Origin of the sequence: Synechococcus sp. O70.1 (genome assembly GCF_047462215.1) — a bacterium.
In the GTDB taxonomy this organism is placed as follows: Bacteria; Cyanobacteriota; Cyanobacteriia; order Thermostichales; family Thermostichaceae; genus Thermostichus.
This window is the reverse complement of the sequence record NZ_JANSIT010000008.1, coordinates 54877-110703: the sequence shown is the minus strand read 5'-3', so window position 1 is coordinate 110703 and position 55827 is coordinate 54877. Positions and strand designations below refer to the sequence as shown.

Genomic DNA, 55827 nt, shown 5'->3' with positions numbered 1-55827 from the left:
CTCGTGGAACCAAGAACGAGAATCCCCGGCCTACGGCCCGCTGTCGCGAATGCCCTTTAGGGCGGGGAGTATGTCAATCCAGGCTAGCCAGCCGTTTGCGCTTGGAGGGTAAGGAACTCAGGCAGTTTGCACCTGGCGCACCAGCCCCGTTGCCGCCAAAGCAGCCAAGGCGCGATCCCGGTAACGACCATAGCGCTCTTGTTTGCTGCGAACCTTTTGCCCCTCCAGCTCCGGCAAGAGGCCAAAATTGGCTGGCATGGGCTGGAAGTACTTGGGATCGGCGCTGCTGATGAACTGAAACAGGGATCCCATCATCGTCTCCGGCGGCAACGTGATCAAAGGCAGCCCCAGAGCCAGGCGGGCGGCGTTCTGTCCGGCCAGCCACCCCCCCGCCACGGCGCAGGCGTAGCCTTCAGTGCCCACCAACTGGCCGGCAGCCAACAGGGTCGGACGGCGGCGAAATTGCAACGTAGGCAGCAAAAGCTGCGGCGAGTTCAAAAAGGTATTGCGGTGCATCACGCCAAAGCGGACAAACTCCGCTGCTTCCAGGCCGGGGATGAGGCGAAAGACCCGCTGCTGTTCTCCCCACTTCAAATTGGTCTGAAAGCCCACCAGGTTCCACAGCTTGCCTGCTCTGTCCTCCTGGCGTAGCTGCACCACCGCATAGGGCCGGGATCCCGTGCGGGGATCCACCAGCCCCACCGGCTTCAAGGGTCCAAAGCGGAGGGTGTCTTTGCCGCGGCGGGCCATTTCTTCAATGGGCAGGCAGCCCTCGAAGAACTTGCGCTCCTCTTTTTCAAAATCCTTAAGGGGCACCTGTTCTGCCTCCACCAGCGCCTGCCAGAAGCGCTCGTACTCCACCTCTGTCATAGGGCAGTTGAGGTAGGCCGCCTCTCCTCTGTCGTAGCGAGAAGCCTGAAACACCACTGTGCGGTTGAGGGAATCCCCGGTAACAATGGGGCTGGAAGCGTCAAAAAAGCTCAGGTACTCCAGGCCGGTGAAGGCTTGCAGCGCCTTGGCTAGGGGCTTGCTGGTCAGGGGGCCGGTGCAGAGGACGGCTATCCCTTCTGGGATCTCGGTCACCTCCTCCCGGCGCAGGGTGATGAGAGGATGGTTGGCAATGGCTTCTGTTAGGGCCTGGCTAAAGCGAGCCCGATCCACAGCTAGGGCCCCCCCTGCCGGCACAGCGTGGCGATCCGCGGTGGCGATCACCAGAGATCCCAGTTGGCGCAGCTCTTCCTTAAGCAGCCCTGCCGCTCGATCGCTGGCTATGGCCCCGAAGGAATTGCTGCACACCAGCTCTCCCAGTAGATCCGTATGGTGGGCCGGGCTTTGCCGCACAGGGCGCATCTCCGAGAGGATAACAGGCACCCCCAGTTGGGCGATTTGCCAGGCGGCTTCTGTCCCTGCCAGCCCCCCGCCCACCACATGGATGGGGGCCACGGTTGGCGATGGATGCGCGGGATGGTGCATCACAGCCTCCAGAGAAAACGCTCAGCCAGTTAGGTACTCCCCGCTAGCAGCTCCCTCAGGCGGCAAAGTGAATGCGCAGGTAGTCCTCTTCCATTTTGGCTCGTGCCGGCTTCATGGCCGCTAGAGCCTGGGGCAACACCAGGTTGCGGCGGTGGTTGCCAATGCGGATGTTGAGCTCGTCGCCAGTTTTGCTCAGCTCCACCTGCTCTTTGGGGATCCCGGGCAAGTAGAGGTCTAGGCGGTACTGGCCGTTGTCGGTAACCACCTGCATTGTCTGCTCAGCGTAGAACACCTCCGCCGGGTTGCGGTCTCCCCAGAGATCCTTTTTCAGGCGGGCCAGGGCGTCCCACCCCACCAGCTCCTCGGGGTAAAGCGGGATCTCCACCACCGGTAGAGGAGCAAAGTCCTCGTGGATCTGCTGGCGATACTTCTGCTGGGCAGCCTTCCAGGCGGCAAAGTAGGGATCCACCACCCCTTCTGGCAAAATGCGGTTGGCGATCACCAAATCGGTGGCGACGCCGTAGAGGCTAAGGTAGGCATGCGCCCGCAGGGACTCCTTGATCACCATTTTTTCGGGGTTGGTTACCAGGCGCACTGAGGTGATGCGGTTGTCGGTAAGGATGCGCTCTAGCCGCTCGATCTTCTGGTAGAACTCGTAGGGGGCATCCAGCACCTGGTCATCTGGCAGGGGGATCCCGGTTAGCCCTTTAACAATCGGCTCGGCAATGGGGCGCAGCACCCGCGCCAGCCCCTGTAAAGGTTTGTAGAACTTGCGCATGTACCAGCCGGAAACATCGGGCAAGCTGAGGAGGCGCAAAGCCGTGCCAGTAGGGGCTGAGTCGATGATGAGCACATCGAACTTGCCTTCGTCGTAGTGGCGGTTGACCCGCACCAGGGCAAAGATCTCGTCCATCCCTGGCAGCACCGCCAGCTCCTGCGCCTGCACGCCGTCCAGCCCGCGGGCCTGCAACACCTGCGTGATGTAGGCCTTGACGGATCCCCAGTTCAGTTCCAGCTCCTGCAGGGCATCCAGCTCCGCTCCCCAGAGGTTGGGTTTGACCTCCACCGGCTCGTGGCCCAAGGGTTGGTCGAAACTGTCGGCCAGGGAGTGGGCCGGATCGGTGCTCAGCACCAGGGTTTTTAGGCCAAGCTCGGCACAACGCCAGCCGGTCGCCGCTGCCATCGAGGTCTTGCCGACCCCTCCCTTGCCAGTCATGAGGATGATGCGTTGCATGGGAGCGCCGTTTACATTCTTTTACAGTTCTAGGCTAACCGATTTGCTCTTTTCTCCTCCGAGCGGCCAAGGGCTGGAGGGCAGTCAACAGGTACACTATATGGTTGCTGAGAAAGTAATGGCCAAGAGTCAAGCCGGTGAAGACAGGTGGGAGGTGGAGGATGATGCGTCGCTGGCGCAGTTTGCTGCTACTTGCCATCCTAACGTTGGGCCTGTGGCTGGGATCCCTTCCTGTCCAGGCGGCTGCCGCCTTGCCCCGAGAGCTACAGCAGCTAGAGCAACACGTAGAGCGGCTGCAGAGCCTGGTGGACGCTGAGGATTGGCTGGAGATCCGCTCCTACATTCACGGGCCGATGGGCCTGACCCGCAAGACCCTAACCAGCCTGGCAAACACCTTGCCCCAGCAGCAAAAGCGGGAGATGCTGCGCTTGGCCAAGGAAATGGGCCGCAGCTTGGAAGAACTGGACTTTGCCGCCAAAGCCTACGACCAACCAGAGGTGGAAGCTGCCCAGGCCAAGGTGAGAAAGACGTTGCAAGAGCTCAAGGCCCTGTTTTCGTAGTTGGGGACAGAGCGGATCAAGTTAAGGGGAAACGCTCCCGCAGATCTTGAGCCACCGGCGGGGGTACCAGGTGGTCAATGGGGCCGCCTAGCTTGGCCACTTCCTTAACTAAGCTGCTACTGACAAAGCTGTGCTCGCTAGCAGTAGCAAGGAAAAGGGTTTCCAACTCAGGAGCCAGGAGCTTGTTGGTGTGGGCCATCTGCAGCTCGACATCAAAGTCAGATAGCACCCGCAAGCCGCGCACAATGACTTTTGCCCCTCGCTGGCGGGCGTAGGCCACCGTCAGGCCGGAAAAGGTGTCGACCTCAACGTTTTTTAGGTGGGCAACAGAGAGGAGGATCTGGGCTTGCCGCTGCTCAGGAGTAAACAGAGGCGTTTTGTTGGGGTTTCTCAGGACTGCAACGATGACTTTGGAAAACAGACGGCTGGCCCGCTCGATGATGTCGAGGTGCCCAAAGGTGATGGGGTCGAAGCTGCCGGGGTAGAGGGCAATCATGCTAGAGAGGGTACCGCTCTTCTTAGCCTACCTGCTCTCGGGCCCACGCCAGATAGGTAGCGCTTACCTGAGCAGCCGGCAGAGCCAGGATCTCCGGCTCCTGGTAGGGGTGGAGCTCCCGCAGCCGCTGTTCCAGGCGGGGATAAGCACTGCTGGGCAACTTAAGCAGCAGCAAGTATTCTTTCTCTGTCTGCAGGGATCCCTGCCAGCGGTAGTAGGAGGTAATCGGGGGCAGCACCTGGGCACAGGCCACGTAGCGCTCGGCCACTAAGGTGTGGGCCAGGCGATGGGCGTCGGCTTCGGAGCCCACGGTGGTCATGACCACGGAGAGGGTTTCTAGGGCGGTCTTGTCGTCCATTAAAGCTGGCTGTAGGCATTCCTCTCCCCCATCCTACCCTTCAGGCTCCGCAAGAAAAAGGGCAGAGCTAGGCCAGCTCCTCAATAGCCCCACCCAGCCGGGAGGGAGCACCGCCTTCTACCTGAGGACGGGTAGTTTACAATAGAACTCTGCCCGGCTCAGGTCGGGCTTGTATCTTGTCGTTATCTAGGGAGAAACAAGCCTTGCCGAAATTTGCCCTAAAAGCTTTGTGGCTGCAAAACGATTTGGCCATTGCAGTGGATCAAGTAGTGGCCAAAAACCGCAGTCCTCTCACCCGCTACTTCTTCTGGCCCCGAGATGATGCTTGGGAACAGCTTAAGGCTGAACTGGAAAGCAAAAGCTGGATTAGTGAAGAAGATCGCATCAACTTGCTCAACCAAGCCACTGAGCTCATCAACTACTGGCAAAATGGTGGGCGCGACCGCCCCATTAGCGAAGCCCAAGCCCAGTTTCCTGACATCCTCATCAGCGACAGTTCGTGAGTGTTCCCTGCTTCCGCCTGCTATCTCTGCATCCAGGCCATCTTGCTGAGGCTGCCGCCTTTGGGCTAGATTAGCACTCGAGGTTCCAGAGTGCTAACTCTTGACCTAGCCAAGGGAAGGGATCGCTGTCGACCTCGCAGGATCCCGCTCTGCCCGGTAGCACTTAGAACAAGTGGCCTAGTTGCTAGTTGAGATAGCGAGGATCAGGGATTCTATGGCAAAGCAGATTTTGTTTAAGGAAGAGGCTCGCAAGGCTCTAGAAGAGGGCATCAATCAAGTAGCAAACGCAGTCAAGGTTACGATTGGCCCTAAGGGGCGCAATGTGGTTCTAGAGAAGAAATTTGGCGCTCCTCAGATTGTTAACGACGGAGTAACAATTGCTAAAGAAATTGAGTTGGCCAATCCCTTGAAAAATGCCGGTGCCCAGTTGATGCGGGAGGTGGCCAGCAAAACCAACGACGCGGCCGGGGATGGCACCAGTACAGCCACCATCCTGGCCCAGAGCATGATCCAGGAGGGGCTAAAGCACGTTGCGGCAGGAGCTAACCCTGTAGCCCTGCGGCGCGGCATTGAAAAGACCACCGCCTACCTGGTGGAGAAGATTGCCGCCCAGGCCAAACGGGTGGAGGATCGCAAGACCATCACCGAGGTGGCCACTATCTCTGCCGGTAACGACAGCGAGGTAGGCGAGATGATCGCCAAGGCCATGGATGCGGTGGGGCGAGAGGGGGTGATCACGGTCGAAGAGTCCAAGTCGATGGAAACCCAGTTGGAAGTAGTGGAGGGAATGCAGTTTGACCGCGGCTACATCTCTCCCTACTTCATCACCGATACCGAGCGGATGGTAGCGGAATACGAAAACGCCTATCTGCTCATCACGAGCAACAAGCTCTCCAACGTGCAGGAGCTGGTGCCTCTGCTGGAGCGGCTGGCCCGGGAGGGGCGGCCCTTACTGGTGATTGCCGAAGATGTGGAGGGAGAAGCCCTGGCTACTCTAGTGGTCAACAAGCTGCGGGGAGTGTTGAATGCGGTGGCGGTGAAGGCTCCCTCCTTTGGGGAGCGGCGCAAGGCCATGCTGGAGGACATTGCCATCCTCACCGGGGGCCGGCTCATCTCGGAGGAAATTGGCGTCAAGATGGAGAATGTCACTCTGGACATGCTGGGGTCGGCCCGCAAGATCACGGTTACCCGCGACAAGACCACCATTGTTACCGATGGCAGTACTAAGGCAGCCGTAGAGAAGCGGGTAGCTCAGCTCCGCAAGCAGCTGGAGACCACCGATTCTGAGTACGACCGCGAGAAGTTGCAGGAGCGAATTGCCAAGCTGGTTGGCGGAGTGGCGGTCATCAAGGTGGGAGCTGCCACCGAGACCGAGCTCAAAGACCGCAAGCTGCGCATTGAAGATGCTCTCAACGCCACGCGAGCAGCCGTGGAGGAAGGGATCGTCCCTGGCGGGGGGGTGACACTGCTCCACCTTTCCAAGGGGATCCCAGACTTTAAGGCCAAGTTGAATGCCGAAGAGCAGGTGGGGGCAGACATCGTCTACCAGGCCGTGCGGGCGCCGCTCTATCAGATTGCCCACAACGCTGGGCTGGAGGGATCAATAGCGGTGGAAAAGGTTCTGGAGCAAGAGATGCCCTACGGCCTCGACGCCCTGACCGCCGAGTATGTGGACATGTTTGCCCGCGGGATTGTAGACCCGGCCAAGGTGGTGCGCTTGGCCCTGCAAAATGCGGCTTCCATTGCCGCCATGTACCTCACCACGGAGGCCGTGGTCGTCGAGAAGCCGGAGCCCAAGCCGGCCAAAGGCCGCCCGAGCAAGCCGGGAATGATGTAATGATGTAAAGCCCTTCTGCAAGCCTAGGCCCCTATTCGGGGGCTTTTTCTTGGGCGGAGCTTTCGGGCCGCAGCAGGGGAAAGGCAATGACATCCCGAATGCTGGGAGCATCGCACAGCAGCATCGCCAGGCGGTCAATGCCTAGGCCAAGACCGCCCGTGGGAGGAAGGCCATATTCCAGAGCCGTGAGGAAGTCTTCGTCAAGAAAGTGGGCTTCTTCCTTGCCAGCTGCCTTTAGGGCTGCCTGGGCCTCCAGCCGCCGCCGCTGATCCACCGGATCGGTGAGCTCCGAGTAGGCGTTGGCGGTCTCCCGCCCAACAATGAACAGCTCAAAGCGCTCGGCCAGCCCTGCCTTGCTGCGGTGAGGCTTGGTGAGCGGACATACCTCCAGGGGATAGTCCAGGACAAAGGTGGGTTGGCGTAGGCGGCTTTCACAGCAGTGCTCAAAGGCCTTGACCAGCAACTGGCCAGGAGAGTCCTGGGGTGAGAGATTGGGGATCCCTTGCGCGGCCAAGGCGGGCAAGAGCTCCTCAGAGCACTCTTTTTCTACATCGATGAAGATGCCAGTGGCCTCTTCCACCAGCTCTTGCATCGTCACCCGTCGCCAGGGGGGGGTGAGGTCGATGGCTTCCCCTTGGTAGGTAAGCTGCAGGGATCCCCGCACAGCCAGGGCGGCGTTGCACACCAAGGTTTCGGTGAGCTCCATCATCGTGTGATAGTCAGCAAAGGCTTGGTAGGCCTCCAGGGAGGTAAATTCCGGGTTGTGGCGGGTGGAGATCCCCTCATTGCGAAAGACCCGCCCAATTTCGTAAACCCGCTCGATCCCGCCCACCACCAGCCGCTTCAGGTGCAGCTCGGTGGCAATACGGAGGTAGAGATCTAGATTCAGGGCGTTGTGGTGGGTTACAAAAGGCCGCGCCTCTGCCCCCCCGGGGATAACCTGCAACACCGGCGTTTCAATTTCCACAAAGCCTCGCTCTTCCAGGGTCTGCCGCAGGGAGCGGATGATCTTGGCGCGGTCGAGCAGGGTCTGTTTGACCTCGGGGTTGACGATGAGATCGACGTAGCGCTGGCGGTAGCGTTTTTCCACATCCCGCAGGCCGTGCCACTTGTCAGGCAGAGGCAGCAGGGCCTTGGTCAGGATCTGGTATTCGTCCACCCACACCGACAGCTCCCCTTTTTCGGTGCGCTTGAGGCAGCCCCTGGCCCCCAGCCAGTCGCCCACGTCGATGAGCTTGTCTAGGTTCTTGAAAGCCACCTCCCCCATGCGCTCTGTTAGCCGCTGCTTCTCCAGGTAAAGCTGGATGGTGCCAGAGCGATCTTGCAGAGTCAAGAAAGCGAGTTTACCCATCACTCGCCGCGCCCGGATTCGCCCAGCCACGGCCACCTGGACATCCTCCCGCTCCCCGCCAGGCTCCAGGTCAGCAAATTGCGCCTGCAACTCGGCAGCTAGGTGGGTAACGGGAAAAGAATAGGCATAGGGCAGGATCCCTTGCTCCTGCAGGTGGCGGACCTTTTCTAGGCGGGCAGCCCGTTGAGCGGCTTCGCTGCTAGTGGAAGGGGTGGACATAAGTAAAAACTGCTGAAACCAACAAGCGAGGAAGAGGATCCCGGCTTTGCCCCCGCGCTCCCTAGAAGGCGCTTAGGCTCTAGGACAGGCTTAAGGCTTATCCCTGGGCAAGGCCAGCCAAGAGGGCCTGCACCTGCTGGAGGTGAGCCCAGGCGCTGGAGCTCCCTTCTTGGTACCGACTCAGCTCCGCCTCCAATTGCCCCAGATACCCTGCCCACTCTGCCCAGCGCTCCTGCTCAGCAGCAAGCGCAGCTTGCAGTTGGTTGAGGCGCCCCCAGGTTTCGGCCATTGCCTGGGCCCGGGCCCGCAGGGCCTCCTCCTCTTGCTCTAGGTGTTGCCACTCCTGCTCCAGGTCCTGCTGTTGGCGGGCCAGTTGCTCCTGTTGAGCTGAGAGAGAAGCTTCCAGTTGGTGGACAAGCGTTTGCAGGCGGTCTTTTTCCTGGAGCAGCTCCTGCTTTTGCTCGGCCATCTGTTCCAGGAGGGGGCCAATATCCACTCGAACCGGAGCGGCAGCCTGATTCTGTAGCTGCTTGAGGCGAGCCTCGTGGCGGGCTAGTTCCTCGTACTCCCGCTGCAGGTTTTTCTCTTGGGGCAGCAGAGCTTCTTCTAGGGCGCTACAGGCAGCCTGGGCGTAGTCGATCTCCATTTCGAGGTCAAACCGTTCCTCGGGAGAGGCGGTGGCCAGCCGCGCTTGTAACCCCTGTAAGGTTTGCCGGTTCTGCTCCAGCTCAGCCCGCTGCTGGCTAACCTGGGCCGCCCGCTGCTCGTAGTCCCGGCGCATTTGGCTAACCAAAGCCGCCAGCTCCTCCACTGAGACCGCCACCTCCTCCCCTCCGTTGCGGCTACCGTCAACGATGAAGTCGTACTCCTGAACCAAACGGTAGGCTTTTTGCTGGAGGCTCTCCTGAGAGTGCAACTGCTGGAGGATCCTCTGCAGTTGCTCTTGGTAAAGCTGCAGGGATCGCTGCTGAACCTGCCAGCTAGCCTGGCTTTGCTCGAGGGCATGGCGGGATCCCCACCAGGCAGCGCGGCGCTCCCGCCAGGCTTGGTAGTCCCGCTCCAGCCCCTCTTGGCCAATTTGGGCTTGCTGTCGCTCCTGCTCCAGTTGGGCCATCTGGTGGTGGAAGTGCTCCTGCTGCTGCTGAACCTGGCTTTTCAAGCTTTGCAGAAGATCCAGGGGCGCCGTAGGGAAACTTAAATGTTCCTGAACTTCTTGCAACAAAGCCCGGAGCTGGGCTGCTTCGGCTTCTCTAAGGCGGCTGGAGCGAGCTTCCAGTTCCTGCCGCTGTCGGTTGAGAGCTTCTCGCTGCTCTCCAATCAGGCGCTGTTGCTCAGCCAGATAGGCTTGCTGGTTGGTCAGCTCCTCTTTGAGACTCTCCAGAAGTTTGCGCTCCTCCTCGACCGCTTTGTATTGCTCGTACAGCCGCTGCACCTCCTCTTCTTGGGCAGCCAGCTCCATCTCGCGGCGGGTGAGCTCTTGGGCCTGAAAGGTGAGGGACTTGCGCCAATTCTCGATCTCTTCCTCTTGGCTGCGGACTTTTTGCTGAAGTTGGCTGAAACTTTGCAGGTAGGTTACCACTTGGCGAGCAGCTTCGCTGATGCGAGTTACCTGGCGGTTGCCAGAGACCTCTGCTAGCACCAGCGCCCCATCCTTGAAGCGCCCGGCTTCTTGAGCAATGCGGCCATCCAGGGTGATGGATTCTTCGTTGACGGCCACCCAGGTGTTGTCCTGCTGTTGCTTAGCTAGTAGTTGCAGAGACGACTTGGCAAATCCAAGTGGCTTGGAGAGCTCTGCTAGGTACAGCACGCCTAACCCCCTCAAACGTGGACCGCAATAACCTCAATCCTGCTTTAGGGCCGCCGCTCGACTTGCAGGTTAACCCGCCATCTCGGTTGCTGATCCCAACCTCAACGATAGGGTAAAAAAAACGCCTTTGCCAGAGGCTGCTTGGGGAAACCTGGAGTAGCTATTCAAACTGGCCGCTTAGCCCTAGAGTGATCTAGGGTGAGGTGAAAGGTTCTGGTCAGGGGCGATATGGAGCTGCAGAGTGAACCGCTTGCTATTCGTCGGCGTTCCCCTGCCCCAGCGGTGGTGGTCGCCTCGCAGGTCTACCAGATAGCAGCGCCCGAGGCTGAGCCGCGCCACATTTTGGAAGCCATTGTCTGGCACAAAGAGCAGGAGGTGGAGCGCCAGCGGGAGCAGCTTCCTCTCAAGGAATTGCAACGGCAACTGGAGCAGGCTCCCCCCGTGCGGGATTTCGTGGCCGCTCTCACCCAATCCCCCCACCCCGTCTCTCTCATTGCTGAGGTGAAAAGGGCCTCTCCTAGCCGCGGCATCCTCCGGGATCCCTTTGACCCAGTGGCCATTGCCCGCAGCTATGAAGCAGGGGGGGCCAGTTGCCTATCGGTGCTTACAGATGAGCGGTTTTTTCAGGGCAGCGGCGAGTACCTGCGCCAGATCCGCCAGGCAGTAGGGATCCCCATCCTCTGCAAGGAGTTCATCCTCTACCCCTACCAAATCCTCTGGGCCCGCAGCCTAGGAGCGGATGCGGTGCTGCTGATTGCCGCCATTCTCTCGGATGCCGACTTGGGCTACTTCCTCAAGCTCGTTCAGCGGTTGGGCATGGCGGCTGTGCTGGAGGTGCATACCGCTCAGGAGCTGGAGCGAGTCTTAGCCTTGCCGCAACTGCAACAGGCCAAGGGGCGGGTGTTGATTGGCATCAACAATCGCGACTTGAGAACCTTTACAGTCGACTTAAGGACGACACGCAACCTCCTGGCCGCCTACCGGGATCGCCTGGGGGATCTGCCGGTGGTCAGCGAGTCTGGCATCCACACCTTCGCCGATCTGCAGCAGTTGCAAGCCTGGGGGGTGCGCGCCGTGCTGGTGGGGGAAGCCCTGGTCACGCAGCTAGATCCTGGCCAAGCGGTGCGCTCCCTGTTGTCCCCGTAAACTTTTCGCCAGCCACCAAGATGGATCCCTTCTAGATCGATGAAACGGATTCCGGTGCCAGCCCACATCCACTATGAGTTTCTGCTGCGGGTTTTGGAGCGGCAGACGTTTCCGGCAGTCGAGGAACAGGATTTTGGCAACCGCGGCCGCACGCAAGAGCTGATCACCTCTTTGCGCAAGGCCCTCACCCAACAGTTGCAACTGGAAGAAGAGTGGCGCCAGCGGGGCTACCAAGTGGACTACCGCTGGAACCTGGACGATCCGCCTCCCTCCCCTTGACCTTCTAGCCCCCTGCAAGGCTTAGCATCGAGCTATGGAGGTGTAGAGGCTTTTCAGGATGCAGGTTGTTTTGACGGTGCCCAAGCTGGCCTGCTCGGCTTGTGTGGAGACCATTGCCCAGGCGGTGCGGCAACGGGATCCCCAGGCCCAAGTGGAAGCGGATCCCAAGACTAAGCAGGTGCGGATTCTCTCCGCGCAGACAGACACGGACTGGCGGCAGGTTCTTGCCCAAGTGGGCTATCCGCCGGCGTAGCGACGTCGGCAGGACAGAGCTCCCGGCTGGGGTTTTCCTCATTGTTGGGAGGAAGGAGGCTTTGGCGTTGCTTTTACTCGGAGGGCAGAGCCATGTCTGATTCTGGTATCCCCAACCCCTCTGCCCCATCTGCTGCCGGCACTTGGCGCTTGGCCATCCAGGGTATGAGCTGTGCCTCCTGCGCTGTCAGCATTGAACGGGCGCTTGGCCAGGTGCCAGGGGTGACGGCGCAAACGGTGAACTTTGCCAGCGAACAGGCGATTGTTCAAGGGGATCCCCGGCTGGTGAGCCCCCAAGCCTTAATCCGGGCAGTGGAGCAGGCGGGGTATCGGGCCCACCTCCTCCAAGACGATTGGCAACTGCTGGAGCCGACGGATCCCGAGCGGATTGCCCAACGGGCGGCAGAACGGGAGTGGAAGCTGAAGGCGGCAATAGGAGCAGGCATCAGCACGGCGCTGCTAGTGGGATCGTTGCCGATGATGCTGGGGAGGGAGATCCCCGGCTTGCCCCTGCAGGATCCGTGGCTGCAGTTGCTGCTGACAATACCGGTGCAGTTTTGGGTGGGCCAGCCGTTTTATCGCGGCGCCTGGGCGGCTTGGCGGCGGCGAACGGCCGATATGAACACCCTGGTGGCCTTGGGAACCAGTGCCGCCTTCTTCCATTCCCTTTTTGCCACCCTCTTTCCCGACTTCTTCCACCGGCAAGGGCTGCACCCCGAGGTGTACTACGAAGTAGCGGCCGTGGTCGTCACGCTGGTGCTGGTGGGCAAGTGGATGGAGCAGCGGGCCAAAGCCCAAACCTCCGAGGCCATCCACAAGCTGATGGGGCTGCAGCCCAAAACCGCAAGGGTAATTCGCCAGGGAGTGGAACAGGAGATCCCAATTGGGGAGGTGCAAGTAGGAGATTGCATCCGCGTGCGCCCCGGCGAGAAGGTGCCGGTGGACGGTGTAATCCTGGAAGGTTCCTCGGCGATAGATGAGTCGATGGCAACCGGGGAAAGCCTGCCTGTCGTCAAATCGGTGGGGGATGAGGTTATCGCGGCCACTCTCAACCAGACAGGCAGCTTTGTCATGAAGGCCCAGCGGGTAGGCAAAGATACGCTTTTGGCCCAGATCGTGCGCCTGGTGCAGGAAGCTCAGGGATCCAAAGCTCCCATTCAGCAGGTGGCAGATCGAGTGACCTCGTGGTTTGTGCCGGCGGTCATTGGAGTGGCGGCGGTAACGTTTGGGCTCTGGTGGGGGCTGGCGGGCAAGCCAACGTTGGCTTTGGTCAATGCCGTTGGGGTGCTGGTCATTGCCTGCCCTTGTGCCTTGGGTTTGGCCACCCCCACCTCGATCCAGGTGGCCATAGGGCGAGGAGCAGAGCTGGGGATCCTGGTGAAGCGGCCTGAGAGCTTGGAGGTTTTGGCCCATCGCCTCGCCACCGTGGTCTTGGACAAAACCGGCACTCTCACCGCTGGCCGTCCCGCTGTTACCGATATCTGGACTCCAGCCTCCTCTCCCCTAGGGCTGTTGCGTCTAGCGGCTGCGGCAGAACAGTACTCAGAACATCCGCTAGCCCGGGCAGTGGTGCAAAAAGCCGAAGCAGAAGGGATCGCGCTCCCGCCAGCCCAGCACTTCCAGGCAAGAGTAGGCGAGGGGATAGAAGCCTGGGTAGAGGGACAGCCGGTGCGTGTTGGTCGGCTGAGCTGGCTGCAGGCGATGGGGATCCCTTGCCATCCCGCCAGCAAGGAGCGGGCTCAAGCTTGGGAGAACGAGGGCAAAACGGTCATTGGCGTGGCTCAAGGGGAGAGTTTTCTGGGACTGCTGGCCATTGCCGATCCGCTAAAGCCCACTTCCGCTGAAGCTGTGCAGCAGCTGCACCAGATGGGGCTGGAGGTGGTTATGCTGACTGGCGACAACCCCACCACTGCCCAAGCCATTGCCCGGCAGGTCGGGATCCGGCGAGTCATTGCCCAAGTCCGTCCTGAGCAGAAGGCAGCCTTGATTCGCCAGCTTAGGCGGCCTCAGGGGCGGGTGGTGATGGTGGGAGACGGCCTTAACGATGCGCCGGCCCTGGCTGAGGCCGATGTGGGGATCGCCATGGGGACGGGCACGGACGTGGCCATGGCCACCGGCGACATTACCCTGGTATCGGGCGATTTGCGGGGTGTGGCTGCCGCCATCCAACTTAGCCGGGCTACCCTTGCCAACATTCGCCAAAACCTCTTCTTTGCCTTTATCTACAACGTCCTGGGGATCCCCATTGCTGCCGGGGCGCTCTATCCCTTCACCGGCTGGCTGCTCAACCCCATGTTGGCGGGGGCAGCCATGGCCTTCAGCTCTGTCTCGGTGGTGGCCAATGCCCTGCGCCTGCGGCACTTTCAGCCCTCACCCCCAGCCCCTCTTGCTCGGAGAGGAGGGAGTTAGGGATCAGGACAAGGGTTTGGAATTATCTCCCCGGAGGCGGCAATCCCCCTGGGGGGCCTTGGTGAACAACTAGCGGCAGGCTAGCCTAAAAGGCCCAGGCAGGCTGGGGAAAGTGGGGCGCCAATCCGCTCCCTCAGCGAAAACACTCACCTGCTTTTTCCTGGACCTTTGCAATTCCCAAGGAACGGAGTTTTCGTGTTGAATACCCTCAGTTTTTCTCCTTCCTCTACCGTTGGGCAGTCCCCTTCTGCGTCCTTGCCCTTGTTGCTCATTGGCCACGGATCCCGTGACCCAGAGGGACAGCAAGCCTTCCTGGAGCTGGCCCAGACCTACCAAGCTCTCACGCCCCATCGGCCGGTGATCCCTTGCTTTCTGGAGCTGGCCCAGCCGACCATTGCCCAAGGGGTGGAACACTGCTTGGCCCAGGGGTGGCAGGAGATCGTGGCTCTGCCGCTATTGCTGTTTGGGGCGCGCCACAACAAGTTCGACGTGACCACAGAGCTGGATCGCCTCCAGGCCCTCCACCCGCAGTTGCGCGTCCACTACGGCGCGCCGCTGGGGATCCGCGTTGAGATCTTGCAAATGCTGCGGGAGCGAATGGCCACTTTGCTGGCCGCCCAGCCGCAGCGGATCCCGGAAGCGGAGACGGTGCTGCTCTTTGTCGGCCGCGGCTCCAGTGATCCCGAAGCCAACGCCGAAGCCTGTAAGCTGGCTCGACTGCTCTGGGAAGGGTCTGGGTTTGCGGCCGTGGAGACTTGCTTTATCGGCATTACCCATCCGCGCCTGCCCGTGGGGTTGCAGCGAGCCCTCTCTTGGCAGCCGCGCCGGGTTCTCGTGTTGCCCTATTTTCTCTTTACAGGGGTACTGGTGAAAAGAATCGAGGCGGCAGTGCAGGAGCAGCGGCGCTGCCACCCCGAGATTGACTGGCTGATGCTGCCAGAATTGGGCATAGTGGATACGGTGCTGCACACCCTGCAGCAACTGGAGCAGGAGGCTCTCCAGGGCCAAACTCCAGTGAACTGCCACCTCTGCAAGTTTCGCCTGGCGGTGAGCGCAGAGCTGGGAGCAGGACATTCCCATCCTCATCCCCACGACCATGACCATCACTCCCATGGGCACGGTCCTCACCACCATCACTCTGAACACCACCATGCCCCCGCAGGGGCAGCGGATCCCTGGGCCTCCTTGGAGAGCTATCACCAACGAGCTTGGCAGGTGCCCTAGCAAGAGCGACGGGATAAACTGGGGGGTGGCAGGCGTTGTGTGGGCCCCTTAGGGCTTTGGTTTCTTGGCCTACCCGATGACGAGGCTTGTCCGCTCCTTTTGGATCTCCGGTGCTGCTGCTGCAGGGAGCGGGCTCCTCGTCTTCGCCGGGGTGGTGGCTCTGCTGGATCAGATCCTGCCGACTCTGCCCAAGATTTCCCTCTCCTTGGCTGGGATCCCTGGCCTAGTGGCTGGGCTGGGGGCTGCCTATGGGGTTTGGTGGCTGGCCCGGCTGGCGTTGCAGTCGACCTCTTGGGGCAGCTTCCGAGAAGCGCTGCTAGAAGCTCTATCTCCGTTTGATCCTGCCGATCACGGCGGCCAGCCGCGACTACGACCCAAGCCTAGCCCAGAGCAAGCGCTGCGCCAGCTGCAATCCCAAGTTGCTGCCCTGGAGGCAGAATTGGAACGCCAAGGGATCCAACTACAGCAGGCAAAAGCAGAGCAAGCCCAGCTCCAGCAGCGGCAGCAGCAACTCGAGCGCCTTCTACAGTGCACAAAATGGGAAAACCAAAAGCTGCACTCTCAACAAGAGGAATGGGCCCGGCAACTGGAACAGTCCCAAGAGAAGTTGCAGGCGTTGCAAGCGTCCTACCGGGCCCTGGAGACCCTCTGGGAGATCAGCTTCGCTCTCATCGAGAAAACGCGAGGTGAAGACCCCCGGCTTTAGCTGTGGGGTAGTGCGTCTCCCGCTAGCTACTTTCGCCCACCCGCCTGAGCACGAAGAGACTCCCTTGGCTGCCACGGCCAATCCTCAGATCCTCGTCCAAATAGGTGATATCCAGCCAGCCCGTTGGCTTGCGACAACCCAGGTCAATCTTGATAGCCGGGAGCCGGTCGGGATCCCGTTCGAGCAGATAGAGAAAACTCTCGATCTCGTAGCTCATCAACGCCTGGAGTCCCACAAGCAGCCGCTCGAACAGCACCTTGACCCGCCGTTCCGATGCCGGATAGAAGCGGGCTGCCACCGCCAAGATCCCCCGCGGCAGCCAGCCGGATCCCTGGATTTCGGCCACGTTAAAGACTTGGCCCTTCTGGGCTCGAATGCACTGATAGATCTCGCCGGTGGTCAAAAGGGGCAAAGGGGCCAGCCGCAACAAAGCGGCGCTAGTGGTGAACAGGTTCAGCCAAGTCCCCTCCAACCGTTCAGGAGCTGCTAGGGGGTTAGGGGTAGGGTTGAGGACTTCTAGGGCGGCAATGTGAGCCAGAATCTGGTTTTTTTGGCTAGGGGAAACCCTGCGGCCCCGGTCGGTCGTCTCCAAAAGCTGCAACAGCGCCGACTTTTTTTCAGCTAAGGTTTCAGGCATGGGACCATACCGGCAGGACGACCCTATTCTAGGAGCAAGCAGCTAGGCGGAAAACCCAGGGCCTGTGCCTCAATTGCCCGGCTCTTTTGCCCACTGCAGATCCGCCACCTGCTTGTAGCCCAGCCCGGCCCGCACCAGCAGCGGCTCCGGCCCTGTGAGATCGATGACGGTCGAGACCTGGGCCCGATAGGGAGCCTCGTCATCCACTATCAGATCCACTTGCTTCTCCAACTGGCGCATTTCCTCGGCGGTAAAGATTCCCCCTTCCTCCCAATCCGCTGCCGGATCAAAGCCCACCTCCAACGAGCCGATGGGATCCCTGCCCAGCTTGGCCGAGGTGGAGACGATGGGGTTACCCAACTCGGCCAACAGCGCCTGACAGATGGCCGAATCGGGCACGCGGATGCCAGTGGTCTTTCGCTTGGGCTCCATCACCAACCGAGGCACCAGCTTGGTGGCTGGCAACAAAAACGTAAACGGGCCAGGGATCAGCCGCCGCATCAGCCGATAGGCGGGATCGCTCACCTGGGCATACTGAGCAATCTGGGAAAGCGAAGGGCACAGAAAGGTAAGAGGCTTGTCGTTAGAAAGCCGCTTGATGTGCCGCACCCGCTCCACTGCCTGCTTGTGAGTGACATCGCAGCCGATGGCATAGACCGTGTCGGTGGGATAAAGCATGACCGCCCCCTCGCGGAGCGCGGCTGCAATGCGCTGGATGGAGCGAGGCTGGGGGTGTTGGGGATGGAGCTTGAAGTATTCGGCCATCAGAAAACGTCAAGACTCAGAACGGCTTTCCGAGACCTCCACCACAGGACGAGGGGTGGGCGGCACCGACAGGGAGCTCTGCGGCCAGTCTTTGAGCTGCTGCATCAGGGCCTGGATGTGCAAACGCGGCAGGTAGGGCCAGTCACCTGCCTCCTCTAGTTCTTGAAGCACTTGATAGAGCTCTTGCCGGGTGTTGGGCAAAGCTTCTTGGAAGGCTCCCTCCAAAATGGTGCGGTGCAGATCCTCCAACAGGCGCAGCAGCATTGCCAGCTCCAGACAGGATCCTGCCCTTGCCTGCGTCGCCTGCTCAACGGCCCGCTTAATCTGGCGCAAGTCGGGTGGCAGATCCTCCTCGGAGACGTACATAGCCACTCATCTCTGGGCTTGGGGGAAGCGGGGGCACTCCTATTCTAGGCTTCTCTTGAGGCGCCGCTAGCTGGATCTTGCCCCCAGGTCGAGGGGGCTCTGGATCCCGGCCCAGACTCTGCCACACTCGCTGCAGGAGAGCATCCAAACCCTGCCTGGCCACTGCCGAGATGGCCAAGACTGGAGCGCCGACGGCGGTTGCAAGCCGCTGGGTGCGCTCGACAACCTCCTGCGGCTCGAGGGCGTCGATTTTGTTTAAAACCACAATCTGCGGCTTGTCGATGAGCCCGTGGCCGTAGGCGCGCAACTCCTGCTGCACAACTTGGTAAGCCCTGACAGGATCGGCCGCCGCGCCGTCCACCAAATGAATCAGCAGCCGCGTGCGCTCCACATGGCGCAAAAAGTCATGCCCCAGTCCCACCCCTCGGTGGGCTCCCTCAATGAGGCCGGGAATATCGGCAAACACCACCCCATCGCCCGAGGGATGGGGCACCACCCCCAAATTGGGCTGTAGCGTGGTGAAGGGGTAATCCGCAATCTTAGGCCGGGCGGAGGAGATCACGGAAATCAAGGTTGACTTGCCGGCGTTGGGCAGGCCGACGATCCCCACTTCAGCAATGAGCTTCAGCTCCAGGCGCAGCCGCACCCGCTCCCCCGGCTGGCCCCTAGTAAAACGGCGGGGGGCGCGATCGTGGTTGCTCAAGAAGTGGGCGTTGCCCAAGCCCCCTTTGCCGCCCCGGGCCACCAGCAGCTGATCCCCTGGCTGCACCAGATCTCCAAGGAGCTCGCCCGTTTCCGCGTTGAACACCATCGTGCCACAGGGCACCCGCACCAGCCGATCCGCCCCGCTGGCCCCCGTGCGCTGGTTGGGTCCTCCTTTTGAGCCGTTTTCGGCTTTGATGACTGGCTGGAAGCGAAAGTCCAGCAAAGTCTGCAGCCCCGGATCTGCCACTAGGATCACCGAGCCGCCCCGCCCCCCATTGCCGCCCGAGGGTCCGCCGGCAGGCACGTACTTCTCGCGGCGGAAGGCCACAATGCCATCCCCCCCATTTCCCCCCTGCACCTCAATCTCCACCTGGTCAATGAAATGCAACTGCCTTTCTCCCAACGCTCCCTGGGCCACTTTCTTACTAGCTTGGCAGGAGGGCGAGGAAATTTGCTACAAAAGCTTCTTCCTTGAGCTAGGATAGTGTTTCCAGGACCTACCCTTTTGGGTGTGAAGGTGGAGGCATGCCCATGCCTTCTCCTAGTCTAGGTCTGGCTGTGGTTTGAACTTGCGCAACTGCTCTGCTAGTAAGCCCCTATGACTCGAGTTACCGCTGCTGCCGACGTGGGTTTTACCACCGAGGACTTTGCCGCTCTCCTGGACAAGTACGACTATCGCTTCAGCCCCGGCGAAATTGTAACCGGCACAGTATTTTCGGTGGAACCGGGTGGCGCGTTAATCGACATTGGGGCCAAAACCGCTGCCTTCTTGCCGCTGCAGGAGATGTCTATCAGCCGGGTGGAAGATCCCCACGAGGTACTCCAGCCCGGAGAGACGCGCGAGTTCTTCATCCTTACTGAAGAGAACGAGGAGGGGCAGCTGACCCTCTCCATCCGCCGCATTGAGTACATGCGGGCGTGGGAACGGGTGCGCCAGCTCCAAAAAGAGGATGCCACGGTGCGGGCCACCATTTTTGCCACCAACCGCGGGGGCGCCCTGGTGCGCATCGAGGGGCTGCGCGGTTTTATCCCCGGCTCCCACATCAGCACCCGCAAGCCCAAGGAAGAGCTAGTGGGCGAGGAGCTGCCCTTGAAGTTTCTCGAGGTGGACGAAGACCGCAACCGCTTGGTGTTGAGCCATCGCCGGGCTTTAGTGGAGCGGAAGATGAACAAGCTAGAGGTGGGCGAGGTGGTGGTTGGCACGGTGCGCGGCATCAAGCCCTACGGTGCTTTCATTGACATTGGCGGCGTTTCCGGCTTGCTGCACATTTCCGAGATCTCCCACGAGCACGTCGACACACCCCACAGCGTCTTTAACGTCAACGACGAAGTGAAGGTGATGATCATCGACCTAGACGCGGAGCGGGGCCGGATCTCGCTATCAACTAAGCAGCTGGAGCCCAATCCCGGCGATATGCTGCGGGATCCCAAGCTGGTTTACGAGAAAGCCGAGGAAATGGCAGCCAAGTACCGCGAGCAACTGCGGGCTGCCAAGCAAGGACAGGCGGAACAGGTCGAGGAGGCACCCTTGAGGGTGGCAGAAGAAGAGCTGGAATATGCGGCAACAGCAGCGGAATAGGGCAGGCGGCCTGAGGCGCGCTGGCCTGGCCGTCGCGGCCTTCACCTGGGATCGCGGGGGGGCAGCCGAGCAGGAGGGCAGCGGCGGTGGCAGGAGATTTGTCCATGGGCGTCTGCGGCTACCTCTACACGCCGGCCTATGCTCCTTGGCCAGAAGAGGAGCTGGCTTGGCTAAAAGCCCACGGGGCTGATCCTCTCTGGCACGACTGGGGATCCCGTACCTACCTGGAGGAGCTGCTGCAGGGCGTGGCCAGTGGCTCGGTGCAGCAGGTGCTGCTGGTGCGCCTGGCGGATTTGGGAGATCAGCTGGATGAGGTGCACGGGCGGCTGCTGCAAATCCAACAGGCTGGGGTCCGCCTTAGCCTGGTCAGGGCAGATGGCCTACAAACCCCTAGCACTGCTGGCGAGTGGATCCCGCTGCTGGCCGAGGTTCCCCATCACCTGCAAAGCCGCCGTCGCCGTCAAAGCCAGGCTCAAAGCCGTCTGGCAGGCAAGCCTCCCCCCGGGCCGCCTCCCTTTGGCTACCGCCGCGAAGGGGGTCGCTATATCCCGGATTGCCGCCAGGCCCCCATTGTTCAGGATTTTTTCCGGCACTTTCTCCTCTACGGATCTCTGCGGCAGGCGGTGCGCTTCATTGCGGAGAAGCACCACAAGCGCATCTCAGTAGCCACCGGGCGCAACTGGCTGCTCAACCCAGTCTACCGGGGGGATCTGGCCTACGCCGACGGTACTGTTCTGCGCGATACTCACCCAGCTCTCCTCAGCCGCACCGAAGCCGCCCAGATCGATCGCTGGCTGAAACGCAACCAAGGGATCCCGCGCCGCAGCGCCAGCGCCTCCCGCGCCTTGGCCGGACTCGTCCACTGCCGGGCCTGTGGCAGCCTGCTACGCATTGTGCAAACAACCCCCAGCAAGGGCAAAAGGAACGGCTCTTCTTACCTCTACCTGCGCTGCCAAACCTGCCGCTATAGCCTCCGCTACGCTGAAGTCCTGCAGGAGGTGATTCGACAGGTCTGTGAGCAGCTGCCCCAACGGCTCCAGACGCTGGATCGGCAGGCTCTAGCCCAAACTCGCCAACAGCTCCAGGCCCAACTCCAGGCCAACGCCGAGCGGCTGCGGCAACTGGAAGAGCTGCGACAAGCCGGCCTGCTGGACGAGCCCTCGCTAGCCCAGCGCTGCTACCAGTTGCGAGCAGAGACAGCCCGCTTGGCCCAAAAGCTAGAGCAGCTCCCCCCTGCCAACCTCACCCAGACCGTCCAAACCCTCTCCATCCTGCCCTTCTGGCAGGATCTCAGCGAAAGCGAGCGCCGCGCCTACCTGCGGGAAGTCCTGCGCAAGGTTGAGGTGGATTCCACGGGGGCTGTGCAGATTACCTTTGCCTTTGATCCGCTCTGAAAGACTTCTACAACCCCGGACAAAAGCGGACTTGTGCTCCAGGTTGAGGCTTTCTTCCTGCTTCCACGACCCATAGCTAGCAGCAGAGTTCACTCCACTACCCCACTAGAGTGATCTCCACAGGCGTCACTTCCCGTCGAGCTGACGGTAGTTGCTCCTTGCTCTTGAGCGAGCACGCAGGCCAAAGGCGGAGCCAACTTTAGCCTAGGTAAAATGCCTACCCGAAGAAACGTACCTGCTCGCCTACGAGCTTAGCTAACCCACGTCAAGGCAGAAGGTGCGTTGGCGAGGTTGCCCATGGTGCTGGGAAGCCCTAGCGACCTTCTTTAGTCCTCGTTCGCAACAGCGGTGCGGCTTTGGCCACCTGGATCTACCTGAGCTGGCAAGGCCAAGCTTGTATCTAAAAATGAAGGAAATGGCCCGGAAAAGCGTCGCAAACCTTATCAATTCCTTGTCTAGACCCCTTTCCACTCCAAGATGGATCCTGCAGGGATCTGAGGGATCCCCCCTCAGGAAACCGTCTAGGAGTTGGATATGGAAGGACAAATGCAACCCACCGTCGTGATTACTGGTGCTTCCTCAGGCGTTGGCCTGTATGCCTCCTTGGCTTTGGCCAAGCGGGGCTGGCACGTGGTCATGGCCTGTCGGGATCTGGACAAGGGCCGGCGGATGGCCCAGCAGGTGGGGATCCCAGAGGGGAGCTACAGCCTGATGCCAATTGATCTGGCCAGCCTGGCCAGTGTTCGGCAGTTTGTCGAGCAGTTCCGTCAGTCGGGCCGTTCTCTGGATGCCCTGGTGTGCAACGCCGCCATCTACATGCCCCTGCTCAAGCAGCCCCTGCGCAGCCCCGAGGGCTATGAGCTAACCATGGCCACCAACCACCTAGGACATTTCCTCCTCTGTCACCTGATGCTGGAGGATCTCAAGCGCTCCCCTTACCCGGATCGGCGGCTGGTAATCTTAGGAACGGTTACCCACAACCCCAAAGAGCTGGGAGGCAAGATCCCACCCCAACCTCACCTGGGGGATCTGCGGGGCTTTGCCCAGGGCTTCAAGGAACCCATCAGCATGGCCGACGGCGGCAAGTTCGATCCCGTCAAGGCCTACAAAGACAGCAAAGTTTGCAACATCATCACCATGCGGGAGCTGCACCGCCGCTTCCACGAGAGCACCGGCATCACCTTTCTCTCCCTTTACCCCGGCTGTGTGGCGGAAAGCGGCCTCTTCCGCCATCACTATCCCTTGTTCCAAAAGCTTTTCCCCTGGTTTCAAAAATACATCACCGGTGGCTATGTCTCCCAGGAGCTGGCCGGCGAGCGGGTGGCGCAGGTGGTGGCCGATCCCGAATTTCGCCAGTCGGGATTCTACTGGAGCTGGGGCAACCGGCAACGGAAGCATGCCAGGCCCTTTAACCAGGAGGTTTCTGACGAAGCAAAGGATGAGGCCAAAGCCAAGTTGCTCTGGGAGCTGAGCGAGAAACTGGTGGGTGTGCCCCAGTTGGCGGCCCTCTAGCTTTGCCAGTTTCTAGGAACCACCGCTGGCCAATTGGTTGCGTAGTCTACACCCCCAACTTTTGGGGATCACAACCCTAGCACCCTTGTCGGGCTTGGCACCTATGCCCTTGGATCCTCAAGGTGGATCTGGAGGACCTCGGGATCCCGCAGGGGCAAGGGACCTTGGCCAAAGCCAGCCCGACGCAAGCCAGGGGATCTTCGCACCCTGTCCAACGGGGTTAACCTTAGCTCCGCTCCGAAATGGGGATGTAGCGCTGCTGGCGCTTGCCGGTGTAGACCTGGGTGGGGCGAAAGAGGCGATTATCCGCCAACTGCTCCCGCCAATGGGCCAGCCAACCGGCTACCCGGGCAATGGCAAACACCGGAGTAAACAAATCCTCTGGGATCCCCAGCTTGGCGTAGACCAAGCCTGAGTAGAAGTCCACGTTGGGGTAGATGCCCTTAGGTCCCAGCAGCTCTGCACACACCCGCTCTACCTCCAGGGCAATGTCGTAGTACTTATCGTGGCCGTGGCGCTCGAACAGCTCCTCGGCAAGCTTTTGCAGGATGATGGCCCGCGGATCCTTCACTTTGTAGACGCGGTGCCCCATGCCCATAATCCGCTCTTTTCTAGCCAGCTTTTCTTCAATAAACGGGCGGACGTTCTCCACTGAGCCAATCTGCCGCAACAGCTTCATTACCTCTTGGTTGGCCCCGCCGTGCAGCAACCCCGAAAGGGTGCCCACCGCTGTGGCCAGGCTGCTGTAGGGGCTAGCCAGGGTCGAGGCGCTCACCAAAAGGGCAAAGGTTGAAGCGTTAACCGTGTGCTCGGCGTGCAGGATGAGACAGGTATCGAAAACGCGAGCTAGCCAGGGATCTGGCTTTTTGCCCGAGATCATGTAGAGGAAATTGGCGGCATGATCCAGGCTGTCGTCAGGGGGAATGGGATCGTTGCCCTGCCGCATCTGGTGAAACATGGCCACCATCGTCGGCAGCTTGGCCAGCAGGCGGGTAACCGTGACAAAAACGTAGTCGGGATCTGCCTCCTGCACCGGGTAGAACATGCCCAGGCTGGCGACACAGGTCTGTAGGGCATCCATCGGGTGGCCCGAGTCGGGAAACGACTTAATCATGTCGCGGATACGGTACTTGACCCGCCGATGGCTGCGGACAGCCTGATCAAAGTTGTCCAGCTCCGACTGGGTGGGCAGCTTGCCAAAAATCAGCAAATAAGCTGTCTCCAGAAAGGTACTGTGGGCCGCTAGCTCCTCAATGGGGATGCCGCGGTATTCCAGGATCCCTGCCTGGCCGTCGACAAAGCTAATGTTGGATCGCGTGGCCGGAACACCCTCTAGCCCAGGCCTGTATTCCGCCATAGCTGGATGCCTATGTGCTCCCCAAAACGAGAGAACAAGGGCGCCACTTTGCTTGCTATCCGCTACATTAAACCACGAGGAGGCCTGGCCCGTAAGCCCCTGGCTGCAGGGGGCCATTGACCCAACTGTAGCTGCCCAGGATAGTGCCAGCAGGGATCTGGGCTTGGGGCCCCAGGCGGGTATAGGCGCCGATGTAGCAAGGGGCGTGCAGTTGGGCGGCGGGGTGGACCTCAGCCGTCTTGTGAACCCAGATCCCGGGCGCCCGTTCTTCCACATCCTCGAGCGGAAAATCCCTCATCCGGCCTAGGAGAATATCCAGTTGACCCTGGTAGTAGCTGGCCGGCGTGCCCAGATCTCGCCAGTAGCCCGTGTGCAGGTAGGCTTGCAGCCGCTGCCCTTGCTGGAGCAGGTCGGGGAAGACGCGCCGCTCAAAGCTGAGGGGATCCCCGCTGGGGTAGTCCTTGAAGATGGCTGGATCGAGGACATAGGTGCCGGCGTTGATGGTGTTGGTGGTCAGGGTGAGGGCTTCGGCAGGGGTGGGCTTTTCCCGAAAGGATTGGATCCGGCCGCCTTCCCCCACTTCCACCAGGCCGTAGGCGGTGATGTCCTCGACGCGGGCAAGGGTAAGGGTGGCAACAGCCCCGCTCTGCAAATGGCAGCGCATCAATGCCGCCAGATCCAAATCGGTGAGGATATCGGCGTTGAAGACCACCAAGGGATCCCCGCTGAAATAGGGCTGGGCCAACACCAAAGATCCCGCCGTATCCAGCGGTGTTTCCTCGACGATGTAGCGAAGCTTTACCCCCCAGGCAGCGCCATCTCCTAGGGCAGCCTCGATTTGCCTGCCCAAGTACCCAACACTCAACAGGATGTCCGTCAAGCCAGCTCGACGGCAGCGGCCAATGAGCCAGTGCAAAAAAGGTACCTCCAACAGGGGCAGCAACGGCTTTGGCTGCCATAGGGTCAAAGGTCGTAAGCGAGTTCCCTGCCCCCCTGCCAGAATTACCGCCTGCATAGCTGTCCCCAACCCATTTTCCCAGCCTAGATGGTAGGGGAAAAGGATCCGGCTTGCCAGAGCCAACTGGCTGAGCCAGAGGCAGGGAGAGCCTCCCTTTGCCGCCGTTCTGCTGGGCAGCGAAGGCCCGCTAGGCTGGCGGCGACGGCTGGGGATCCCGGTAGGCGGCCAGGATGGCCTGGGCAGCCAACTGGCCAGAGAGGGTGGCTCCTTCCATGCTGTCGATGTAGTCTTGGGCGGTGTAGCTGCCGGCAAGGAAGAAGTTGGGCACGGGAGTTTTCTGCTGCGGCCGATAGGGCTCCATGCCCGGCGCCTCGCGGTAGAGAGAGTGGGCCAGCTTGACCACGCTGTACCAGGTCAGGTTCAGTTGCCGCGAGGAGGGAAAGAGCTCATGCACTTGGTGCAACACGTGCTGGGCAATGGCCTCGTTGGACATGGAGATAAAGGGATCCCCGGGCGTAAGCACGCATTGCAGCAGGGATCCCTGGCCGGGTTTGTAGTAGTCAGCAGGGCTGGTGAGGGCGAGATCGGCAAAGCAGGAGAAATCGGCATCGGCAGTGTAGAGGAGGTTGTCAATGCCAAGCGGCTGGGGATAGTCGGCGGCGCGTTTGGCCCGGCCCTGGGGGTTGAGCTCCGTCACCCAGCCGTCGAAGCGCAACTGCACCGTGGCAACTGGCACTGAGTCCAGCTTGTAGAGGTTGTCGAACTGGGGCCACTGCCGCCACACCTGGGGGATCAGGCGTTTTGCCCCTTCTACCGCCGTTGCACACACATACACATCCGCCTCCACGCGCTCGCCGTTGGCCAAAACCAGGCCGGTTACCGCGTAGGGGGGGGAGTCGCTGACTTCAATGCGGCTAACCCCCCGCCGGGTATGAACCTGGCCGCCGCGGGCTTGCAGGTAGCGGACGATGGGTTGGGTAAGGTAATTGTCCGGGGATCCCTTGAGGAAATTGAGCTTAGAGGCGTCTGTTTTGCTGGCAAACATCTGAAAGATGGTCAGCATGCAGCGAGCAGAAATCTGCTCCGTGTCGATGAAGCCCAGGGCATAGGCAATGGGGTTCCACATCCGCTTCAGGCTACCCTCAGACCCGCCGTGCTGGCGGAACCACTCGGCAAAGCTTACCCGATCCAAAGCGCGAATCTGTTGCATTGCCCCTTCGTAGTCCAGCAGGCCGCGAATCAAGGGGCTAGTGCCTAGCGCCAAGGCGTTGCGCAGTTTATCGGCCCAGGAGAGCTGGTTGGTGGTAAAAAAAGCTTTGAGGCCATTGAAGGGCGCTCCTAGGGGAAAGCGAAAATCGAGGCTGGCCACCCGCCCGCCGCGGTTGACAAAAGTGTGGACGTGCTGCTTGGGCAGCAGATTCTCGTAGGCCCCCACCTTTTTCATCAGGGCAAACAGGTTGCTGTAGTTGCAGAAAAAAACGTGCAATCCCATCTCAATGTGGTTGCCCTCGGCATCCTGCCAGGATCCCACCTTGCCGCCGGCAAAGGGCCGCGCCTCGTAGATCTGCACTTCATGGCCCGCCTCAGCCAAGTAAACCCCCGTTGCCAAGCCGGCCAACCCTGCTCCAATAATGGCTACCCGCATCGCGATTTCCTAGGCCCCGCTAGGGGCTGACGCAACTGCAAAGAAAGATGAACTGCTCCCATTCTGGAACAAAATGCCGCCCACTTCCCCCCTTGACAGACAGCGGCAAAGTTTGTCACGATACACTACTAGCTAGTGCGGATGTAGCTCAGTGGTAGAGCTTCTCGTTGCCAACGAGAAGGTCGCGCGTTCGAATCGCGTCATCCGCTTCTTGAACATTCCCCCAGCTCCTCTACTAAACGAAGAAAGGAGTCGCCTAGCGCTTGTAGAAGGTCTCTAGGCTGTGGCGGTCGCCCACAAAGCGCCAGTGCCAGGGCTCGTAGCTTACTCCTTGGGGGTTGCCGCGGGGAAAGGACAGCTCAAAGCCAAAACGAGCAGCGTTCTTCTCCAGCCAGCGGAAGGCAGGAGTCTTTTCAAAAGCCTCCTGGAGATCCCACTGCGGAAACTGGGCATCCCCAATGTCGATAGCGTAGCCGGTGTGATGCTCGCTATATCCCGGGGGAGCGCTGACTGCAGCCCGTTCTCCTGGCCGCAGAGCCCGCGCTTGGGCTACTTGAAAAAACAAAGCCTCCTGCTCTGCTATCGAGCGAAACCCAGAGATGGGGACAAGGCGGATCCCGTCGGCTAGAGCCGCTGCGCTCATTCGCCGGTAGCTCTCGGCAGCGGCGTGGCGCAGGCGCACCTCGCGCCCGTGGTAATAGCCCACTACCTGGAGGGTCTCTGGCGGAGCTTCAGCATAGGCATAGTGGCCCAGCAGAGAGGGCCTGCCCTCTCCTTGCTGAGAAACAGAGAGATTTTGCGCCAGGGGTTCTCTTCTTTCCTTTGATCCTGGCAACCCGCCCACTGCCCACACCGTTGAGAGCAGCAGCGTAAGCAAGGCTAGACCTAGCCTTAAGCCCAGCCTCCAGGGACCTGAGGAGCCTTGCGCTTTTGCTGGAGGGGGAGGGTAGCGACGCGCAACTGGAATGTCGTCGTTCATACCCAAAGGCTGGGAGGCAAGCCCTCAGGTTCAGCCTCCTCACCGGCCCAAGTCCGCCAAGATATCGCGGGCGTGAGTTTCCGTATTAATGTTTTGGTAGACCTTAGCAATTTTGCCCTCGCCATCAATGACGTAGGTTACTCGCTTGGCATAGCCGCCTCCGTCCACATCGTAGGCGCGGGCAATTGCGCCGTCGCTATCCACCAAGAGAGGGAAGGGCAAGTTGTACTTTTCGGCAAACTTCTTGTGGGAAGCTTGGTCGTCCATGCTTACCCCCAGCACCACCAAGTCTTTGCTCTGATAGTCCGCGTAGGCGTCACGGAAGCCGCAGGCCTCTTTGGTGCAGCCAGGGGTGTCATCTTTGGGGTAAAAGTAAAGAATCACCGTTTTCCCAGCAAAATCGGCTAGGGAAACCGGGTTGCCGTGGGCGTCGACGGTGTTAAAGCCAGGAGCAGGGGTACCGACCGCAAGAACCATAGACGGGTGACCTATAGGACTGCCCTCAGCATTTTCTTCAGCCCCCCTCCTCCCTGTCAAGCGCCGGATTCGGCTCGGCTGTCCGTTGCAACTCGGCCACCACTTCCTGGAGCTCCGCAGCTAACCCCGAAGGTAGCCGTCGTCCCAGGATCTCCGCCAGCGAGCGGTAGTACCATAGGGATCCCTCCTTACCGCCGGAGAAGCGCTCCCAAAGCTGATCCCCTAGCTGGCGAAAGTCCCGTAGGAGGCAGCGGGCGTTGTGCAGCTTGTCAGCGGCAGCCACCAGCAGAACCGAAGCGTCTGCGGTTTCCAAATGCTTCAGGTAGGCCGTTTTCCGCTCCTTCCAGTTTTCTTTGGGCTCGCCCCGGGAGCTATCGCTTTCAGTATCCGTACACCCTAAGATGATCTGCAGCACTCGTTCTCCAAAGCGCTCCCGCAGTTGCTGTTCAATCTGGGCCCGTGGCTCGCCGCTGTAGCGGGGGCCATCTTCCAGGCTGTCGTGGAGCAAAGCAGCAATGGCCTCATCCTCATCGGCACCGTACTCTAGGGCAATGGAGGCTACGGCCAACAGGTGGCTGAGGTAAGGGATCCTGGTTCCCTTGCGGGTTTGAGCAGCGTGCCATCGGTAGGCGTAGCGCATGGCCTCGGCAAACCGCGGCGTCAAGTGGGTGGACATCGGTCTCTCTCCAGTCGGGGTTGGTAAGTTGAGGAGATGGGGCGGGGATTCGTTAGCACCTGGTCGGAACCTCAGAGGTTCAGATCCCAGCCCCCTGCCAAGTGTACTGCTAGGCGAAGGAGCTTGGAGTGATTTGGCTGGTAGGCGGCCACCTCTACTTGAGGGCTGGCAGGAAATCCCCATTGCCGCTCAGCAGCAGCTCTGTTTTGGAGGCAAAATAGCCTCCCCTCCCAATTGGCCTTGCAGCTGCAAACGGCGCTGGCTGAGGTTGTGTCGGGTAGAGCCTGAAAATGGGACAGCATGCTACCGTCAGAAGGCCATGACGGCTTAGAGACAAGCTCGGGACTCATTGGCAGCTCCAAGGCTCTGCTAGCTGCTGCTAGAAGCCAGCTGCAGCTGCAGGGAGTATGTCAACCTGGAAAAACCCTTTCTAGTTAGAGGTCACCATGCGGATCCCGACTTGCACCTATCGCATCCAGTTTCACGCCGGTTTTGACTTCGAGGCAGCACGGCAAATCGTCCCCTACCTAAAGTTGCTGGGTGTTAGCGATCTGTACGCCTCTCCCATCTTTCAGGCTCGCAAAGGCAGTACCCACGGCTACGACGTGGTGGATCCCACCCAGATCAACTGCGAACTGGGAGGAATCGAAAAATTTGAAGTTCTATGGGAAACTCTCCACCAGCAGGGAATTGGCTGGATCCAAGACATTGTTCCCAATCACATGGCCTATGACGGCCAAAATCGAATGCTAATGGATGTTCTGGAAAGCGGCCCCAACTCAGACTTTATCGATTACTTCGATGTTGACTGGGATCACTCCTACCTTGGCATCAAGGGCAGAATTTTGGCACCCTTTCTGGGAGATTTCTACAACAAATGCTTAGAGTCCGGACAAATCCAGCTTCGTTACGATGCCGATGGCCTTAGCATTAACTACTTCAACTTAAGGTTTCCTCTCAATATCGACACCTACGCCGATGTTTTTACTTACAACTTAGGCAAGCTGAGGCGAAAACTAGGACGCAGCCATCCTGACTACGTCAAGCTACTGGGAATTCTCTTCAGCCTCAAGTTCATTCCTAGCAAAGAAGACCTCCTAGAGCGTACTGACCAAATCAATTTTGCTAAGCACTCTCTGTGGGAGCTTTATACCTCCAGCCCGCATATTCAAAGCTTTTTTGATGAGAACATTGCCATCTTTAATGGCAAGCCAGGAGATCCCTCAAGCTTTGACTTGCTGGACAGTCTCTTGGCCCGGCAAAACTTCCGCCTTTCCTTCTGGAAGGTAGGTGCTGAAGAGATCAACTACCGTCGCTTCTTTACCATCAATGACTTGATCTCGCTGCGGGTAGAAGACCGGGAGGTCTTTCGCAAAACGCACCAGCTCATCTTTAAGCTTGCAGAGCAAGGGCGCTTTACGGGCTTGCGCATTGACCATATTGATGGCCTATTTAACCCGGAGGAATATCTCCATCGCCTCCGTGAGCGCTGTCCAGATCTCTACATCGTTGTAGAAAAAATACTGGGGCCTGACGAGAAGCTGCCTCCTCAGTGGCCGGTACAGGGCACAACAGGTTATGACTTCCTGGCTAAGCTGAACGGCCTCTTTTGCTGCTCTGAGAACGAGGAGGCGTTTGAAAGGCTATATCAGAACTTTACCGATCTAAGGCAGTCTCCCGAACAGGTAATCGAAGACAAAAAACGCCTAATCATTGAGCGCAACCTAGCGGGGGACATGGACAACCTTGCCTTTTTGCTTAAGCGAATTACCAGCCATCACCGCTATGCCAACGACTTTACTCTCTACAGCTTGCGCCGAGCTCTGGCAGAGGTTTTGGTGTGTTTCCCAGTTTACCGAGTCTACATCCATGAAGGGGTTCTCAGCCCAGAAGGTCAGCAGGCTATCCGCCAAGCTGTAGAGAAAGCTAAGGAGAACCTGCCCATCTTAGTCAACGAGCTGAATTTCCTACAGCGCTTTCTCTGTCTTGAGTTCCCCGAAAACATCTCGGAGGAGGAGAAGAACGAGCAAATCTACTTTGCCATGCGGCTGCAACAGTTGGCCGGCCCTCTCATGGCCAAAGGGGTAGAGGACACGGCCTTCTACGTTTACAATAGGCTGCTATCCCTAAACGAGGTAGGCAGCGATCTGTGTCGTTTTGGCATTTCTATCCAGGAGTTCCATCGCTTTAACCAAGAACGAGCAGCCCAGTGGCCTTTGACCCTAAATGCCTCTTCCACCCACGACACCAAGCGCGGCGAGGATGTGCGGGCCCGCCTGAACGTACTCTCCGAAATACCCGCCGAGTGGGAGAGACATATTAACCTTTGGCACGAGCTCAATGTTGGCTATAAAGTTTACCGCAAGCAAGCCAAGCGTTCGGAGCTGCCAGATCGCAACGACGAGTATTTTCTCTATCAGACTTTGATCGGCTCCTATCCTTTTCAACCAGAGGAAGTTCCGACCTTTGTCCAGCGAGTTAAAGACTACGCCATCAAAGCAGTTCGGGAAGCTAAAGTCCATACTGCCTGGCTTCGCCCCGACACCGAATACGAAGAAGCTACCCTTGCTTTCATCGATCAAATCCTGCAGCCCTCAAGCCCCTTCTTGGAGTCTTTCCTGCCCTTTCAGCGCAAAATTGCCCACTTTGGCATCTTTAACTCTCTCTCTCAAACTCTGCTGAAGCTCACCAGCCCTGGGATCCCGGATATCTATCAGGGCACGGAGCTGTGGGATCTCAGCATGGTGGATCCCGACAATCGTCGACCTGTGGACTTTTCCCGTCGCCTAGCTTACCTCGAAGAAATCCAGCGGCGGATCAAGCAGGATCCCCTGCAACTTATCCAAGATCTTCTGCTCCACCGCCACGATGGCCGCATTAAGCTGTTTCTTATCCACCTGGTGCTCAGGGCCCGTCAGAAACAGCCGCAGCTGTTTCTGGAAGGCAGTTATATTCCTCTACAGGTGAGCGGCTCCTATGCCAACCACGTTATAGCCTTTGCCCGTCAGCACGATAAACAAGTCATACTGGTGGTGGCACCCCGCTTTTTAACTTCCTTAATTGACGAAACTCAAGATCCCCTGGGGGAATCGGCTTGGAAAGATACGGAAATTCAACTGCCGCGCTGGAAGCGGCTGGACTGGGTGAATGGCTTAACCCAGGAAGAGATCCCTGGTGGCGACAGCTTGCCCGTGGGGGCCGTCCTCAAGTCTTTCCCCGTGGCTCTGCTATGGGGGCAATCTCGCTGAGGAGCCTAGGGAGCCGCTGCCGCAGGAGTCAGGGCCTGGAAGTTGACAATGCGGGCAAACTCTTGGGGATCGAGGCTAGCACCCCCCACCAGTACGCCATCAATCTGCGGCTGGGCCATCAGCTCGTCGATATTGCTGGCTTTGACCGAGCCACCGTAGAGGATGGGTAGATGGTCAGCGCCCAGATGCTGGCGAATAAGGCCAATGACGCGGTTGGCCTCAGCGGCTGCACAGGTTTTTCCCGTGCCAATGGCCCAGATGGGCTCGTAGGCAATCACGAGGTTTTGCAGATTGATCCCTGTCAAGGCGCGATCCAACTGTCCCACAATCCAAGACTCGGTTAGCCCCTGTTCCCGCTGCTGCAAGCTTTCCCCCACACAGAGGATAGGGGTGAGCCCATGCCGCTGGGCCGCCGCCAAGCGCCGGTTGACGGTTTCATCCGTTTCGCCAAAGTACTGCCGTCGCTCGCTGTGGCCAACGATAACGTAGCGCACCCCCAGCTCTACCAGCATGGGGCCGGAGATCTCTCCCGTAAACGCCCCTTGATCCTCCCAATGCAGGTTTTGCGATCCCACAGCTATGCCGGATCCCCGCGTTTCTTCTGCCACCACGGCCAGGTCTGTAAAGGGCACGCACAGGATGATCTGCCGCTGCGGCATCACCCCTGAAGACGACGCTTGCAGGGCTGGGCCAAACTCGCGGAGAAACTGGCGGGCCTCCACTTGGGTTTTGTGCATTTTCCAGTTGCCCGCAATGAGGATGGGACGCAAGCTAGATCCTCCCTAAGCGACACAACGATCCCAACGGGGAATCCCGATTTCGAGTGTATCAGCAAGCGGTTCCAAAAGAGGGCGGAGGAGCTTGCTGGCGGCGCTCTTCCAAGCTGGCTGCTATAGCAGCTAGGCAGTCTTGCAGGGGGGAGCCCCGCTCCAGGTGCTGGACGGCAACGGCATAGGCTTCAGGGTGGGCTTGCAACAACGCTCGGCTCTGGCGCAAGAAGCGGTTCATTTGAACCCTCACTTGAGCAGCAGAGGCCAAAGGCGGGGCAGCCCGGATCCCTGACAGGAGCTTAGCCAACTGTTGCCTATCCTCCTCATCTCCCACCACTTGGCCATAGTGCAGAGACTCTGCGGCAGCCCCTGCCATCCAAAACAGGCCGTAGCGCTCCAGATCTGCCCAGGAGAGGCCCCCCTGGGCTTCCCAGGTGTGCATGGGGGCCGGATCCAGCTCCACTCCGCCGTAGCCCGGGATCCCCCGTCGGAAGGCTTGCCAAGGGCTGAGCACGTAGCCGCGCAAGGGGATCCCCAGCAGGTGAGCCACCAAAATGTGTCCCGCCTCGTGGCGGATGACCCGCTGCCGATAGGCTGGAGAAGCCCAATCCAGGAGCGCGCCCAGCAACCCCGACAGCCGCCCCCCAAAGGCCACCTGTTCGACAATCCCCAAGGCCACCATCCCAGCCAAAGGCAGAGCTAGCCACGGCCCCAGAGCCGCCGAAGCCACCAAGGCCGCCACGATCCAAGCCGCGCGGGTGATTCCAGCTTCCGACATCGCTTAGGCTTTTGCCTCCGGGCCTAGCTCGAGCGCCAGCAGCTCATCGGCCAACTGCAGAAACGCCTCCCGATCCAAATAGGAAACATCCCCTACCCATTCCCCTAGCTTGACCACGTAGACTTCGCTCAAAGTCGGCCGGCGCCGCAGATCGCGCGAATAGGCTTTCACCAACGCCAACACCGATTGTTTCTTAACAATTCGCCGGTAGCGGGGATCATCCCTAGCCCGCACGCGGTAAGTAACCCCCGTTTCATCGCCAATTTCCATCTCAAACTGGCGCTCTCGCACCTCCTCGATGTAGAGCTCCCCGTCCTCATCCAGCTTTTTCCGCTCTTCCACCACCACCTCGTAGCGGCGGGTACTCAAGACCTGGCCAAAGAAGAGCCCTCCGTAAGGGATCTCGCGAAAAGCCATCTGCCGGCGGGAGATGGTGTAGAGGGGCCCCCACAGGAAGGGGTAGAGCAACGAGAGAAACCCTGCCAGAAAGGAGACTGCCCCCAGGAAGGATCCCTCGCCAAAAGCGCGAGACAGCACCAGCAGCGCTACGCCCACCAAAATCGCCGTAATGATCCGGCCTACGCTGTTGAGGGCATCGCTCCAGTAAGCGGCGTACTGGAGCCGCGTAGGCACTAGCGGGATCACCGACTCGCACTCTTCTGGGGTAAGCTCCAACAACATGCACCGGGATCCTCGAAAGAACCAGACCCCATCTTAGAATGAGGCAGAGAGGCTCTGGGGCAAGTTTCCGGGGTCAGACAGCAGGTGGCCCATTTTCTTCACTCCCACAGCCGCCGAATGGGAGAGCGGTGCAAAAGGCGGTGGGTTTCAGCCAACAAGTCCGGGATCGGCAGGTGCTCGGGACAGCGAGGCAGACAGTCGCCGCACTCGGTGCAGCGGTCAGCAGGTACTCCCGGGAACCAGTGCCCCGCCTGGCCAAACATGTTGTAGCGATACTGGGCAAACTCCGTCATCTCGTGGGCAATGGCCAAGTTGCGCAGCCGCAGCACCTCTGGGATGTGGATCCCTTCTGGACAGGGTAGGCAGGCATAGCACTGGGCACAGCGGCTGGACCCCAGGCGTTCTTGCTCTACCTGCCGCAGCCGCTCCTGCACCGCTAGGCCCTCCGTCCACCAGCGCTCCGGATCCTGCAGGGCCACCAGGGCTGTTTGTAACTCGTCAGGATGGGTGATGCCTAGGCTGAGGGTGTGGATGCGGGGATCCGCCAGCAAAAAGCGGTAGGCAAACTCCAAGGGGCTAAAGGGCGCACAGCTCTCCTGCAGGCGCTGGGGTGGGCGGTAGAGCATTCCCCCCTTGTCGGCGGGGGAGATGATGAACACCCCCATATCCTGCTGGGCCGCCGCCTCTAGGGCCGGTGCATTGCGCTGCTGGAAAAAGTGGTAGTGCAAATTAACAAAGTCAAACTGGCCGGTCTGGATGGCCTCTAGGATTAGCTTCAGGGATCCATGGGTGGAAAAGCCGATGTAGCGCACCAGCCCCTCCTGCTGCGCCTGCCTGAGCAGCGGCAACCCTTCCCGCAGTACCCACTCCAGGTGTTCGGGCAGGTTGATGCCATGGAAGGCAAACTGATCCAGATACTCCACCTGCAGCCGCCGCAGGGATCCCTCTAGTCGTTCCCGCAGCCTCTCGCCGGGCGTAAGCTTGGTGGTCAGGATCAGGCGCTGCCGCGGCACTGCCAGCTTCTGCAGGATCTCCCCCAAGAGCACCTCTGCATGGCCGTAGGCCTGCGCCGTTTCCAGGTGGTTGATCCCTGCCTCCAGCGCCGCTGCCACCGTGGCCTGCGCCTGCTCCGGCGGCACGTTGACCAGCCGCATGCTGCCCAGGGAAAAAGCCGACATAAGCTGCTGGGTGCGTCCAAAGCGGCGGTAGAGCATCTAGCCCAAGGCCTCCCTGAAAAACGCCACTGCCTCTGCCAGCACCTCGAGGAAGCGATCCACCTCGGCCAGGGTGTTGTAGAGGTAAACGCTGGCCCGCGCTGTTGACTGCACCTGCAAGTGGCGGTGCAGCGGCTGGGTGCAGTGGTGGCCAGCTCGGATGGCGATCCCCTGCTCATCCAGCAGCGTAGACAGGTCGTGGGGGTGGATGCCCTCCGCTGAAAAGCTGACCAGTCCTGCCCGGCGCGCCGGATCCTTGGGGCCATAGATCTTCAGGCCTGGAATGCGCTGGAGCCCCTCCAGGAGGCGAGCGGTTAACTTTTGCTCATGGGCATGCACGCGCTCTAGCCCAATCTGGCTCAAGTAGTCTACGGCTGCCCCCAAACCCACCGCTTGGGCAATGGCCGGCGTGCCCGCCTCAAACTTGTGGGGGATATCGGCGTAGGTGGCGTGATCCCAGTACACCTCAGCAATCATCTCGCCCCCACCCAAAAAGGGCGGCATGGCCCGCAGCAGCTCCCGCTTGCCGTAGAGCACCCCAATCCCAGTGGGGCCGCACATCTTGTGCCCAGAAAAGGCCAGCCAATCGCAATCTAGGGCCTGCACGTCCACGGGCATGTGGGGCACACTCTGACAGGCATCCAGCAACACCCTAGCCCCGTAGCGATGGGCTAACTCAATCACCTCCCGAACCGGGTTGATGGATCCCAGCATGTTGGAGACGTGAGCTACCGCCACTAGGCGGGTGCGATTGCCCAGCAGAGAGCGGTAGTGCTCCAGATCCAGCTCGCCTTCGGGCGTGATCTGGATAAACCTAAGGCAGGCCCCCGTCTTCTGAGCCACGAATTGCCACGGGATCAAATTGCTGTGGTGCTCCATCACCGACAGGATGATCTCGTCTCCCCGCTCTAGGGTGCTCATGCCCCAACTGTAGGCCACTAGGTTAATGGCCTCGCTGGCGTTGCGGGTGTAGATGATCTCCTGCGGGGAGGGCGCATTGACCAAGCGGGCAATCTTCTCCCGCGCCCCCTCATAGGCCTCAGTGGCTTCGTTGCCCAGGGTATGCACCCCCCGGTGCACGTTGGCGTTGCTGTGCCGATAGTAGAGATCCATGGCCTGCAAAACCGCCAGCGGCTTCTGGGAAGTGGCCGCATTGTCGAAGTAGATGAGCGGCTGGCCGTTGATTTGGCGCTGCAGGATTGGAAAATCCGGCCGCACCTGGGCAGCTAGGTCGGCAGCGGCATCAAAAGCCTGGCCCAGCTTGGGGGAAGAAAGAGGGGATACCGCCATAGTCTGCGCAGAAGCCTACCTCCCTCAGTATGGCATCGCTCTAGGATCCACCCCGAAAACTCTCCCTTGCCGGCAGAAGAGAGTTGTCACAAACTGTAATTTGGTGTTAATTTTCTTTGAGAAAGGTTATGAGGTATTAACCATGCAACCCTCTCCCCGGATCCCTTCTCGCCTGGATTCTGCTTCCGTAGCTAAGTACTACGACACCACCAACGACTGGATCCCAGGCTGGACGGAGCAGGCGGAGCGCTGGAATGGCCGCCTGGCTATGGTGGGTTTTGTCATCAGCATCGTCACAGAGGCGCTAGTGGGCCACAGTGTTTTCGCCAGCACCCTCGCCCAGTGGCTGGGACTGCGGTAGCTCTGGCAAGGCAAGCTAGAGAAAGCGGCGGCGGGCCGCTAGGATCCCAGTTCTTCTCCCGCCAGCTTGTTGGCTTAGCACTTCGACACTAGACAGCAATGCTTGACAACCCCTTCCTCCCCTACATTGCTGTGATGGTAACAGGCCTAGTGGCTGCCGTTGCCCTGGGTTCGATAGCGTTCTTTAACTCCAAGCGCCCTGCAGGCTGGGAGGGTGCTGTTCGTCCACCCTACGTGCCGCAGTATGGGCAAGAGGGCGAAGCTCCACCGGCATGGGAAATTGGCTGGACGGAGCAAGCTGAGCGCTGGAACGGGCGGCTGGCCATGCTGGGGTTTGCCATTAGCATCGCAGTGGAAGCACTAGTAGGCCACAGTGTGCTGGCCTTTGTCCTAGGCCTGCGCTAACAGCCGGCCCGGATTTCTTGAGCAGGTCTCTTGGGACGTCCTGAGCAGCCAAGGCTTTCGTTGGCCAAGCGGTGGGTTGGGTAGAGCTTGAACATAAAACGGGATCCGTCTCCCCAAGACCGATTTTCTTCAAGCAGGCTCAAGACTCTACCCCGTTGCTGCGCTTTTGCTCAACTTGAGGATCTGGGCCGCCACGCCTAGGGTTTCTTCGTAAAGATAGTCAGGGCCAGGCCGCTGCAACTCGGCAGCCAGCAGCGTTTCCAAGGAATCCTGCTCCAGGGGTGCCACCTGGCGAACCACGCATCTCTGGGCACCTCCCCTGGCTTCCATGCGCATGCAGCCGGTGGTTTCCGAACAAAGCACGGTGCAGGCGTTGGCTTCCTGGTTGCTCGAGGTGAGGCGCAGCCCAATGAGGTCCCCCGGCTGGCTAGTCTCCGAGACCAGGGGTACGGCGGCCAACTCTGCCTTCACCTCACCTCCAGCTTGAGTTTGGAAGCGGATGAGGTCAATCTCATAGTCCTGTTCCCGGCTCTGCGCTCGCTCGGTGGGCGTCCACCCCAGACGGCTGGCCAGCCAGCTCAGGAAAAGGAGGGCCTGGCAGGGGTTGCCGGCTTTGTAGTCAATGGTTACCTGATCTATCCAGTACAAAGACTCCCGCCGCTCTGGCGGGTCGAAGGCTTGGGCAGTGAGTTCCTGCCAGGGCAGCAGCCGGCGCCAGTTGAGATCCCCGCAGTGGTGTCCCTCGCTGACGAGAAGATTCATCTCCTGCAAGTCTTCCTCGGGATTGACAAAGCCCCGCGAGTCAACGATGACGCGGCTGCTTAGAGCCACCAACTTCTGAAACAGCAAGCTGTTCAAGTCCAGGTTGCCTTGCCACCACAGGAAGGTGGGCAAGTTGGGGATCAACAGCGAGGCGACGGTGCTGCAAGCCCGCACAAGAGCCGATTCCGGTGCCTTCAGGGTGATGTATTCGCAACACACTAGCGAGCTGCGCTGTTCGCGCGTCACCGGACAGTAGGCAGCTACCTGGGCCTCGAGGGTGTCGTCTGTGGCTCCCTCCCGTTTGGCCCGCAGGTCAATGACGCGGCAGGGGTTTTGGCTAGCAATGGCCTCGACGGTGGGGGAAGGCAGCAGCAGGGCATCGTCTAGCGACTCATACACCACCAGGGTAAAGGTGGCGGCCCGGGCGGCAACGCTCTCTTCCTTGGAGGACCAGATTTTGTTGAGCTCCTGCTCGATTTCCTCCAGGGAGACGTCTTTTGGGGCTTGCAAAGGCAGGACGGCAGCAGGTTGATCCATCGTCTCCTCCTGCAGTGGGCTTTTGCTTGATTCTAGGCAGACAGACCGGCTGCCCAGGAGGGGTTTAAGGTGAGATACAGATCTTTCTTCAGGCTGCCTCTTCTAAACCCTCAGGCCAGACGCGGCTGGATGCTCAGCTCCAAGGGTCGGCCAGGATCCCCCACAAGCACTAAACCGCGGCCATTGGCATGTAGATGTCGCACAATCCAGTACAGCGTTTCGATGCGCTCCGGGCAGCCCAGTTTTTCTGCCAACTGAGTTAGGGTCAGGGATCCTTTTTGCTCTTGCATCACCTCCAGCACCTGACGCTGGAGCTGCAGGACGGCGCTAGCCGCTTTCTTGCCGGCTTCCACCCCCGGCTGGTGATAGGCGTTGACCTGGATCAAGGAGGCGTAGAGGCCCACTGCCCGTTCGTAGAGGGCAATCAGGGCCCCCACGGAGCGGGCATCCACCCGCGGCAGCGTCACCGTGATGGAGTCGCGCCCGTTTTCGTAGAGGGCCTGGCGGGTGCCCTGCAGTAGGCCATCCAGGTAGTCGCCGCTGGTTACCAGTGGCTCTACGAAGGGGGAAGGGATCCCGGGCTCGCGATCCTGGAGCACCTCGATGAAGGTGACGAAGAAGTTGTTCAAGCCCTCCCGCAACTGCTGCACGTAGGCGTGCTGATCGGTGGTGCCCTTGTGGCCGTAGACGGTGAGGCCCTGCTCCACCAAGTTGCCCTGCAGGTCGTGGGACTTGCCTAGGGACTCCATCACCAACTGCTGCAGGTAGCGGCTAAACAGGGCCAGGCGGTCTTTGTAGGGTAAAACCACCATATCCTTGCGCCCCCGCCCCTCGCCGACGATGTACCAAGCCATGGCCAAGAGGGCAGCGGGGTTGCGCTCCAGCTGGGGTACGCGGGTGGCCTCGTCCATGGTGGCGGCCCCGGCCAGCAAAGCCCGGATGTCGATCCCCTGCAACGCTGCCGGCAACAGGCCTACTGCCGAAGTTTCTGACGTGCGCCCCCCCACCCAGTCGAAGATGGGGAAGACCGCCAGCCACCCTTCCCGCTGCGCCTGCTGCTCCAATTGGCTGCCGGGACCAGTAACGGCTACTGCCTGGCTGGCAAAGGGGATCCCGGCCTTTTGGTAAGCCAGCGCCACCTCCACCAAGCCGTTGCGCGACTCGGGCGTGCTACCGGATTTGGAGGCAACAATCACCAGGGTCTGTCCCAGTTTGCCCGCTAGCTGTCCCAGCACCCGATCAAACCCGTCGGGATCCGTATTGTCGATGAAGTGGATGTTCAAGGGCGGCTGCAGGGGAGCCAAGGCCTCCGCCACAAATTGCGGCCCCAGGGCCGAGCCGCCAATGCCAATCCAGAGCAGCTCGGTGAAACGCCCTCCTCCACTTGCCGGGATCACGCCGCCGTGGATCTTTTTGGCAAAGCTCTCCACCTGTTCAACGCAGTCTTGAATTGCCTGCCGGATTTCGGCAGTGGGAGCCAGCTCCGGCGCCCGCAGCCAATAGTGGCCCACCTGGCGACCTTCGTCCGGGTTGGCAATGGCCCCGGCTTCTAAGGCCTGCATTTCAGCAAAAGCCCGGGCAAAGAGAGGCCGCAGGGCCTCCACTTGGGCAGGGGTAAAACGGATGCGGCTGATATCCACAAAAATTTCCAGCTCGGGATGGTAGTAGAGCCAATCGCAGTAGCGCTGCCAAAGTTGAAGGCTGTCCATGGGATCCCTTCTGCCAAGGCCGTAACCAGCTTACCAAAAACGCCCTCCAGCTCCTGGACGGGCCAGCGGGTGAAGTCGCCAACAGCGCCCAGATCCGTCGCGCACTTGAAGGGAACGGGTCGGCTTTTGTTCCCCAGATGGCAAGGCTAGAATCCAGAGCAACTGTAGCTTGATCCCGGCCCCTTATGAACTCGGATCGGCAATGGATGGAACGCTGCCTCTCCTTGGCCCGCTCGACACCACAGCGCCCCTCCCCTAACCCGCGGGTAGCCTGCGTTATTGTCCGGGGGGATCAGGTGGTGGGGGAAGGTGTTCATCTGGGAGCCGGCCAGCCCCATGCCGAGGTGTTGGCTTTGCAACAGGCGGGATCCCTGGCCAAGGGCGCTACCCTCTACGTCAACCTCGAGCCCTGCAACCACTACGGGCGCACCCCTCCCTGTACCGAGGCCATCCTGGCTGCCGGGATCCGGCGGGTGGTGGTGGGAATGCAGGATCCCAATCCCCTGGTGGCCGGCAAAGGGATCCGCCGCCTGCAGGAGGCAGGGGTTGAGGTGACGGTGGGGGTGCTGGAGCAGGAATGTCAGGAGCTCAACGAAGGCTTTGCCTTCGCCATTGTGCGAAAGCAGTGTTTTGGCCTGCTCAAATACGCCATGACCCTAGACGGCAAGAGCGCGGCCACCACTGGCCACAGCCAGTGGATTAGCAACCCCTTGGCACGAGAGTGGGTTTACCGCCAGCGGACCTGGCACGACGCCGTGATCGTTGGCTCCCAAACCGTTTGGCACGACAACCCCCGCCTCACCTGCCGCCTGCCGGATTTTCAGGGATCCCAGCCTCTGCGGGTGGTTCTCAGCCGCTCCCTTAACCTCCCCCCAGTGGCCCACCTGTGGCAAGTGGAGGAGGCGCCAACTTTGGTGATTACCGAAGCCACTGAGGCCCATCCCCTCTGGGGAGCCCTGGCCAAGCAAGGGGTGGAGCTGCTGCACCTGGATCGAGTAACCCCGGCTCGAGCAGCGCAGGTTCTCTTTGAGCGAGGCTGTCTAAGCGCCCTCTGGGAATGCGGCGGCACCCTGGCCTGGGCAGCCCTCAAGGATGGGGCCATTCAGAAGGTGGCCGCCTTCATCGCTCCCAAGATCCTGGGAGGGGCCAACGCACCAACTCCCGTAGAAGGGGAAGGGATCCCTGAGGTCAACCAGAGCTGGCAACTGCTGAAGCCGCAACTGCAGACCTTGGGAGACAACTGGCTAATTAGCGGGAAGCTGGCTCCCTTCCCTCTGGCCGCTGAGGCAGGGTTAGCTTCTTCCTGAGGCTTTGGACCCCTTGGCCTCCTGCCCATGGCAGGTAAGCAGCAGCGATGTTACACTAAGTTACAGCATAGATTACGATATGTTGATCATCCTTGCTATTGTTGTCTTGCTGGGATTTTGGGCGCTGCGCCTGATGGAGCAGGCTTTCCAGCGGCAGGAGTTCTCGCGCATGCTAGCGGGAACCTTAGTGGCTACGGCTGCTGGTGGCCTCTTGACCTGTTACTTCCTGATGAGCGACATCCTACGCCTGTTGTTTTACCTGCAAGCCCACTCTTCTTCCTCCTATGCCCAAGATCTCCTCTCGGATCTCAGCTGGCTCGACTAGGCCAGTTGGGCTGACAACCAGGCTTTGATGCGCTGGATCAGGAGGTAGTTGGGGGCAAGCAAGTTTTGGTAGAGAAGCTGTGCAAGAGCGTCGACAGGGCTAAACTCTTGCCCAACCAGGAAAGGATAGCTAAAGCCCAGAGGAGTTAGGTGATCCCCCTCTAGACGCTGCCATTCGGTGTGCTCCCCGTACTTGCGAGAAAGTTGCTGATAGAGCAGTGGAATATCGTCAATATCATCCTGCTGAAACTCTACAAGCAGGTTGTTTCTCACCGGATACCGCTCCTCAATGAGGCGATTGGTCTCTGCCGGAGAGGGCTCAAACTCCAACCACAGGTTTACCGGCGGTGACGAGGATCCCATCCACATCCGCCACAGATCGCTGAGTTGCTGTTGAGGCCACGCTTGCACCAACACCTGCAACAGCGGCAGCGCCCGCTCCAACCCGGCATTGCTGTAGGCCAAAAAAATATTGCCGCGCCGCTGGGATCCCAAAGAAGGGAGGGCTAGGCAGGAGAGGATCTGCAGCTTACCGCCAAGGCTGTGGCCCAAGCCAAAGAGGGGTAAGTCCATCAAGCCTTTGCTCTGCAGGCTTCTATGGAGAGATCGTGCTGCCTTGAAAGCTATTTGGGCGTGATCGAGGTCGGTGGCGTAGGCAGTGGCTACAACGGCCATGCCCATGCGGGCCAATTCTTCCAACAGACGGCTGTAGAAAAACTGCGGCGCAGATCCCACAAACGCTCCGCCTAGAAAGTGGATTACGGCGCGGGGTTGGGGAGGCAGAAGCAACCAAGTCTCTCCATCCGTTTGCCAAGTCGGTTTCATGGCGCAGCAACCTCACCTGCCATTTGACTGAGATTCCTCCCAACGGGATCCCCCTTCATCCTAATTGCCCCCTCTTTGCAAGGGGAAGGGCAAACTGGACAAGCCTTCCTAGGAAAGCCTTGGCGAGGCCTTGTGAAAGTACCACTAGTAGTTTCCCGGGGCAAAGTTAGCGCGAACGGCCCTGGACTTTGGCCAAAATACGTGTGGTTATGCCAAGCATTTGTTGTATTCTGGGCTTGTGAGCTAATCGATGATGAAGCGCTATGCCCACGGGACGTAGCTAGAACAGCAGCGTGCAGAAGCTGGTCAACAGCAGTGTCAATGCCGTCAGAAGCAGGCTAAAGCTCCACAGCCACACCGCAGCAAGCAGTAGGATCCCGATGACCCAGATGAGCAGGGCATTCCAGTAGGGTCGGTTAGGGGCTTTGGAGACGTTAATTCTTTGAAAGAAAGGCAGCAGGACAAATGCCACATCCAGCAATAGACGCGGCAGCCGCAGATCCTGGGGTAGCGGCCGATCCCGCACTGCCAGGTAGAGCAGCCCCCAGCTCAATAGAAGCGGGATCAGCAGCAGATAGTTGGACTCGGCCAGCAGCGGCCGATCCACCACCAGGGGAAACAGAGGGCTGATCCCCCAGCCCAGATAGAGGTAAAAGTTGAAGTTCAGCAGTGGCCGCAGCAGGGGGGGTAGGTTGAGGCTCTGAATACTCCCCCGGGCTCCAACTCTCTTGCCCCCAGATCCGCCTTCTCGAGGGATCGGCTTTGCCCCAGCTCGCCAACCGCAGTAGTCACAGTAGGGAGACTTGTACCGGTAGGCTGGGATGGGCTTACCACAGGCCGGGCAGCGTTGGAGGGGACGAGGTTGGGAATTGGAGGCCATGGTTATCCCTGATGCGGCTGCTCCAGGATGCCTCAAGCTTTAGCTAATGCCCAAAGCAAACGAGAGGGTAATACAGGCCGCCCCTAGGGCTGCCCCGGCGAGCACCTGGATGGGCGTATGGCCCAGCAGCTCTCGCAGGTAGGGCTCCTGGAAGCGATCGGCGCCTTTCTCTTCCAACCATTCTTCTAGGAGGCGGTTCAACACCTGCGCCTGCTTGCCAGCAGCCTGGCGGATCCCGGCAGCATCATACATCACCACCAGGGCAAAGACCACCGTTGCTGCAAACAGGAGGCTATCCCAACCTTCCTCTAACCCCACGCCCACGGCCAAAGCAGTCACCAGGGCCGCATGGGAGCTGGGCATCCCCCCCATCTCCAGCAAGACCCGCAGGTTGAGCTTGCCCGAGCGCACATAGGCCAGGATGAGCTTGATGGCCTGGGCTAACCCACTGGCCAGCAGGGCAACCCAGAGAACATGGTTAGCCATCAACTGTTGCAGCATAGGGCTCTCCGGCAGAGGAAGGGGGGAGCAAGGCCTCCAAGGGGGGCAGGTTAATGCTGGCGGCGGGCGATGAAATCTGCCAGGGCCAACAGGGGCTCAGCCTGGGATCCATAGGGGCGCAGCGCCTGCTTAGCCGATTGGATCAGCTCTTCGGCCTTCTGCCGAGAGGCCTCTAGACCCAGCAGGCTGGGGTAAGTGGCTTTGGCAACCACTTGATCTTTGCCTGCTGTTTTGCCCAACTGTTCGCTAGTGGCAGTGACATCCAAAATATCGTCGACAATCTGGAAGGCTAGGCCAATATCCTGGGCATAGTGGCTCAACCGCCCCAGCAGCTCCTCATCGGCCCCGGCCAGGATCGCTCCTGAGACCACTGAGGCCTCTAGCAGGGCGCCGGTTTTGTGGCGGTGGATGTACTCCAGGGTTTCCAGGGAAATGGCCTTGCCCTCCGACTCCAGATCCACCACCTGGCCTCCCACCAAGCCAGTTGCCGCAGCCGCATGGCCAATGCGGGCAATCACCTCTAGGATCCGCTGCGGCGGCACCCCCCGCGTTTGGCTGGCGATATGCTCAAAAGCGTAGGCCAGCAGGGCATCGCCTGCCAAAATGGCGATATCCTCACCAAACACCTTATGATTGGTGGGCTTGCCGCGGCGAAAATCATCGTTGTCCATGGCCGGCAGATCGTCGTGGATCAACGACATGGTGTGGATCATCTCCAGCGCACAGGCCGTAGGCATGGCCTGCTCCACCGAGCCGCCGGCCAACTCACAGGCTGCTAGACAGAGGATGGGCCTGAGGCGCTTCCCCCCTGCCAGGAGGCTATAGCGCATTGCCTCATAGAGGCGTTCTGGATAAGCAGGCCTAACCGCGGCAGAGAGGGCTTCCTCCACCTGTTGCTGCCGCTGGCTTAGGTAGGTTTCTAGGTCGAAAGTTTGGGCAACCAAGCTGGTTTTCCTCTCAACTCAGCCCCAGAGGATCCCTGGCGGGCAGCTCTACAACAAGGCCCACAGGCTGACATTATCGCATGTTCGCCCGAGCTCCGGATCCCTCCTGCCAAGGCTTGCTTTGGCTTATGGCAAGAATTGAAGTACTGGGATCTTTGGAGTGCAAGCTTGCGCCGTTTGTCATCTCGGTGTCAGGATGCACTAAGGGTCTTCACTGGCTGAGTTTTTCATGTCCCACTCACCTGCCTACCTCAGCGCTTCTCCTCCTCCCGATGGCGATGGCAACCGCCTGCTACGGGCAGCCCGCGGGGAAGTGGTGGATCGCCCCCCAGTTTGGATGATGCGCCAGGCGGGCCGCTACATGGCGGCCTACCGCGAGTTGCAGAGCAAGTACACCTTCAAGCAGCGCTGCGAGATCCCGGAGCTAGCCATCGAGATCTCCTTGCAACCCTTTCGCGCCTTTGCCCCCGACGCCGTGATCCTGTTCAGCGACATCCTCACTCCTCTCGAGGGCATGGGCATTACCTTTGAGCTGGTGGAGAACCAGGGGCCGATTATCGACCCGCCAATTCGCTCCCAAGCCCAGATTGAGCAAATCCGACTGTTGGAGCCAGAAGAAAGCTTGCCCTTCATCAAAACCATTCTCACGACCTTGCGCCGTGAGGTGGAAGGGAAGGCGACCCTGCTGGGCTTTGTTGGCTCACCTTGGACCTTGGCCTGTTACGCTGTCGAGGGGCGCAGCTCCAAAGACTATGCCTACATCAAGAGTTTGGCTTTCACCCAGCCGCAGCTCTTGCACCAGCTGCTGGGCAAGCTGGCCGATAGCATTGCCCGCTACGTGATCTACCAAATTGAGAGCGGTGCCCAAGCGGTGCAGTTGTTTGATACGTGGGCTGGCCAGCTCAGCCCCAGCGATTACGAGACCTGGGCTTTGCCCTACCAAAAGCAGATTGTGGATCAGGTCAAGGCTCGGTATCCCCAAGTGCCGCTGATCCTCTACATCAACGGCAGCGCCGGCTTGCTAGAGCGGGTGGGTAAAGCTGGTATCGACGTGTTCAGCCTTGACTGGATGAGTGACATGGCAGAAGCTAGGGCCCGTCTGGGATCCCTGGCTGTCCAGGGCAACCTCGATCCAATGGTCTTGCTGGGATCGCGGGAGTTGATCCGCCAGCGCACCCTGGAGGTGATTCGGAAGGCGGGCTCGCGGGGGCACATCATGAACCTGGGCCATGGGGTTCACCCTGCCACCCCTGAGGCCAATGTCCACTACTTCTTCGAGACGGTGCGCCAATCGCCAGAGCTCCTGAGGGCCGCTTCCCCAGCTTCCTGACTGAAGCCCAGCAGGCTCCGGTGCCCTTTTCTCTCCAGCCTGCCGAAACGCTGCGCGAGGATCCCCCCCTTCAATCGGGCTCGAAAGATCCGTCCTCCTCTTCTAGGCTCCAGCTTGCTGCCAAGGCGTCCGCCATTGCCGCCCGCAGCGCGCGAGTATCTGCCCACAGTTGCGCGGGATCCGACAGCGGATCCGACAGGGGAACCAAGCGCAAGATGCGGTGCTCCTGCACCAGATCGATCACCACGCTAGGCCGTTCCGTGCCCACCTCTGCCACCTCAGCGGGGGAGGGATCCCGCAAGCAGGCGTAGTCGAAGCTGTTTAGGTTTAGGTAGAGGCTGCGATTGGCCACCAAGGTGGCCGCCGTTGCATCCTGAAATACCTCCATCACATAGCCCTCCCCCTGCCTTTGCACCTGACCTTCGACGATATCGAAGTAGCGAACCCGCCCCAAATCCGCCAAAAGACGGTAAATATCCCGCTTGTTAACCAAAATTCCGCTGTCGACAATGCAGGGGGCACAAGGACGACTCTCGGTCATAGGGCAGCTAGTCTTGAGGCACAAATAGGTGGGTCGGGAAGTTGTGTTGAATCCTCAATTAGGGCAAAGAAAATCCAAAGACTTTGCGAAACTCAAGCTACCACAGGATGACCTCTCCCTTTCTTTGCCAAGGGCTGCAGGCTCCTTAAAGATCCCGCTCTGGCCTCCCTTGAATGTATCACAGCTTTTCCAAAAGGGACATGGGTCTTCGCTTTCAAGATGTCTCCACGATATAAGGTCAAGCAAACTGGTTGAGCATCTGCCGTCTTTGATCTACATATTGTGGAAAAATAAGCGGCCAAGGAGTTTGAGACACTAGATGTTGTAGGCAACAGCAAGAACAGCCCATCTCTGCCCCAGTCTCTGTCGTCGATGAGGAAGATAGACCGCGCAACCTTTTGCCTGCCCAAGCCAGAGGCGCAAGGGAGAGTGGCGGCTAGAAGAGTTCGGCTTAAAACCTCCGAAAAGCTTTATCCGGTTTAAAGTGAGGATTGACCTGACAAGAGTGAGGCTTGGCCGATGACAACTGCCCCAATTCCCGCCTTCTGCCAAGGGATCCGCTACTTTGGCGATCCCTGGCCGGAATTCGACCGCCTGGGCCAGGAACCTGCAGTGGATGCTGCCACAGGCAAGCTGCGGGATCCCGGCAGCCGTATGGCCGCCTACCAGACCTTGCTCTATGCCGATGCGCTGCGCTACCTCACCCTGCAGATGACCGCCAGCAAAGCCTCGGGCCACCCGGGCGGATTTGCCAGCCAAGCGGAAGCCTATGCCGCTTTGGTGTACCTGGGCCAAAAGAACATCCCTACCGAGGTGGGCCACCACGCGCCCGGCTTCTATGCCGCCATGTTCTTGGATGGATCGCTGGCGGAGATGGGCATCCACACTGTCTCCGACTTGCAGGCTCGCTTCCGGGAACGGGAAGGGCTGCTGGGTCACCTCTCTGGCTACGTCCCTGGCCTGCTAGCGCCAGCAGGGCCCCTCGGGCAGGGGCAGCATTTTGCCATGGCCGCCGCCTTGCTCTATCCGGATCGGCTCTTCCCCGTCACCATCGGCGATGGGGGCTTGGGGGAGCCCTACGTGATGAGCTCTATGCTTCACTTTCACACCGCCTTCCCGCAGCGCACCAACTTCCTGCCGGTGCTGGTCTGGAACGGCTATAGCCAAGAGCACCACAGCATGATCTCGACCTTCACCAACGCTCAGATGGTCGAGTACTGGCGGGGCAATGGCTTTGAGGAAGTGGTGCTAGTCGACGCCAAAGACTTCGACGATGCCCAGCAGCCCGGTCCCTATGTGGATAGCACCCAATTTTCTCTGGAAGCCCGTCTGGCCTTTGCCCAGAGGGTACTGACCGAGATGGAGCGGGCTATCCAGTCAGCTCTGAGCGGACATCTGACGGTTTTCATCCTCAAACAACTCAAAGGAGCAGGCGTGCACGCCAAGGGATCCAAATCCCACAACCTCTATGCCCACCACACCTTGGATCACCCCGACATCGTGGCCGCTCTGCAGGCACGGGCCCTCCACCCAGCCGCTTGGGCTTTGGTGCGCCAAAACTGCGAGCGGGCAGCCGGTGGACCAGCCGCCAAGGTAGTTGTCACGGAGTCCGTCCGGCCCTTGCCGCCGCTGGGATCCCTGAACTTAACCGAGTTCCCCCTCGGCGATAAGCAAGTCTCCACCACTGCCATCGGCGCCTTGGTGGTGCAGGTGGGGCAGAAAGACCCTGACTTTCTGGTAGCCAATGCCGATGGCAACGAGGCCTCTGGTCTTGCCAATGTCAACCAGGGCCTGAAAGTCATCCACCCCACAGTGGATCCTCTCTACAACCAACAGCCCCAAGGGCGGGTCTACGAACCCCTGAGCGAAGATGCCTGCGCTGGCTTGACAGGGGGCCTGGCACTCTTTGGCGGGCGCTCCCTCTGGTGCTCCTACGAAGCCTTTGCCGTCAACGGCTTGCCCATCTGGCAGACGGTAACCCAGGCGATGGCGGAGCTGCGCCGCCCCACTCCTTCCGCTATTGCTCTCTTCACGGCTGGAGCGTTGGAGCAGGGACGCAACGGCTGGACTCACCAGCGGCCGGAAATTGAGGCCTACCTAGCGGCCATGATGCGCAACGGCAACATCTTCCCCCTCTTTCCCCCCGACGCCAACTGCGCCCAAGCTGCCTACGAGTGGGCCTTATCGACCTTCAACAAAGGGATCCCGATCTTTGCCAGCAAAACCCCCCTGCCCATCCGCACCACCCTAGAACAAGCCCGCCAAGCAGTGGAGCAGGGTTGCACTGTGCTGCAGGAACTACCTGGCTCCCGCACCGTGGTCTTTGCCGTGGTGGGAGATATGATCCTCCTGCCCGTCTTTGCCGCCGCTGAACAGCTCAAGGCCCAGGGGATCGGCAGCAAAATTGTCTCTGTGGTCAACCCCCGCCGCCTCTATCGCCCCGTCGACGTGGCCTGGTCCACCTGTGCCCAAGCTGATGGGGAGTTCATGTCTGACCAGGAGTTTGCTGCCTGGTTTGCTGGCGAGGCCCTTATTGGCGTAACCGGCGGATCCAGCCTGATGTTGGAGCCCCTGTTGCTGCGCTACACTGGCCCGCGCGACATCTTTGCCTGGAAACGTGGCGAAACCACCGCCACCCCTACGGAACTCATGGACTACAACGGCCTGACAGCCCAGGCGCTGGCAGAGAGGGCAAAGCAATTGCTAGGCTAAGGGCAAGCTTTTAGCTTGGTCAGCATTGTCCACCTTATTTTTTCCTATGACTGAGGCTAGCTATCTCCGAGAGAAGCTTGAGAGTATATCTCCCACCGAGAGGGTAGAGCGAATTGTTGTCCAACGCTTTGCTGTTCCTCTCCTGCAGGCGCTTGGCTTTGACGAGTCGGAAATTAGAGAAGAATTCGAGACAGGTTGCGGCCAAGTCGATCTCGCAGCAAGAAAGAACGGAGATCCTGAAGATATTTTCTTGAGATCCCCGAAGAATCCCTACTTGCTTTTGGAGGCAAAATCTAGAGTGGTTAACCTCAGAGAAGGATCTTACTATAGAGATGCAGTTTGTCAGATAGAAAGTTACTTGCTTGCCAAGAACTGCAAATCTGCAAAATGGGGAATTATCACCAATGCAAATAACATCCAGCTTTGGAGGAAGCACGGAAAAGTCGTTCACCCCGCTACAGCAAACCTTGATATTAGCCCAGATAACATTGAGAGCATAGTGCGTAACTTGCGAGACAAGATAGAAAACTATGAGCGCGCTCTGACTGTATGCGTGTATAACAATAAAGGGGGCGTAGGCAAAACAACGACGGTCATTAACCTTGCGGCAGCACTAGCCACCAAGGGAAAAAAGGTCTTAGTTGTTGACTTTGATTCTCAGGGTGATCTGACAGGAAGTTTGGGAGTCACTCCTGGAAAAATTACACTGACGCAATGTTTAAGGGATCCCAAAATAGACGTCCATGCCATTGTCCAAACATATAGACTCGAGGGTAAACGGATTATATTTTCCATCTTCGAAATCTTTGACAGACTCAAAGGCAAGCAGAGTACCCTTCCCATCTTCGACATTATCCCAAGAGACCCTGAACTAGAGACGTTGACTGATAGCCGGGCAGTAGCATATATCCCAAAGGGAACTCGGCGCCTTCGCGATCTCATTGCCCCTCTTCGCAATGAGTATGATTACATCCTAATCGACTGCCCAACTCAATGGCTTTACTTTAGCCAGAGTGGTGTTTTTGCTGCCGATGTTATTTTGATACCTACCCGCCCCGACGATCTGTCTTCCCTGAATAATGCTGCTAGAGTAATCACCCAGTTTATTCCAGAAACTGCTAGGTCACGACAGGATGGTGGTCCCAGGACTTTGCCTATCTTTTTCAATGGCGTCCCCTCCTCAGGAAGCGAAAACACTATTAAACGAGCACATGATGAGATAGACGAAATTGTTAGCCAAGAGAGAAGCATGAACCTACTTCCATATTTCCGGCCAAAACCTAAGAAAGGTAATGAGGACAAATACATTTTCAGAATACCTGAATATGCAGTGATAAAAACTGCAGCCTTTGAAGGAGTCCCTGCCGTCTTTAAGCGCAGGAGAGTTTTAGAATGCTACCAGAGTCTTGCCCGTGAGTACTTTATCGATGAGTGAGTTTTCAGATCTAGGTAGGTTGGTTAACTTACCCCTTGAGAGCATTACGCCCGCCGACGGGTTTTCTGCTCCCTCCTTCCTTGTTACAGCAGCCGCAGATCAGCTAAGGGCGACAGGAGGACACAACTGGGTTCCTCTGCTGGTGGCCGAGGCTGGCAACTATCAGTACAAGGCCATTGGTAACCATTTTGTCTATGCAGTTGCTCGAGAGGCAGGGCTGGAGAGGCTCTGGTGCATTGTTGTCGATCCTGATCCAGAGCAGGTTAAGCAGGCCCAAATCCTCACCAGAGAAATTGTCCCAAAGGTGAATCTGACAGAGGCCCCGAGAGAAACTATCTTGGCCGCGTTGAGATACCTGGCCGAGCAACCTGGCACTCCGCTCAAGGGAGTTGATGTAACCATTGCAGCCGCGCGAATTGCGGAGGCAGATAGGAGCTGGTGGCAGGACTTAACCCCCATAACCAAGCTGGGGTGCAAAATTACACGAGGCAAAAAGTTGGAGGCCCTGAAAGAAGTATTTTTTCTAGCTCCTACAGCGCCACCTCCTAGCCAGAAGAAGTCGTCTAAAAAATCCACGGCATCTACCAGGGCCAAGAAAACAAGCGCAACTCGCTCGCGGAAAAAGAAAGAGGGCTAGAAGGGCGGCAGAGCAAGACCAGCTTTACTCTTCTCTTAGTACCGCTGTTCTCCTACCCAAAGGCCCACCAGCGCTGCTTGGCCCCAGGGATCCACCTTCACCTCTGCTCGCAGTGTTTCTGGGTTGCGGCGGATCTCTAGTTCCAGAACATCTCCCAGCGCCTCTGGAATGAAAAACTCTTCGATCCCAAACCTGAGCTGCCACCCATCGAACCAACCTTTCAGGGCGACCTCCGCAGGCTGCAGATCCTTGGGTCGGTCGCGGCTGATGCCGATGGCCTGCCAGGGTTGAGCGGGATCCCCATTGGGAGGGGCCAAGCGCAGGTAGAGGAGCCCTGGCTTACTGAGCTCAGGTGACCAGCCTGGCAACTTTTCCAGCTCAGGAGACTGGGCAAGCGTGTAGCTCAAAGCTATGTACCGACCTCGCAGAAGGTCGTAGGGATCCACAGGAGCTACTTGTAGATAGATTGTGGTGCCGGTGGCGAGGGTCAGGGCTTTGCGGGCGGGTATCGCCGCAACTAGGCCCACCTGTAGCAAGAGGGCCAGCCAAAACCGCCATCTGGGCAGGGATCCCGACATGGGTGGCGAGCAGTTCAAGCACAAAAATGCTATCCTAGGTAAGCATCTTCCTGGCTCAGTAGCTCAGCGGTAGAGCAGGGGACTCATAAGCCCTGGGTCGCGTGTTCGAATCACGCCTGAGCCATCCCAAGAAGAGGTTGGCGTAGTGCTGGTGAATCCCAGATACACTAGTCAAGCCTGCTCCAAGGATCTGCCTATCCAGCAGCGCAGGAAGAGGTTAGGGTGCGGGCATTGTGGCTGGAAGAAATGAGACTGCGCTTTTGGGGGCTTCTGTAAACCAGCCCGCTAGAGGCTCGTGAGTGGCTTGCCAACTGTAGGGCTACGTTCGCGCTAGCGGGACGGAGTCCTTACAGCCCCCAGCTTTCCCCCTGCTCTAAAGAAAAAGCACAATGCCTTAGCTAGAAAAACTTTCTCAAACGATCGATAATAGGCCAACGCACTGCTTATTTCTCTTCTCAAAACTGTGGCCTTGACTTGCTCACCGCCATCGCGCTTTGCTCAAGCCATTCAGCGGGGAGAGTTTCTGCTCACCGCCGAGATCACCCCACCCAAGGGATCCGACACCACTGCTATGCTGGCTTTGGCCCAGCAGCTCAAACAGCGGGTGCACGCCATCAACATAACTGACTCCAACCGGGCTGTTGCCCGCATGAGCCCCTTGGCCGCCTCGCTGCTGCTGCATCAAGCGGGCATTGAGCCCATCCTGCAACTGGCCTGCCGGGATCGCAACCGCGTGGCTCTCCAGGGGGATCTGCTAGGAGCTTCGGCTCTTGGCCTGCGCAATGTTTTAGCCCTGACGGGGGATCCCATCCACGTCGGGGATTGCCCCGATGCTCGAGCCGTCTTTGACCTGGAGTCGGTGCGCTTGCTGCAGCTTATCCAGCGCCTCAACAGCGGCCTTGACTGCAACGGCAAACCCCTTCCTGACGGCGGCACCTGCCTGTTTCCGGGGGCAGCGGTAGAGCCACAATCCCCTAGCTTTTCGGGCCTGGAGCGGCGCTTCTACCGCAAGCTGGAGCACGGGGCCCAGTTTTTCCAGAGCCAGATGGTGACCGACTTCGACCAACTGGAGCGCTTCATGGACAAGCTGGGGCGCCCTGCCGGCAAGCCCATCCTGGCCGGTATCTTTCTGCTCAAGTCTGCCAAAAACGCCCTGTTCATCAACCGCAACTTGCCGGGGGTGCAGATTCCGGAGGCCATCATCCAGCGGCTGGCCAAGGCTCCCGACCCCCTGGAAGAAGGGATTCGCATTGCCGCCGAACAAGTGCGCCAGGCCCGCCAGATCTGCAACGGCGTGCACCTGATGGCCGTCAAGACCGAACATCTCATCCCTCGCATCCTTGACGAGGCCGGGATCCCACCTCTTAGCAACTAGCTCAACACCTGCTCCAGCCCGTAGACCAATCCCTTGAGCTGCAACACCTTGCGGATGCCCAGGATCACCCCCGGCATAAAGGCCACGCGGTCGGTGATGTCGTGTCTTAGGGTGAGCGTCTGCCCCATGCCGCCGAAGATTACTTCCTGGTGGGCGACCAACCCCGGCAGGCGAACGCTGTGGATGGGGATGTTGGGGCCAGGGATCCCACCCCGCGAGCCGGGGATCAGCTCCCTTTCTTCCACCTCGGGGGGGTTGAACGCCTTGCCCAGTTGTCCCAGCCGCTGGGCCGTCTGCAGAGCCGTGCCACTGGGGGCATCGGCCTTGCGGTTGTGGTGCAGCTCGACGATCTCCACGTGATCGAAATACTGGGCCGCCTGCAGCGCCAGCTGCTGCAGCAGGATCATGCCGATGGCAAAGTTAGGCGCAATGAGGCACCCTACGCCAGCCTTGTCCGCCAGATCCCGCAGCCGCTCCAGTTGCTCCGGCGTTAGGCCGGTTGTCCCCACCACTGGCCGCACCCCAAAAGCAATTGCCGAGCGGACGTTTTCGTACACAGAGCTAGGATGGGTGAAGTCCACCATGACGCCTCGGGTACTCTGCTGCGACAGCCGCAGCAGCTGCCCTGCCAGGTCGTCGCTAATGGCCACTCCCAACGCTCCTAGCCCTAACACCTCGCCAATATCTGCGCCTAGGTGCGAACGAGCCACTGCTCCCACCAACCTCATGTCGGGGGTTTGGGCCACTGCTCGCACCACCTCCCTCCCCATCCTGCCCAGGGCTCCTACCACTAAGACGGGGATGGGCTCAGAATTTTGTCCTTCTTGCTCGACTGCCGTCGCCACCGCCTGCCCCCTTACCTTGGAGCGCTAGAGATCCCCGCCCAGGCCATCACAACTTCACCTCAATGTCTACCCCTGCCGGCAGATCTAGCTTCATCAAAGCATCGATAGTCTTGGAGGAGGGGGAATAGATATCGATAATGCGCCGGTGGGTGCGGATTTCAAAATGTTCCCGGGAGTCCTTGTCTATGTGAGGAGAACGCAGCACACAGTAGAGGCGCCGCCGCGTCGGCAGCGGAATTGGCCCCACTGGCACTGCCTCTGTTCGGCGGGCTGTATCCACAATTTTGGCGCAGGAAGTATCCAGCAGCCGATGGTCGTAGGCCTGCAAGCGGATGCGAATTTTTTGTTGGGTTAAAGTAGCCATACTTGAAGAGAGAGTAGGGTGTACTTAAAAGGCAACAGGGATCAAGCCCTCTGGAGTAACCAGCGCCCAATCCCTGCTGCGAGCCAGTAGCTTACTTCAGGATCTTGGAGACTACCCCAGCTCCAACCGTCCGACCGCCTTCGCGGATGGCAAAGCGCATCCCCTGCTCAATGGCAATGGGTCGGATGAGCTCCACCGTCATCCTAACGCGGTCGCCCGGCATCACCATCTCCGGCTTCGAGCCATCGTCAGCCGTAAAGGAGGAAATGGTGCCCGTGACGTCGGTGGTACGCACGTAGAACTGGGGACGATAGCCCGCAAAGAAGGGTGTGTGGCGGCCCCCCTCTTCTTTGGTGAGGACATAAACCTCCGACTCGAACTGGGTGTGGGGGGTGATGGTTTTGGGCTGGGCTAGGACCATGCCCCGCTCCACTTCGTTTTTCTGAATACCCCGCAGCAAAACGCCGACGTTGTCGCCTGCAATCCCCTCGTCCAGCGTCTTCTGGAACATCTCCAGACCCGTCACCGTGGTGGAGCGGGTCTCGCGCAGCCCCACGATCTCTACCGTATC

54 protein-coding genes and 2 tRNA genes (1 of these 56 only partly in view) are annotated in these 55827 nt (G+C 59.6%); 24 read left to right on the top strand and 32 right to left on the bottom strand.

Features of this window, described 5'->3' with window-relative positions; genetic code table 11:
* Positions 1–117: 117 nt before the first annotated feature.
* Positions 118–1473 (bottom strand): FADH(2)-oxidizing methylenetetrahydrofolate--tRNA-(uracil(54)-C(5))-methyltransferase TrmFO, encoded by a 1356-nt coding sequence (gene trmFO / locus NW833_RS06750; RefSeq protein WP_414411953.1) that lies wholly within the window; start codon positions 1471–1473, stop codon positions 118–120.
* A 55-nt stretch (positions 1474–1528) separates the two neighbouring features.
* Entirely contained in the window at positions 1529–2707 is a 1179-nt protein-coding gene (locus NW833_RS06745; protein ID WP_414396102.1) for a TRC40/GET3/ArsA family transport-energizing ATPase, read from the bottom strand.
* Positions 2708–2868: 161 nt separating this feature from the next.
* On the opposite strand from NW833_RS06745, the gene psbQ reads away from it, so the two are divergent.
* On the top strand, positions 2869–3267 hold the full coding sequence (gene psbQ, locus NW833_RS06740; protein ID WP_414396100.1) for a photosystem II protein PsbQ: 399 nt from the start codon (positions 2869–2871) through the stop codon (positions 3265–3267).
* 16 nt (positions 3268–3283) lie between these two features.
* On the opposite strand, the gene coaD is transcribed toward psbQ, so the two are convergent.
* On the bottom strand, positions 3284–3763 hold the full coding sequence (gene coaD / locus NW833_RS06735; protein WP_414411952.1) for a pantetheine-phosphate adenylyltransferase: 480 nt from the start codon (positions 3761–3763) through the stop codon (positions 3284–3286).
* 22 nt (positions 3764–3785) lie between these two features.
* A complete protein-coding gene (cutA, locus tag NW833_RS06730; RefSeq protein ID WP_414396099.1) occupies positions 3786–4121 on the bottom strand; it encodes a divalent-cation tolerance protein CutA in 336 nt (111 codons plus the stop codon).
* 173 nt (positions 4122–4294) lie between these two features.
* Here cutA and NW833_RS06725 point away from each other — a divergent pair, with 173 nt between their 5' ends.
* Both NW833_RS06725 and groL read left to right on the top strand, forming a co-directional pair.
* The gene (locus tag NW833_RS06725) at positions 4295–4624 is read left to right on the top strand and encodes a 30S ribosomal protein PSRP-3 (RefSeq protein WP_414396119.1); all 330 of its coding nucleotides are present in this window, start codon (positions 4295–4297) and stop codon (positions 4622–4624) included.
* Between the two features lie 214 nt (positions 4625–4838).
* A complete protein-coding gene (groL, locus tag NW833_RS06720) occupies positions 4839–6461 on the top strand; it encodes a chaperonin GroEL (RefSeq protein WP_414411951.1) in 1623 nt (540 codons plus the stop codon).
* A gap of 31 nt (positions 6462–6492) precedes the next feature.
* Here the strand turns inward: groL and lysS are convergent, their stop codons facing one another.
* Positions 6493–8031 carry a lysine--tRNA ligase gene (lysS, locus tag NW833_RS06715; protein ID WP_414396097.1) on the bottom strand — a complete coding sequence of 513 codons (1539 nt, stop codon included), beginning with the start codon at positions 8029–8031 and terminating at the stop codon, positions 6493–6495.
* Positions 8032–8128: 97 nt separating this feature from the next.
* A complete protein-coding gene (gene hmpF / locus NW833_RS06710; protein WP_414411950.1) occupies positions 8129–9838 on the bottom strand; it encodes a pilus motility taxis protein HmpF in 1710 nt (569 codons plus the stop codon).
* A 228-nt stretch (positions 9839–10066) separates the two neighbouring features.
* On the opposite strand from hmpF, the gene trpC reads away from it, so the two are divergent.
* From trpC to NW833_RS06680, 6 genes are all read left to right on the top strand, one after another.
* Entirely contained in the window at positions 10067–10984 is a 918-nt protein-coding gene (gene trpC, locus NW833_RS06705; protein ID WP_414411949.1) for an indole-3-glycerol phosphate synthase TrpC, read from the top strand.
* Positions 10985–11023: 39 nt separating this feature from the next.
* Positions 11024–11263, top strand: a complete 240-nt coding sequence (locus NW833_RS06700) for a DUF5340 domain-containing protein (protein ID WP_414396092.1) — start codon at positions 11024–11026, stop codon at positions 11261–11263.
* Between the two features lie 58 nt (positions 11264–11321).
* Positions 11322–11516: a copper chaperone gene (locus NW833_RS06695; RefSeq protein WP_414396091.1), complete on the top strand. Its 195-nt coding sequence runs from the start codon at positions 11322–11324 to the stop codon at positions 11514–11516.
* Positions 11517–11608: 92 nt separating this feature from the next.
* On the top strand, positions 11609–13924 hold the full coding sequence (locus NW833_RS06690; RefSeq protein WP_414411948.1) for a heavy metal translocating P-type ATPase: 2316 nt from the start codon (positions 11609–11611) through the stop codon (positions 13922–13924).
* A 195-nt stretch (positions 13925–14119) separates the two neighbouring features.
* Positions 14120–15148, top strand: a complete 1029-nt coding sequence (locus NW833_RS06685; RefSeq protein WP_414411947.1) for a sirohydrochlorin chelatase — start codon at positions 14120–14122, stop codon at positions 15146–15148.
* A 76-nt stretch (positions 15149–15224) separates the two neighbouring features.
* Complete coding sequence (locus NW833_RS06680) at positions 15225–15854, top strand: hypothetical protein (protein ID WP_414411946.1); 630 nt, start codon at positions 15225–15227, stop codon at positions 15852–15854.
* A 22-nt stretch (positions 15855–15876) separates the two neighbouring features.
* On the opposite strand, the gene NW833_RS06675 is transcribed toward NW833_RS06680, so the two are convergent.
* From NW833_RS06675 to obgE, 4 genes are all read right to left on the bottom strand, one after another.
* The gene (locus tag NW833_RS06675) at positions 15877–16491 is read right to left on the bottom strand and encodes a PAP/fibrillin family protein (protein ID WP_414411945.1); all 615 of its coding nucleotides are present in this window, start codon (positions 16489–16491) and stop codon (positions 15877–15879) included.
* 69 nt (positions 16492–16560) lie between these two features.
* Entirely contained in the window at positions 16561–17256 is a 696-nt protein-coding gene (locus tag NW833_RS06670; protein WP_414411944.1) for an L-threonylcarbamoyladenylate synthase, read from the bottom strand.
* Between the two features lie 9 nt (positions 17257–17265).
* On the bottom strand, positions 17266–17622 hold the full coding sequence (locus NW833_RS06665; protein ID WP_414396082.1) for a hypothetical protein: 357 nt from the start codon (positions 17620–17622) through the stop codon (positions 17266–17268).
* Complete coding sequence (gene obgE / locus NW833_RS06660; protein WP_414405207.1) at positions 17576–18715, bottom strand: GTPase ObgE; 1140 nt, start codon at positions 18713–18715, stop codon at positions 17576–17578. Before obgE ends, NW833_RS06665 begins: the two co-directional genes overlap by 47 nt.
* 210 nt (positions 18716–18925) lie before the next feature.
* Between obgE and NW833_RS06655 the strand changes: the two genes are divergently transcribed.
* From NW833_RS06655 to NW833_RS06645, 3 genes are all read left to right on the top strand, one after another.
* The gene (locus NW833_RS06655) at positions 18926–19906 is read left to right on the top strand and encodes a 30S ribosomal protein S1 (protein WP_414396080.1); all 981 of its coding nucleotides are present in this window, start codon (positions 18926–18928) and stop codon (positions 19904–19906) included.
* Between the two features lie 86 nt (positions 19907–19992).
* Entirely contained in the window at positions 19993–21300 is a 1308-nt protein-coding gene (locus NW833_RS06650) for a recombinase family protein (protein WP_414411943.1), read from the top strand.
* Positions 21301–21834: 534 nt separating this feature from the next.
* Positions 21835–22812: a protochlorophyllide reductase gene (locus NW833_RS06645; protein WP_414396077.1), complete on the top strand. Its 978-nt coding sequence runs from the start codon at positions 21835–21837 to the stop codon at positions 22810–22812.
* A gap of 226 nt (positions 22813–23038) precedes the next feature.
* On the opposite strand, the gene NW833_RS06640 is transcribed toward NW833_RS06645, so the two are convergent.
* The 3 genes from NW833_RS06640 to zds form a co-directional block, all read right to left on the bottom strand.
* Positions 23039–24169 carry a citrate synthase gene (locus tag NW833_RS06640; protein WP_414411942.1) on the bottom strand — a complete coding sequence of 377 codons (1131 nt, stop codon included), beginning with the start codon at positions 24167–24169 and terminating at the stop codon, positions 23039–23041.
* Between the two features lie 67 nt (positions 24170–24236).
* The gene (locus NW833_RS06635; protein WP_414411941.1) at positions 24237–25184 is read right to left on the bottom strand and encodes a sugar phosphate nucleotidyltransferase; all 948 of its coding nucleotides are present in this window, start codon (positions 25182–25184) and stop codon (positions 24237–24239) included.
* 130 nt (positions 25185–25314) lie between these two features.
* Positions 25315–26772, bottom strand: coding sequence for a 9,9'-di-cis-zeta-carotene desaturase (gene zds, locus NW833_RS06630; protein ID WP_414411940.1), 1458 nt, complete (start codon positions 26770–26772; stop codon positions 25315–25317).
* 137 nt (positions 26773–26909) lie between these two features.
* Here zds and NW833_RS06625 point away from each other — a divergent pair.
* Positions 26910–26981 (top strand) — tRNA-Gly (locus tag NW833_RS06625).
* Between the two features lie 47 nt (positions 26982–27028).
* On the opposite strand, the gene NW833_RS06620 is transcribed toward NW833_RS06625, so the two are convergent.
* The 3 genes from NW833_RS06620 to NW833_RS06610 all read right to left on the bottom strand — a co-directional run bounded on the left by NW833_RS06620 (position 27029) and on the right by NW833_RS06610 (position 28904).
* On the bottom strand, positions 27029–27616 hold the full coding sequence (locus tag NW833_RS06620) for a D-alanyl-D-alanine carboxypeptidase family protein (protein WP_414411958.1): 588 nt from the start codon (positions 27614–27616) through the stop codon (positions 27029–27031).
* Positions 27617–27790: 174 nt separating this feature from the next.
* Entirely contained in the window at positions 27791–28228 is a 438-nt protein-coding gene (locus NW833_RS06615; protein WP_414405202.1) for a peroxiredoxin, read from the bottom strand.
* Between the two features lie 37 nt (positions 28229–28265).
* Positions 28266–28904, bottom strand: a complete 639-nt coding sequence (locus tag NW833_RS06610; protein ID WP_414396067.1) for an HD domain-containing protein — start codon at positions 28902–28904, stop codon at positions 28266–28268.
* Between the two features lie 446 nt (positions 28905–29350).
* On the opposite strand from NW833_RS06610, the gene treY reads away from it, so the two are divergent.
* Positions 29351–32152 (top strand): malto-oligosyltrehalose synthase, encoded by a 2802-nt coding sequence (gene treY, locus NW833_RS06605; RefSeq protein ID WP_414411939.1) that lies wholly within the window; start codon positions 29351–29353, stop codon positions 32150–32152.
* A 5-nt stretch (positions 32153–32157) separates the two neighbouring features.
* On the opposite strand, the gene tpiA is transcribed toward treY, so the two are convergent.
* The 5 genes from tpiA to NW833_RS06580 all read right to left on the bottom strand — a co-directional run bounded on the left by tpiA (position 32158) and on the right by NW833_RS06580 (position 36885).
* Positions 32158–32922, bottom strand: coding sequence for a triose-phosphate isomerase (tpiA, locus tag NW833_RS06600; protein ID WP_414411938.1), 765 nt, complete (start codon positions 32920–32922; stop codon positions 32158–32160).
* Positions 32923–32980: 58 nt separating this feature from the next.
* Positions 32981–33700, bottom strand: a complete 720-nt coding sequence (locus NW833_RS06595; RefSeq protein ID WP_414396062.1) for a hypothetical protein — start codon at positions 33698–33700, stop codon at positions 32981–32983.
* A 3-nt stretch (positions 33701–33703) separates the two neighbouring features.
* A complete protein-coding gene (locus NW833_RS06590) occupies positions 33704–34381 on the bottom strand; it encodes a hypothetical protein (RefSeq protein ID WP_414396060.1) in 678 nt (225 codons plus the stop codon).
* Positions 34382–34479: 98 nt separating this feature from the next.
* Positions 34480–35595, bottom strand: a complete 1116-nt coding sequence (locus NW833_RS06585; protein WP_414411937.1) for an aldo/keto reductase — start codon at positions 35593–35595, stop codon at positions 34480–34482.
* A complete protein-coding gene (locus NW833_RS06580; RefSeq protein WP_414405196.1) occupies positions 35596–36885 on the bottom strand; it encodes a cysteine desulfurase in 1290 nt (429 codons plus the stop codon). It lies immediately after the preceding gene.
* A 142-nt stretch (positions 36886–37027) separates the two neighbouring features.
* Here NW833_RS06580 and NW833_RS06575 point away from each other — a divergent pair, with 142 nt between their 5' ends.
* Both NW833_RS06575 and psb35 read left to right on the top strand, forming a co-directional pair.
* Positions 37028–37246: a chlorophyll a/b-binding protein gene (locus NW833_RS06575; RefSeq protein WP_414411936.1), complete on the top strand. Its 219-nt coding sequence runs from the start codon at positions 37028–37030 to the stop codon at positions 37244–37246.
* 98 nt (positions 37247–37344) lie between these two features.
* Complete coding sequence (psb35, locus tag NW833_RS06570; RefSeq protein WP_414396052.1) at positions 37345–37650, top strand: photosystem II assembly protein Psb35; 306 nt, start codon at positions 37345–37347, stop codon at positions 37648–37650.
* 147 nt (positions 37651–37797) lie between these two features.
* Here the strand turns inward: psb35 and NW833_RS06565 are convergent, their stop codons facing one another.
* Together NW833_RS06565 and NW833_RS06560 are read right to left on the bottom strand one after the other, a co-directional pair.
* Positions 37798–38949 carry a glucose-6-phosphate dehydrogenase assembly protein OpcA gene (locus tag NW833_RS06565; protein WP_414396050.1) on the bottom strand — a complete coding sequence of 384 codons (1152 nt, stop codon included), beginning with the start codon at positions 38947–38949 and terminating at the stop codon, positions 37798–37800.
* 110 nt (positions 38950–39059) lie between these two features.
* Positions 39060–40658 (bottom strand): glucose-6-phosphate isomerase, encoded by a 1599-nt coding sequence (locus tag NW833_RS06560; protein WP_414411935.1) that lies wholly within the window; start codon positions 40656–40658, stop codon positions 39060–39062.
* Between the two features lie 185 nt (positions 40659–40843).
* On the opposite strand from NW833_RS06560, the gene ribD reads away from it, so the two are divergent.
* The gene (ribD, locus tag NW833_RS06555; protein ID WP_414411934.1) at positions 40844–41965 is read left to right on the top strand and encodes a bifunctional diaminohydroxyphosphoribosylaminopyrimidine deaminase/5-amino-6-(5-phosphoribosylamino)uracil reductase RibD; all 1122 of its coding nucleotides are present in this window, start codon (positions 40844–40846) and stop codon (positions 41963–41965) included.
* A gap of 79 nt (positions 41966–42044) precedes the next feature.
* Positions 42045–42290 (top strand): hypothetical protein, encoded by a 246-nt coding sequence (locus NW833_RS06550; protein WP_414411933.1) that lies wholly within the window; start codon positions 42045–42047, stop codon positions 42288–42290.
* Here the strand turns inward: NW833_RS06550 and NW833_RS06545 are convergent.
* From NW833_RS06545 to crtE, 4 genes are all read right to left on the bottom strand, one after another.
* A complete protein-coding gene (locus tag NW833_RS06545) occupies positions 42287–43114 on the bottom strand; it encodes a DUF1350 family protein (protein WP_414411932.1) in 828 nt (275 codons plus the stop codon). The two genes, NW833_RS06550 and NW833_RS06545, sit on opposite strands and share 4 nt — an antisense overlap.
* A gap of 280 nt (positions 43115–43394) precedes the next feature.
* A complete protein-coding gene (locus NW833_RS06540; protein ID WP_414411931.1) occupies positions 43395–43994 on the bottom strand; it encodes a hypothetical protein in 600 nt (199 codons plus the stop codon).
* 39 nt (positions 43995–44033) lie between these two features.
* A complete protein-coding gene (locus NW833_RS06535; protein WP_414396042.1) occupies positions 44034–44495 on the bottom strand; it encodes a divergent PAP2 family protein in 462 nt (153 codons plus the stop codon).
* Between the two features lie 50 nt (positions 44496–44545).
* The gene (gene crtE, locus NW833_RS06530; RefSeq protein WP_414405190.1) at positions 44546–45439 is read right to left on the bottom strand and encodes a geranylgeranyl diphosphate synthase CrtE; all 894 of its coding nucleotides are present in this window, start codon (positions 45437–45439) and stop codon (positions 44546–44548) included.
* Between the two features lie 229 nt (positions 45440–45668).
* Between crtE and hemE the strand changes: the two genes are divergently transcribed.
* A complete protein-coding gene (hemE, locus tag NW833_RS06525; RefSeq protein WP_414405189.1) occupies positions 45669–46769 on the top strand; it encodes a uroporphyrinogen decarboxylase in 1101 nt (366 codons plus the stop codon).
* A gap of 70 nt (positions 46770–46839) precedes the next feature.
* Here the strand turns inward: hemE and NW833_RS06520 are convergent, their stop codons facing one another.
* A complete protein-coding gene (locus NW833_RS06520; RefSeq protein ID WP_414396037.1) occupies positions 46840–47310 on the bottom strand; it encodes a hypothetical protein in 471 nt (156 codons plus the stop codon).
* A 519-nt stretch (positions 47311–47829) separates the two neighbouring features.
* Here NW833_RS06520 and NW833_RS06515 point away from each other — a divergent pair.
* Genes NW833_RS06515 through NW833_RS06505 form a run of 3 tightly spaced genes read left to right on the top strand, consistent with a single transcriptional unit; the run spans position 47830 to position 52094 of the window.
* Positions 47830–50022 (top strand): phosphoketolase, encoded by a 2193-nt coding sequence (locus NW833_RS06515; protein ID WP_414411930.1) that lies wholly within the window; start codon positions 47830–47832, stop codon positions 50020–50022.
* A gap of 46 nt (positions 50023–50068) precedes the next feature.
* Positions 50069–51457, top strand: coding sequence for an AAA family ATPase (locus tag NW833_RS06510; protein ID WP_414411929.1), 1389 nt, complete (start codon positions 50069–50071; stop codon positions 51455–51457).
* Complete coding sequence (locus NW833_RS06505) at positions 51450–52094, top strand: Rho termination factor (protein WP_414411928.1); 645 nt, start codon at positions 51450–51452, stop codon at positions 52092–52094. The genes NW833_RS06510 and NW833_RS06505 overlap by 8 nt, the downstream gene beginning before the upstream one ends.
* 35 nt (positions 52095–52129) lie before the next feature.
* On the opposite strand, the gene NW833_RS06500 is transcribed toward NW833_RS06505, so the two are convergent.
* On the bottom strand, positions 52130–52690 hold the full coding sequence (locus NW833_RS06500; RefSeq protein ID WP_414411927.1) for a GDYXXLXY domain-containing protein: 561 nt from the start codon (positions 52688–52690) through the stop codon (positions 52130–52132).
* Positions 52691–52724: 34 nt separating this feature from the next.
* Between NW833_RS06500 and NW833_RS06495 the strand changes: the two genes are divergently transcribed.
* Positions 52725–52796, top strand: a tRNA-Met gene (locus NW833_RS06495).
* 339 nt (positions 52797–53135) lie between these two features.
* On the top strand, positions 53136–54047 hold the full coding sequence (locus NW833_RS06490; RefSeq protein ID WP_414405183.1) for a methylenetetrahydrofolate reductase: 912 nt from the start codon (positions 53136–53138) through the stop codon (positions 54045–54047).
* On the opposite strand, the gene dapB is transcribed toward NW833_RS06490, so the two are convergent.
* The 3 genes from dapB to tuf all read right to left on the bottom strand — a co-directional run.
* Positions 54044–54817 (bottom strand): 4-hydroxy-tetrahydrodipicolinate reductase, encoded by a 774-nt coding sequence (gene dapB, locus NW833_RS06485; protein WP_414411957.1) that lies wholly within the window; start codon positions 54815–54817, stop codon positions 54044–54046. The genes NW833_RS06490 and dapB overlap by 4 nt on opposite strands.
* 121 nt (positions 54818–54938) lie before the next feature.
* Entirely contained in the window at positions 54939–55256 is a 318-nt protein-coding gene (gene rpsJ, locus NW833_RS06480; protein ID WP_414396025.1) for a 30S ribosomal protein S10, read from the bottom strand.
* Positions 55257–55347: 91 nt separating this feature from the next.
* Positions 55348–55827, bottom strand: partial view of an elongation factor Tu gene (gene tuf, locus NW833_RS06475; RefSeq protein WP_414411926.1) — the 3' portion only. 750 nt of this gene lie beyond the right edge of the window; only the last 480 of its 1230 coding nucleotides appear in the window; its start codon lies beyond the right edge, outside the window; the stop codon is at positions 55348–55350.

What these genes read in the sequence shown, in the direction of transcription:
- NW833_RS06550 (WP_414411933.1), top strand. Translation starts at nt 42,045, where the DNA reads ATGTTGATCATCCTTGCTATTGTTGTCTTGCTGGGATTTTGGGCGCTG.
- NW833_RS06690 (WP_414411948.1), top strand. Translation starts at nt 11,609, where the DNA reads ATGTCTGATTCTGGTATCCCCAACCCCTCTGCCCCATCTGCTGCCGGC.
- NW833_RS06695 (WP_414396091.1), top strand. Translation starts at nt 11,322, where the DNA reads ATGCAGGTTGTTTTGACGGTGCCCAAGCTGGCCTGCTCGGCTTGTGTG.
- NW833_RS06565 (WP_414396050.1), bottom strand. Translation starts at nt 38,949, where the DNA reads ATGGATCAACCTGCTGCCGTCCTGCCTTTGCAAGCCCCAAAAGACGTC.
- NW833_RS06640 (WP_414411942.1), bottom strand. Translation starts at nt 24,169, where the DNA reads ATGGCGGAATACAGGCCTGGGCTAGAGGGTGTTCCGGCCACGCGATCC.
- psb35 (WP_414396052.1), top strand. Translation starts at nt 37,345, where the DNA reads ATGCTTGACAACCCCTTCCTCCCCTACATTGCTGTGATGGTAACAGGC.
- NW833_RS06585 (WP_414411937.1), bottom strand. Translation starts at nt 35,595, where the DNA reads ATGCTCTACCGCCGCTTTGGACGCACCCAGCAGCTTATGTCGGCTTTT.
- NW833_RS06665 (WP_414396082.1), bottom strand. Translation starts at nt 17,622, where the DNA reads ATGTACGTCTCCGAGGAGGATCTGCCACCCGACTTGCGCCAGATTAAG.
- NW833_RS06745 (WP_414396102.1), bottom strand. Translation starts at nt 2,707, where the DNA reads ATGCAACGCATCATCCTCATGACTGGCAAGGGAGGGGTCGGCAAGACC.
- NW833_RS06675 (WP_414411945.1), bottom strand. Translation starts at nt 16,491, where the DNA reads ATGCCTGAAACCTTAGCTGAAAAAAAGTCGGCGCTGTTGCAGCTTTTG.
- NW833_RS06680 (WP_414411946.1), top strand. Translation starts at nt 15,225, where the DNA reads ATGACGAGGCTTGTCCGCTCCTTTTGGATCTCCGGTGCTGCTGCTGCA.
- NW833_RS06615 (WP_414405202.1), bottom strand. Translation starts at nt 28,228, where the DNA reads ATGGTTCTTGCGGTCGGTACCCCTGCTCCTGGCTTTAACACCGTCGAC.
- NW833_RS06655 (WP_414396080.1), top strand. Translation starts at nt 18,926, where the DNA reads ATGACTCGAGTTACCGCTGCTGCCGACGTGGGTTTTACCACCGAGGAC.
- NW833_RS06515 (WP_414411930.1), top strand. Translation starts at nt 47,830, where the DNA reads ATGACAACTGCCCCAATTCCCGCCTTCTGCCAAGGGATCCGCTACTTT.
- NW833_RS06575 (WP_414411936.1), top strand. Translation starts at nt 37,028, where the DNA reads ATGCAACCCTCTCCCCGGATCCCTTCTCGCCTGGATTCTGCTTCCGTA.
- NW833_RS06580 (WP_414405196.1), bottom strand. Translation starts at nt 36,885, where the DNA reads ATGGCGGTATCCCCTCTTTCTTCCCCCAAGCTGGGCCAGGCTTTTGAT.
- psbQ (WP_414396100.1), top strand. Translation starts at nt 2,869, where the DNA reads ATGATGCGTCGCTGGCGCAGTTTGCTGCTACTTGCCATCCTAACGTTG.
- NW833_RS06540 (WP_414411931.1), bottom strand. Translation starts at nt 43,994, where the DNA reads ATGGCCTCCAATTCCCAACCTCGTCCCCTCCAACGCTGCCCGGCCTGT.
- ribD (WP_414411934.1), top strand. Translation starts at nt 40,844, where the DNA reads ATGAACTCGGATCGGCAATGGATGGAACGCTGCCTCTCCTTGGCCCGC.
- trpC (WP_414411949.1), top strand. Translation starts at nt 10,067, where the DNA reads ATGGAGCTGCAGAGTGAACCGCTTGCTATTCGTCGGCGTTCCCCTGCC.
- zds (WP_414411940.1), bottom strand. Translation starts at nt 26,772, where the DNA reads ATGCGGGTAGCCATTATTGGAGCAGGGTTGGCCGGCTTGGCAACGGGG.
- NW833_RS06595 (WP_414396062.1), bottom strand. Translation starts at nt 33,700, where the DNA reads ATGTCGGAAGCTGGAATCACCCGCGCGGCTTGGATCGTGGCGGCCTTG.
- NW833_RS06670 (WP_414411944.1), bottom strand. Translation starts at nt 17,256, where the DNA reads ATGGCCGAATACTTCAAGCTCCATCCCCAACACCCCCAGCCTCGCTCC.
- coaD (WP_414411952.1), bottom strand. Translation starts at nt 3,763, where the DNA reads ATGATTGCCCTCTACCCCGGCAGCTTCGACCCCATCACCTTTGGGCAC.
- treY (WP_414411939.1), top strand. Translation starts at nt 29,351, where the DNA reads ATGCGGATCCCGACTTGCACCTATCGCATCCAGTTTCACGCCGGTTTT.
- NW833_RS06505 (WP_414411928.1), top strand. Translation starts at nt 51,450, where the DNA reads ATGAGTGAGTTTTCAGATCTAGGTAGGTTGGTTAACTTACCCCTTGAG.
- rpsJ (WP_414396025.1), bottom strand. Translation starts at nt 55,256, where the DNA reads ATGGCTACTTTAACCCAACAAAAAATTCGCATCCGCTTGCAGGCCTAC.
- NW833_RS06560 (WP_414411935.1), bottom strand. Translation starts at nt 40,658, where the DNA reads ATGGACAGCCTTCAACTTTGGCAGCGCTACTGCGATTGGCTCTACTAC.
- cutA (WP_414396099.1), bottom strand. Translation starts at nt 4,121, where the DNA reads ATGGACGACAAGACCGCCCTAGAAACCCTCTCCGTGGTCATGACCACC.
- NW833_RS06635 (WP_414411941.1), bottom strand. Translation starts at nt 25,184, where the DNA reads ATGCAGGCGGTAATTCTGGCAGGGGGGCAGGGAACTCGCTTACGACCT.
- NW833_RS06590 (WP_414396060.1), bottom strand. Translation starts at nt 34,381, where the DNA reads ATGTTGTTGGAGCTTACCCCAGAAGAGTGCGAGTCGGTGATCCCGCTA.
- NW833_RS06510 (WP_414411929.1), top strand. Translation starts at nt 50,069, where the DNA reads ATGACTGAGGCTAGCTATCTCCGAGAGAAGCTTGAGAGTATATCTCCC.
- trmFO (WP_414411953.1), bottom strand. Translation starts at nt 1,473, where the DNA reads ATGCACCATCCCGCGCATCCATCGCCAACCGTGGCCCCCATCCATGTG.
- hemE (WP_414405189.1), top strand. Translation starts at nt 45,669, where the DNA reads ATGTCCCACTCACCTGCCTACCTCAGCGCTTCTCCTCCTCCCGATGGC.
- NW833_RS06535 (WP_414396042.1), bottom strand. Translation starts at nt 44,495, where the DNA reads ATGCTGCAACAGTTGATGGCTAACCATGTTCTCTGGGTTGCCCTGCTG.
- NW833_RS06545 (WP_414411932.1), bottom strand. Translation starts at nt 43,114, where the DNA reads ATGAAACCGACTTGGCAAACGGATGGAGAGACTTGGTTGCTTCTGCCT.
- NW833_RS06610 (WP_414396067.1), bottom strand. Translation starts at nt 28,904, where the DNA reads ATGTCCACCCACTTGACGCCGCGGTTTGCCGAGGCCATGCGCTACGCC.
- lysS (WP_414396097.1), bottom strand. Translation starts at nt 8,031, where the DNA reads ATGTCCACCCCTTCCACTAGCAGCGAAGCCGCTCAACGGGCTGCCCGC.
- groL (WP_414411951.1), top strand. Translation starts at nt 4,839, where the DNA reads ATGGCAAAGCAGATTTTGTTTAAGGAAGAGGCTCGCAAGGCTCTAGAA.
- NW833_RS06645 (WP_414396077.1), top strand. Translation starts at nt 21,835, where the DNA reads ATGGAAGGACAAATGCAACCCACCGTCGTGATTACTGGTGCTTCCTCA.
- NW833_RS06700 (WP_414396092.1), top strand. Translation starts at nt 11,024, where the DNA reads ATGAAACGGATTCCGGTGCCAGCCCACATCCACTATGAGTTTCTGCTG.
- NW833_RS06520 (WP_414396037.1), bottom strand. Translation starts at nt 47,310, where the DNA reads ATGACCGAGAGTCGTCCTTGTGCCCCCTGCATTGTCGACAGCGGAATT.
- dapB (WP_414411957.1), bottom strand. Translation starts at nt 54,817, where the DNA reads ATGGGGAGGGAGGTGGTGCGAGCAGTGGCCCAAACCCCCGACATGAGG.